The following is a 57,671-nucleotide window of genomic DNA, read 5'->3' as shown; positions in this document are numbered from 1 at the left end:
AGGTAGCGGGCCACCCGGTGCGGCTCGCGCAGCTCGGCGGCGGTGGCCACCACGGCGGGGAACGCGGCGAGCGCCTTGAGCAGCTCGTTCTCCTTCTCGTGGTCGAGCAGCTCGGGGCGGAACGCCTCGGCGTCGCCCCGGGTGAGCCCCACCTCGGCGGCGTTGCGGCCGACGCTTGCCGTCCGGGCGGCGACGTACTGCACGTAGTAGACCGGATTGTCCCGGGTGGCCCGGGTCCACAGCTCCACGTCGATGTCGATCATGGAGTCCGAGGAGTAGCGGGCCAGCGCGTAACGGGAGGCGTCCACGCCGATCGCGTCGACCAGGTCCTCCAGGGTGACCACGGTGCCGGCCCGCTTGCTCATCCGCACCGGCGCGCCGTCGCGAACCAGGTTGACCAGCTGGCCGATGAGGATCTCCAGGTTGCGGGCCGGGTCGTCGCCGAAGCAGGCCGCCATCGCCTTCATCCGGCCGATGTAGCCGTGGTGGTCGGCGCCCAGCATGATCACGACCCGCTCGAAGCCGCGCTCCCGCTTGTCGAGGTAGTACGCGCAGTCGGCGGCGAAGTACGTCCACTCGCCGTTGGACTTGCGCAGCACCCGGTCCTTGTCGTCGCCGAAGTCGGTGGTGCGCAGCCAGACGGCGCCCTCGGTCTCGTAGACGTGACCCTGCTCACGCAGCCGGGTCAGGGCCTGGTCCAGCTCGCCCCGGTCGTGCAGCGACTTCTCGTTGAAGTAGGTGTCGAATTCCACCCCGAAGTCACGCAGCGACGACTTGATCTCGGCGAACATCAGCTCGACGCCCTCGACCCGGAAGACCTCCTGGGCCGCCGCGTCGTCGAGGTCGAGCGTGTCCGGCCGCCGGGTGAGCACCTCGGCGGCGATCTCGGCGATGTACGCCCCGCCGTAGCCGTCCTCCGGGGCCGGCTCGCCCTTGGCCGCGGCGAGCAGCGACCGGGCGAAGCGGTCGATCTGGGAGCCGGCGTCGTTGAAGTAGTACTCGGTGCCGACGTCGGCCCCGGTGGCGCGCAGCAGCCGGGCCAGCGCGTCACCGACCGCCGCCCACCGGACCCCGCCGATGTGCACCGGGCCGGTCGGGTTGGCCGAGACGAACTCCAGGTTGATCCGCTCACCGGCGAGCCGGTCGCTGCGGCCGTACTCCGGACCGGCCTGGACGATCGACCGGGCGAGCACCCCGGCGGCGGCGGCGTCGAGCCGGATGTTCAGGAAGCCCGGGCCGGCGATCTCCACCGACTTGACCCCGGGGGCCCGGCCGAGCTGCTCGGCGAGGGCGGCGGCGAGCTCCCGCGGCGGCTGCCCGACCTTCTTGGCGAGCTGGAGCGCCAGGGTGGAGGCGTAGTCGCCGTGCTCCGGGTTACGGGGTCGTTCCACCGCCGTCCGCTCGGGCAGCGCGGAGCGGTCGAGCCCGCGGTCGGTGAAGACGGCGTGGGCAGCGGATAGGACGACCTCGGCGAGTTCTGCGGGAGTCACCGATCCATGTTATCGGGGGTAGACTCGGTCACTCGTGGGCGACCCTGAACGTCATCGGCCCGCCACTTTCCCCTGACCGACCGACCTGACGAGGCACCATGAGCATCAGCACCCCGGGCGGCGACCAGCGCCGTCCGTCCGTGGTCAGCACCGGCAAGAAGCCGGCCGCCGGCAGGCCCGCGTCCGGCGGGAAGACCGCCACCGGCAAGACGGCCACCGGCAAGCCCGGCGCCACCCGGCCGGGGGGCGGCGGCAAGGGCCCCCGCAAGCCGATCACCCCGGTGAAGGTCAGCCAGGGGCGCTCGTGGGGTCCGATCGCGCTCTTCGTCGCGGTCGGCGTGCTGGCCGCCGCGATCATCGGCTACGGCGGCTGGGCCGCCTTCAACGGCGCCAAGCCGTGGGACGAGCGGGCCGCCGCCATCGAGGGCATCAGCAACTTCCGGGAGAGCGACCCGGACCTGGTCAAGGGCGGCAACCACCAGACCGGTGCCATCCAGTACACGGTCAACCCGCCGGTCGCCGGCCCGCACAACGCCGCCTGGCAGAACTGCCAGGGTGACGTCTACGACGCGCCGATCGCCAGCGAGCACGCGGTGCACAGCCTGGAGCACGGCGCGATCTGGATCACCTACCGCCCCGACCTGCCCGCCGCGCAGGTCGAGAAGCTGGCCGAGCGGGTGCGCGGCCAGGAGAAGACCATGCTCAGCCCGTTCCAGGGGCTGGACAAGCCGATCTCGCTCCAGGCGTGGGGCTACCAGCTCAAGGTCGACAACGCCGACGACAGCCGGATCGACGAGTTCATCAAGACGCTGCGGATCAACGCCTCGGTCGAGGGCCCGAACGCCAACTGCGGTCAGGGCATCACCGCGACCGGCACCGCTCCGCGCGACCTCGGCGACCCGATGACGCAGGGCTGAGCCGATGACCACCGCCACCACGAGGGAGAACACGGCCCCGGCCGCCGGTGACGGCGGACCGGGCGCGGCCCCGGCGCGACGCTGGGGCACCGTCGCACTCGCCGTCGCCGTCGTGCTCGGGCTCCTCCTCGGGTACACCGGCGGCCTGCTCACCCCCCGCATCACCCGCCCCGGCGACACGTCGGCGGAGGCCGGTTTCGCGCGGGACATGACCACCCACCACGCCCAGGCGGTGGAGATGGGTCTGATCGCGTTCGACCAGGGCGCCGACCCCGAGGTACGCCAGATCGGCGGCGACATCGCCACCGGCCAGCAGGGCGAGATCGGCACCATGCAGACCTGGCTGCGGTCCTGGGGTCTCGACCCGACCGGCTCCGAGCCCAAGATGTCCTGGGTCGCGGACGGCTCCGACATGGTGCAGAACGGGTTGATGCCCGGCATGGCCACCCCGGAGGAGATGGCCCGGCTCCGCGCCGCCCAGGGCCGGGAGTTCGACATCCTCTTCCTGGAGCTGATGACGACTCACCACATCGGCGGGGTGCACATGATCGACGCGGTGCTGAAGGTCACCGACGAGCCCGACGTCGTGCGTAGCGCCCGCACCATGAAGAACACCCAGCAGAAGGACCTCACCAACCTGCAGAACGCGCTGACGCGGCTGCGCGGCTGAGCCGCCCCGCACCGACGATCGCCGTCCCGCCGCCTGGCGGGGCGGCGATCGTCGTCTGGGCGGGAACGCCACCCGGGGGGCGGACGTCCGGTCACCGGCCCGCCCGGCGGCACCGCCCGAACTGCGAACCTTTTGTCCGATTCGGTTAGTTCAAGCTTTTTCTACCCACATATCGTGACCAGTTGTGATTCGGGGTCGTTGCGCAGGACGTGGGGGTTGCACTCAGAGACGCACGACGCTCGGTCACCAGTTGGTGCCGACGCCACACCATCGGCGGTGACGGGACGGTGGCAGCCGTCCGTCGCGGACAGCGGGCGGGCGAGCCGGGAACGCTCAGCCGCGAACAGGAACTCGACCTGATCGACGCCCTGCGAGGCGTCCACCCCGACGAGTTCGACCTGGACGAGGAGCTGTGGACACGACAGAGCCTCACCGATCTCATCCGGCGTCGGTACGACCCGACCATGGACACCGGGGCGGTCGGGGCGTACCTGCGGGCGTGGGGGCTGGGCCCCCGGGAACCGAGGGAACGGGCCTGCGGGCTCTGCGTCGGTGCGGTGGAGCACTGGGTCCGCACCGAGTACCCGGCCATCGCCCGGGCCGCCCAGGAACACCTGGCGGAGGTCTACTGGCTCGGCCGGGTCCGCCTGCGCGGCACCATGCCGGCGGCGGACGTGGTCTCCGCGGTCTCCTCCCGGGGGCGGGTCCGCTTCATGATCACCACACCGTCGGTGGACCCGCCGCTCCCCCGGGACTTCGTGCTCCGGCTCAGCGGCACGGAGGAGCGCACCGTCCACGTGATCATGGATGGCTCCTGGCCGAGGAACGAGTGGCCCCGTCGACTGCCCCGCCGGATCGTGCTGCACCCGCTGCCGAGCTGCGGACGCGTCACGGCCACCCGGCCCGGACGTCTCGGCCCGGCGGCCTGACCCACCTCCGCCGGGGGACGCGAGCTTCTGTCGGACCGAAGCACCTGACGCGCCGACGGCGGGCCGGCGCAGGCCGCCAGGACACCGCGTTCCACCAGCTACGACGGCACGACACACCGGCCAGCGGACGGATCGTCCGATACCGATTCGGCGGTTCCGGGAAGCGTTTGCTACTCTTTCCCGGTCGCTGAGCCCCCGTAGCTCAGGGGATAGAGCACCGCCCTCCGGAGGCGGGGGCGCAGGTTCGAATCCTGCCGGGGGCACCTCACACAACTGCGCGATGCCATCGGAGACGCTGGTTGTCGCCAATGGCAACACCGCATAATATGCGACGGCAACGACCACGAACCCAACCGGTCCGTGGTCGTTGCAGTTCGCGGGGCACCAGGATCCGGTGGGCGACGGTGGGCGTCGTCGCCAGCGGCAACGGTTGTCGGGCCGGGCCGACGATCTTGTTATCCCCCAACACAGCGAAGTATCGTGGTGACGCTGTTGCGGCCAACCATGACATTCGCGTGGTAGCGGCCTCGGCGAGGGGGATCCTGAATATGTACAGCGTGGGTATCGACCTGGGTACCAGCTTTACCGCCGCAGCCGCCGCCTCCGCCGGGACCGTGAACATGGTGCCGCTGGCCGGGCAGGCCCTCGTCACCCCGTCGGTCGCCTTCCTCGACGACAAGGGCGCGCTGCTGACCGGTGAGGCGGCCGACCGCCTCGGCCTCCAGGACCCCAGCCGGATGGCGCGGGAGTTCAAGCGCCGCCTCGGTGACCCCACCCCGGTCATCCTGGACGGGACGCCGTACTCCCCCACCGCTCTGATGGCCGGCCTGCTCCGTTCCGTGGTGGACACCGTCAGCCAGGCCCAGGGCGGCCCGCCCGAGCGGATCGTGCTGACCCACCCCGCGGTGTGGGGCCCGTACCGTCGCGAGCAGTTCGCCGCGATCCCGCACCTGGCCGGCCTGTCCCGCCCGGAGGACGAGCCGGGCTCCGCAGCCGGTGCGGACGGCCCGACCGTCGTCACCACCACGGAACCGGTCGCCGCCGCCACGTACTACTGCTCCACCCAGCCACTCCCCCCGGACGGCCTGTTGGCGGTCTACGACCTGGGTGGAGGCACATTCGACAGTGCGGTGGTCCGCAACGGACGGGACGGGCTGGAGATCATCGGCACCCCCGAGGGCATCGAGTGGCTCGGCGGCGCCGACTTCGACCAGGCGCTCGTGGACCATGTCGACCGGCAACTGGACGGAGCGGTCACCGCGCTGGACCCGACCGACCCCGGCACCACGTCCGTCCTGGCCACTCTCCAGCGCAACTGCATGCTCGCCAAGGAGGCACTGTCCACCCACGAGAAGGCCGAGATCCGGGTGCCCCTGCCCGAATCGGTCCGGCACGTGACCGTGACGCGGGAAGCGTTCGAGCAGATGATCACGCCGCCCGTGGAGACCACCATCGAAACGTTCCGGCGGACCCTGACCGCCGCCGGCATCACCCTCCAGGACCTCACCGCCGTGCTTCTGGTCGGCGGGTCGTCCCAGATCCCCCTGGTCAACCGGATGCTGCGGGACACCCTGCGGCGGCCGATCATGATCAATACCCACCCGAAGCACGCGGTCGCGTTGGGCGCCGCGATGCTCAGCGCCGCCCCCCGCCCGGCGGCGCGTGCGATCCCGGCACCCCGGCGGCCCGAGCCCGCCGCGCTGGCCGCCGCGCCGGCCCGGACCGAGACTCCACCCACGACAGCCGAACAGGACAGCGGCGCAGCCGCAGCCACGGCCGTGCTGGCGCCCAGGGCCAGGCGCGGCGCGAAACACCGGGCGCAGCCGTCGGCCAAGCCGGTGAGCCCGGAGAGCCCGGTCAGCGGCCCGCCCGGGCCCAAACCCCCGGCGGCCACGCCGCCCCCACCGTGGCGACGGTGGTCCCGACTCGCGATCACGCGCGTCGTCGTCGCGCTGGTCGCGGTCTTCAGCCTGGTGGGCGCGGCGATCGTGTTCGGGACCGACACCCCGAGCGACCCGCCGAGGTCACCCAGCGCGACGTCCATCGCCACCGCTCCGAGCAGCCCGCCGCCGGCACCGACCCCGAGCCCGAGCCCGATGGCCACCACCGCCCCGAGCAGCACGCCACGGCCGTCCAGCCCGCCCGCCAGGTCCGCCGCCCCGAGCACACGGCCCACCCGGACGGTGCTCGCGCTCACGGACGTCCAGGTGGGCAGACCGTCGAAGCTGTCCACGGTTCGCCCGGCGGTAGTGGGTGCCAAACACTTCGTCGACCGGGGATTCACCATCGCCAGCCTTCCCGACGTGCTCTCCGGTGGCGTGCTGATCCCCGGTGCCAGCAACGACAAGCAGATGACCTCGCCGGCGGACTACCTGATCTTCGATGTCAAGCACAACGCCACCGTGTACGTCGCCATGGACAGTCGTGGCGCCCCGGATGCGGACAACTGGTGGCCGGCGTGGTTGAACCAGCAGGGTTTCGCGCGCACCGGCATGACCATCAAGTCCACCGACAAGGACCAGCCCGGCCTCGTCGTGTTCGCCAAGCAGGTGCCGGCGGGGCGCGTCACGCTCGGACCGAACGGATCGACGACCGCGCTCTCGACCAGCTACATCACGGTCATGACTGCTCGTTGACGGTGGATCCGTGAGCTCGACTAACCGGTGGCGGTCATCGGGACCGTCGGCGCCTGCTCGCGCATGACGTAGAGGCCCCTCTCCACGTCGATCAGCAGGGTCCCGTACGGACCGTAGATGACCGCCGTGACGTCGTAGCGGTACTGGTGGAACGTCCGCTTCGCCTCGACGTTGCGCTCGTTGACCTCGCTCATCTCGGCCGCGTGGGCTTCGCCGTCCTCGCGGTCGACGCCGAAGCCGTCGCCGTTCCAGCCGAGCTTCTTGATGCCGCCGGTGGGGTCGCCGGCCTGCGGGCCGAACGAGAACTCCCAGCCCGAGGAGGAGTCACCCTTGTTGATCGGGCCTGCCTCGTTCTGCTGGTATCGCCGCGCCTTCTGCTCGAAGGCCAGCGGCCGGCCGTCCTTGTCGACGTAGAACTCCGCCCGCCGGATGTCCAGCCCGAGGGTGACGCCGGCGCCCGGAACCTGGTAGCGGTGTTCGAGCAGCGGCGTGATACGCGACCGCAGCATCATCTCGGACGCGTGGTGCGCCATCAGGCGGTCGAAGTCGCTGCCACCGGGCACGCCGGGCACCCGCCAGCCGCCGTCGGCGCCCAGGTCCAGGCCCTGCCGCAGCCGGGGCGGTCGGGTGGTCAGCGCCGCCCAGCGTTCGAACTCCCGGGCCACCCGGTTCAGCCGCCACGGATGGAGGTTGCGGTCACCGACCAGTTCGTCGTTCGACCGGGGCCGGGTGGCGCTGGGTTGCGCCCACCGGGGTGTCGGCCCGCCGGTCGGGGCCGGGGCCAGGGCTGGTCCCTGCCAACTCCCCGGCTGTTCGTCCGTCGGCCGGGTCAGGTAGCGCGGCACGATGAGCCGGACGTCCCCGGTGGCCTGGATCTGCTCCTGCCAGCCGATCCCGGGGAGGTTGTCCCAGAGGTCGCGGACCGACCGTTCCAGGTTCGGCTGCCAGAGGCCGGCGAGCCAGGCGCTCCCGAACAGCACGTTACGCACCGAGTCGAGCACGTACGTGACCGCCTGGGGCATCTCCGTGGTCAGCGTCATGTCGATGGTGAAGTCCAACGGGTACTCGACCTCGTGCGACTTCTTGGGTCCGGTCCGGAAGATGTCCTTGGACTCGGACTGCGTGCCGCGTTCACTGGACTCCGCCCACTCCTGCCCGTAGTCACCGAGCCCGCCGAGGACGCTGCCCTCGTCGTTCCACGCGCCCCGGCCGGAGAAGTTGACGAGCCCGCCCCACGACGATCCGTAGCTTTCCGTGTTGGACTGGGCGTCGTGTGTCTCCCCCCGCAGGGTGAGGCTGACCTGCTCCCGAGGGCGGTCGCTCGACTGCGCGGCCGACGGGGTGGCGCTGACCCGCACCCACAGGTACTGCGTGGTGTGGTAGGGCGTGGGCACCGGGAACCAGCCGTACACGCCCTGGCCGGAGAGCGGAAGGTACTGCGGCTCCAGGTTGCGGGAGGAGAACCGCTTCACCAGCGCGCGCCGTAGGTGGTCGGGGATGCTCTCGCCGGAGGCGAACAGGCCACGCTGCCGCAGCCGGCGCAGGATCGTGTCCAGCACCGCGTTGGCCCGTAACCGCTCGGGGTGCCCCACGGCGGGCAACAGCTCAGGATCGATGATCTCGCGCGACGGCGTCGGGTCGGCCGCCTGCGTCCGGGGACGGTACAGCCCCAGGTCCTCGGCCGCGCGGTCGGTCGCCAGGAGATCCACCGCGTCGTCGGCGTCCAGGTGGACGGGAGCGGTGGCCGTGGTCTCGCCGCCCCGGGTACGCAGGGCGGTGACCTCGAAGACCACCCGGCCGTGATAGGCGTGGACGACGTCGTTGTAGGTGGCCCGGGTGATGTCGATGGCGCCGTAGTCCCTGCCGTCCGAGCCGCCGAACGACACCCCACCCTCGACGTACAGGCCGCCGCCGACACGGCCGCGCTCGCGCGCCTTGTCCGCGTCACCGCTGTCCGAATCGCCGCTGTCCGGGCCGATCTTCGTCGCGGTGGTCGCGTGGTTGAGGTACTGGCCCCCGACGCCGGCCTTACCACCGAGGCTGAGTTCGTTGCTCGTTCCGGCGGCATGGCTGATCGCCGACTGCCGGTACTGCTCAAGTTCGACACCCTCCGCGCTGTCGATGCCGTCGCTGCTGTACTGGTACGTCAGGCCCGCCGCGAAGAACCGCTCCCGGATCCGGACGGCCTGCTGGTACCCGTCGTGGGCGGGCAGTTGCAGCTCCCACCCGTGCTCCTCGACCGCGTCCGGGAACCCACCGGCCAGTTCCGAGCCGGCGCCGAGATCGAAGATCTCGTCGGGCCAGTTCATCGGCTCGTCGAACCACTCGTCGGGCAGGCCGTTCACCTGCTGGTACAGCCGCGCCGCGGTGGCGGGTAGCTCGGGCACGTACCGGAAGGCCGCATACAGGCCGGCGCTGCCCTGGACGTCCAACGGCAGGTGCGGCGGTCGGCCGGCCGGTGCCCACGCGAAGTCGGGTCGCGGGCTCGTGCGGGTCACGCCCGCGCCGTCGAGCTGCGCCGTCGTGACGGCCCGCTCCTCGCCGGTACGCGGATCACGCGGCACATGCTCGACCGGCACCGCGATGTGGGTCGTCACCTCGACGCCGTGCCCGGCACCGACCAACCAGGTCTCGCGGGGTCCCCAGCCGCTCTCCGTCCGCTCACGGATGGCGACCTCGAAGGCCGTACGGTAGCGGTGGTCGACGACGTCGCCGACGGTCTCGGTCCGGCGGTACTCCTGCACCACCTGGCTGAGCTCGTGCTCCTTCGACCGGGTGTGCTCCGCCGTCACGCCGAGCCGGGGGAAGAACACCCGCCCCTGGTGTTCCGTCCCGGTCTCCGGGCTCGGCCCGTTCCGGTCGGACTGCTCGATGGTGCCCGCCGGGTTGGACACCCGACCGCCCAACCGGCCGCTGACGCTGCCCTCGGTCGACCGGGAGGCCGACGTGGTGGCTCCGGTCAACGCGCGGGCGTTGACCGTCATCGGGTACTCCGGGCTGTCCAGCAGTTCCCTGCGGTGCTCGGTCACCAGGATCTGGTACCGCTCGCCGCCGACCCGCACGGTGAACTTCCTCCCGGCCAGCGTCCGCGTCGGATCGGCCTCCATCGCGGCCCGGCCCACCGTCGCCAGGACGGTGCGGCGCGCCACGGCGCCGATGTCGGCGTGCCCCGACTTCTGCCGCAGCACCGACTCCACCAGGTCGGCGACCTGTTCCGACCCGGGCATGTTCGCCGCGATCCCCAGCCCCTGGCCGCGCCGCATCGCCAGCGCCAGCGGCTCCCGGGGGGCCGGGCCGGCGGGGGGCACGTAGGGCTGCCGCGCCTGCGGCGCCCGGAGCACCCGGGGCGACAGGCGGACGGCGATCTCGTCCGCCGGTGTCGGAGCCGGTGGAGGGCTCGCGGCAGCCGGCGTGATCAGCGCCCGTGGCCGCCCCGTTCCCGGCCCACCGAACTCCGGGGTGAAGACCGTCCCGAAGACGCTGCGCTCGAACTGCTGGGCCTCGCTCACCGGCACGCCCAGTTCCGCCACCACCCGCCGGGTCACCGGCGCCACCGGAGAATCGCCGTGCGTGGTCACCGTCAGGTCGAACACCACCCGGTAACGCGCCTGGTCCTCCTTGCGGTTCAGCACCGTGTGGTTCAGGGCCTTGCCGCCCACCTCCAGCGCGGACTCGCGTTCGGACCCGCCGCCGAAGCCGAACGAGAAGACACCGGCCGTCCGGTCGGCGGCCTCCTCCCGACCACCCGGGTCGGCCGCCGTGTGGGTCAGTCCGAGGACCACCGCGTCCACGTCGAGGCCGGCGCCGCTGGTGTCCGACACCTCCTCGCCCGAGGTCGCGATCACCCCGAGGTCGTCCCGTACCGTGACGCCCTCGGTGATCCCCACCAGCTGCAACTCCCGCATGACCGCCTTCGTGTCGACGTGGCCGCGGAACCTGCCGACCGTGAGCCGCTCCTCGATCGTGTCCGTCATGTCCCCGTTCGACAGCACCCAGCGGCTACGGTTGCGGGTCGTCCGCTCGTTGAGCAGTTGGCGGGTGACCTTCGCGGCGACGCCCGCTGCGGTGTCGGCCGGCAGGGCGGCCGTCAGCGCCTGGTGCCAGCCGGTCACGAGTGGGGTCAGGTCGATCGCGTTGAGCACGTCCCGGGCCTGCGACGTCGACCGTGCCGGTGGCCCGGGTGGCGACGGCGCGAGCGGGGCTGCCGGGCTCGGCGCGGCGCTGCCGTCGGCGTACAGGGTGGGCAGGGAGATGTCGAGGAGGCCGGTCCCGGCGGGCACCGACGCCCGTCCCCACTCGACGCCGTTCACGAAGACCTGGAAGGACACCCCGCTGGTGAACGACGTCGACTGGGTCACGAACATCTTCCGGCCCCAGATGACCCGGGTCTCCCGGGACATCGCGTGCTCGCGCTCGCTCTTGACCGAGACAGCGGGGAGGTTCGCGATCAACCTGGAGGCGTGCCCGGTCGAGATGTCGAAGGTCTCCTCCAGCCCACCGTCGATCTTCCGCCCGCTGGACACGGAGGTGTCGTTGCCGACCTTGGTCGAGCCGAACGAGACCCCGTACACCCGCGCGCCTCCGGAGCTCCCGGCGGGCACCGGTCGCGGACCGTGCGGCACGGGACGGATCCACACCAGTCGCCCGCCCGCGCTGAGCGTCTCCCCGGAGAACAGCACCTGCTCCCAGCGCTCACGGTGTTCCTCGACGGCACGGGAGTCCGCCGGATCCGGTGCCGTCAGCAGCCTGTGCAGCGCGGCCGACACCCGTGTGCGGATGGCTGCCTCCTGGTTGGCGCTGCCCAGGTCCAACCGGTCGGTCGTGCCCATCTCGATGTCGGCGACGTCCCCGATCGGCCACCCGGACGGCAGGTCGTCCATCAACTGCGCGACGGTCTCCGTCACCTGCTGCGGCGTCAGGTGCCGCACCGCCGAGACGCTCAGCTCACCGAGGGCACCCGCGGCGAAGTACCACGGCGTCGCCGGCTCGACGTCCCTGGCCATCCCCGTTGCCGGGGACCGGGCCGCGTCGGCCCGATCCCGCTCCCCGACCGCACGCTCCCAGGCCGTACGCGCGGCGGACGCCGCATCCCGGGCCCGGTCGAGCTGCTCCTGGTGGTGGGCGACGTGCTGCGCCAACCGGGTCCGTTCCGCCGTACGCGCCGCCGCGTCGACCGCGTCCCTCAGCTCGGCCTGACGCCACGTCTCCGCCTGGCGCTCCGCGTCCTCGGCGTCCTGCCGCTCCGCCTCGACGCGCTCGCGTTCCTCCTCGACCGCACGCAGGTCGGCCCGCTGCCGCTCGTCCTCCTGCCGCCGCGCGTCCTCGTCCGCGCGCACCCGTTCGGCCTCCGCCAGTTCGGCCTGCCGGCGGCCCTCCGCCCACCGCCTCTGCGCCTGTTCGGCCAACTGGTCGTCGGCATGCTGCTGGTCCTGCCGGGTCCTCGCCGCTCCCTCGGCCAGCTCGCGCTCCCGTGCGCGCCACTGCGCTGCCGCAGCGGCGACCTGCCGTTGCTGCGCACGCTCCGCCGCGAGGTGCTGCCGCCCGGGGTCCCGGTCCGCCAGCTGTCGCTGCGCCTCCTCCGTCGTGGCCCGCGCCTCCTGCTCCCGGCGCCGTTGCTCCTGCCGGTCGGCCTCCGCCTGCGCGGCGTCGCGGACCGCCTTCCGGGCCGCCAGCGCCCGCTGTACGCCCTGCCACGTGTCCCACCGCGCCTGCTCGTCCCGCCGGGCCTGTTCGCGTGCCGCCGCCCGCTCGCGTGCCTCCTGACCGACCACCAGACGCCGCGCCGCCCGGGTGGCTGCCTCCTGCCGGGCCACCTTCCGCTCGCCGGCCCGCTGGTCCGCGCGCTGCTCGGCAGCCACCCGGGCCGCGTCCCGCTGCCGGCTCCGTTCCGCCGCCCGGTCCGCCGCCGCTGCCCCGCCGGCCTGCAACGCTTGCAGGCCCTCCGTCCACTGCTGTGCCGCCGCCCGCCAGTCCGCCTCTCGGCTGGCGGCGTCCCGCTCCAGCGCCTGCCGCGTCCGGTCCGCCGCCCGCACGGTCCGCTCCAGCAGCTGTCGCGTCGTCCCGCGCTGCCGTTCCAGCTCGGCGACCCGGTCCTGGGCCATGGTGAGCCGATCCCACGCCGCACGCTCCGCCGCTTGCCCCACATCACCGCTGGCCAGCGGCATCTCATCGGCGTCGGTCGGCGCTGCACCGCTGGTCGGCGTCGCATCGACGCCGGCCGGGGTCTGCGCGGCGCTGGTCGGGGTCTGCGTCACGGGTGCCGGTGGCACGGCCACGCGGGCGTCGACCTGACGTGCCACGGCCTCCCGCGCCGACGACAGCTCGTTCCGCGCTGCGGCGAGGTCACTCTCGACGGCAGCGGTCGTGTCCCGGATGCCGGCCAGTGCCCGGTTCAGCCGCTCGACCTCCGGCGTGTTCCCGGCCGGCGTCGCGTCCACGTCGCCCTCGACGACGCTGGCCGTCACGGGTGACGCGGGGGCGGTTCCTCCGCCGGCACCGGCCAGGTCCCACTCGGCCGGAACCGTCGCGGTCGCGTCGTCTCCCGCCGTCGAGGGCGCACGCGGAACCCCCACCCCGTCCGTCGTCGCCACGAACCGCACCCGGCCGGGTCGGGCGGGCCCCTGGGCCAGCCCACCCCGCTGACCGTCCAGGAACACCACCTTCCCGTCGTCGGTCCGCACCACGTTGACCGCGTGTGAGATCCGGTCGCCCTCACCACTCGTCACCAGCACACCGCGGGCACCCGGAGCCGCGGCGGTCATCACCTCCACCACCGCCGCGTAGTCGGCCGCCTCCACCAACGGCCGACCCGCGTACCGCTCCAGCCATGCCACCGGGCTGGCCTTCTCCGGCGGCACCTGGTGCCCAACCCCATCAGCCAACGACAGGTCGGTGCCGATCGCCGCCAACACGCAGTTCGTCTCGGAGTCCCCACCACGGTGCGGATTCACCCCGCGCAGCCACGGGAACCGACTCGACGCCTCGGCCTGCGACAACCCACCCGGCAGCAACTCGTCTTCCGTCGCCCGACCGGCCAACCCGGCGGACGCCGGACGCGGGGACGGGACCTGGACGACGACGTCGGCCCGGCGGAGGTCGTCGGCCGCCGTGACTCGGTCAACGACGGTGTCACCCAGGTCACGACCTTGAGAGTCCGAGGTGAGCACGATGTCGGCCGCCGTCACGTCCCGCCCGCCATCGAGCAGCGTGGTCAGGTCCTGGGCCAGGTGCCGACTGAGGACGTCGCTGACGCTGTTTGCCCGTTCCCACCCGGTGGCCACCGCGCTCCCGGGCCACAGGCGGGCGCCGTTGCCGTATCCGGTGACGCCGACAGTGGGCATGGGAAGGCCGTTGTCGTGCCGCCATACCGCGACCTTGGTGGTCTGCCGCGAGACCGATCGCAGCTTGTTGAGTTCGACCGGTCCCGGAGTCTTGGACCCTGGATCGAAGCTGATCCGCATCGGCTCGGGAACGGTGGAGCCGCCGACGACGACTGTGGTGAGTGGGTTGGATTCCGTGGCCGGCACGGCGGCGTCGTAGAGCACCGCCCTCTGCTCGTGGAAGGTCTCGCCGGGGCGCTGGCTGAACATCTTGAAATGCCACATGTCGCTCGCCCGCGGCAGATCCATCAACTTCGCCATCGCGGCACGAGCGGACTGCCACGCCACCGCGTCAGACCCGGCCGCCTCGGTTCCCGACTTCTCGACGACGGAGAGTGCCTCCGCCAGGTCCAGTCTGCGTTGCAGCGCGTCGACGGCCTGGGGGTCGCCGCCACCATCCGCCACCGCACGTGCAAGCGTCGCCTTGACGGTGTCGAACCGACCGCGATACGCGGCCAGTGTTCGTTCGATCGCCTCGTCGACGGCACGTCTGCGCCCACCGAGACGGGCGTAGTTCTCCAAGGTGATCTGGGTCTTTCCGTCGGCGCTCTGCGCGACGACCGCAGCGAAGTGGTAGCCGTAGGCGTTGGCGACCGTACCGCCACGGGCGAAGTCCGTCGTCATCGAGGCTTCGCCGTCGGCACCCTGAGACATGATGGTGCTCGTGGCATAGGCCTCGCCGATCCTGGGCCAGGCATGTTCGTTGATGCCGATCCGCCTCGCGACCTGGCTGAGTCTGGCGTGCTCGGCGCGGCTCGCCGGATCGTTCCGGAGCGCGGCACCGTACTCGGCACCGGGGAGTGGAGGTTGTGTGACGCCGCCGGTCAACCGCCGGTCGGCCGCGATCCTGGCCGTCGCCCATCCCGGGTCGACCGCGGCGAGGGGGAGGTCGCCGGCAGCGACGGCAGCCACCCCCTCGGCGAGATGATGCACACCCAGCAACTCGCGCCCGTTGCCGGCGTCGGTCTCCGCCAGGAGGGTCTGGCCCTCGGCTCGGAACACCACCCCGTCGGGTACGCCACCGAGGACGACGCCCGCGAACTCGACGCAGACGTCCGGCGGGGGGTTGTCGAAGTCCGCGCTCACCTTGCGGAGCGTCACCGGTCGGCCACCATGGTCGACAGTGACGGTGACGGCACTGTCCACCGTCAGCCTGACGTTGGCCCCGGCCCTCGCCAGCCCGCGTCGTGCCGCGTCGATGACCTCATCGGTCGCGTAGAACTCCGTCGCCTCGGTCACCGGGCGGGCGCCCCTGACCGAGGCGATGCCGTTGATGGCGAGCGTTCCGTCGTCGGACAGCCGCAGCGGTGGATGTCTGTGGGTGACCACCTGTTGTGCCGGAACGTGCGCGGGAAAGTCCGCCTCGGTGAGCTGGCTGTCCGAGCTCGTGCTGACGACGCTCAGCCGCTGGTACGACCGCGACGGAGCCCTGACCTGACCCACGCTCGGGCCACCGGGGGATGCCTCAAGCTGGTACGCGCTCGTCGTTCTGGGCCTCGGCCGGGGGTGCGGCAAGGGTGTTCTCGTCAGCCGTGGCCGTTCGACCTTCGGCGTGCTCCCGGGCGGCGTCGCGTCCGCCGTCGCGGAGGGCGTGGTGCCGCCGCCTCCGATCGTGGCAGCCCGACCCTCGGCGTCGACCGGACTGCCCGGGTCGGCCGGCGGGGGCCATTCCTCCGGTACGGCATCCAGCCTGGGCGAGTAGTCGGATCCGAGCGGGCTCGGATCCGGGTCCTCCGGGAACGGGCCGGGCTCGGCGTCGGTCGGGTCCAGCGCGGTGTTGCGCCGGGTCGGGGGCACGAGAATGCTGGCGATCGAGCCGGACAGGCTGCCAGCCGCCGTGCCGGTGTCCGCCCGCGAGAGGCCGGTGGTGAGATCGACGAACGAGGATCCACTGTCCGAGGTCTCCTGGTTGTTCTGCGCGTACTCGAGTACGGCCAACATCTGGTCCAGTCGGGCCAACGGGTTGTCGGCGGTCTGGCTCTCCAGCGCCATCGACAATTTCCTGGTGAGGCTCTCCGGGCTCTCGTCGACATCGGGTTGGTTCGCGTCCGACACCACGAAGATGTACTTGCTGTCCTTCCGTTCGATCGGCGGGAGCTCGGGAAGCGAGTCCTGCAGTCCGATCCGGTTGTACTCCTCCCGGCGGTAGGTGAGCTGTTCGTAGAGCTGTTGCTGGCGCTTGTCGAACGTCTTCGAGGTCTTGCCCTTTTCGAGCTTCGGAACCCGCTCGTTGTAGGACCCCTGGGAACGGACGACGTACTCACCCGCCTTCTCGATCTTGTTGTCGGCGACGAACTCCCAGGCGACGACCCGAAGGCCCTCGATCTCGCGTCGGTCGACCTTCTCGAAGAGGATCTTCGCCTCGGTGTTGTGCAGGACGCTCGGTACCATCACCCCCCGGTACACGTGGGCGTCGATCATCCCGTCGGTGACTGCCACGAGCTGGTGGGAGAACTGTTCCCACATCCGGTTGAAGCCGGGCGGGTAGTTGAAGAAGCTGCCGGTGCCGAGCATGATGTTGTCGAAGATCTGCCCACCGGGCGTCGCCTCGAGCATCCGGTTGCCGCTCTGCTCGGTGATCCGTTCGGCTACGGCGGGGCCGATCTTGCCCCAGAGGGCGAGCTTCGACCGGAACTGCTGGACGGCTTCCCGGAACTGGTCGTCGAAGCCGCTGTCGTGCTGGTGGTCGAACCACCACTTGGCCGGGGCCGAGAAGGCGTAATTGTCCGCCATCAACTGCGCGAACGGGGCGACCCGGTCAGAGCCGAACTGCTTGTCGACCTCGGCGTTGATCTGGTCGTTGGTCCGGCCCTCAGCCTTCAGCCGGAGCTCGAGCTTCATCTGCTTCTTGAAGTCCTCGTAGGCGGCTCTCAGTTCGGGGTTGTTCCACAGCTTGTCGTAGCGGGACATGCGGAACTCGATCTTGTGCCAGTCTTCCTTGGCCTTCCGGAAGTCGATCGTCGAGCCCTGCGCGGGGAGTTCCTCGGACGAGGAACTCTCCGACGGGGGCCGGGCGGCCCCGTCCGTCCCGGCCAGGTCCGTATGCTCCGGGACGGTCACGGTCGCGGCGTCTCCCACCCCCGTCGACGGGCGCGGGACGCCCACACCATCGGTGGTCGCCACGAACCGCAACCGGCCAGGCTCCACCGGCCCCCGAGCCAGACCACCCCGCTGACCGTCGAGGAACACCACCTTCCCGTCATAGGTACGCACCACGTTCACCGCATGCGAAACCTCGTCGCCCTCGCCAGCCGTCACCAGCACACCCCGCGCACCCGGCTCCGCCCCGGCCATCACCTCCACCACCGCGTCGTAATCGGCCACCTCCACCAACGGCCGACCCGCATACTGCTGCAACCACACCACCGGCAACGGCACCTCGGGCGGCACCTGCCAACCCACCCCATCCGCCAACGACATGTCCGTACCGACCGCCGCCAACACACAGTTCGTCGCGAACTGCTCCCCCCGACCCCGGTACGGGTTCACCCCACCCAGCCACGGAAACCAGACCGACACCTCAGCCGGCGACAACTGACTCGGAAGCAACGCATCCCCGCGCTCCGACCCACCAGCCACATCCGCCGAGGAGTCCGACCTGTCCGCGTCGGAGTCGTTCCCCGCATCAACCGGCCCACCCGGCACGCCGGGCAGTCCCGCCGGCCCGCCAGCATCATCGGGCAGGGACCACAACCGCACCGTGTGGTCGTCACCGGCGGAGACCACCACCTGTCGGCCCGACTCGCCCTGCAACGACGTCACCGTCCGCACCCTGCCGGTGTGGCCCTCCAACGTCCGGAGCAGCGCACCGCTGACCGCGTTCCAGACCCGCACCGTCCCGTGCGCATCGGCGGTGGTCAACCGCCGCTCCGACCCCGCCTGCCACGACGTCACCGTCACCGCCCCGCCGCTGTGGCCCTCCAACGTCAGCAGGGGCGCACCGGTGACCGCGTCCCAGACCCGCACCGTCCCGTCCTCGCTGGTGGAGGCCAACCGCCGGTCCGACCCCGCCTGCCACGACGTCACCGCCCACACCACGCCGGTGTGGTCCGGCAACACCAGGAGCGGCGCACCGGTGACCGCGTCCCAGACCCGCACCGTCCCGTCCCAACTGGCGGAGGCCAACCGCCAGTCCGACCCCGCCTGCCACGACGCCATCGCCACCACACCGCCGGTGTGGCCCCGCAACGTCAGGAGCCGCGCACCGCTGGCCACGTCCCAGAGCCGCACCGTCCCGTCCGCCCAGTCGGCGGAGGCCAACCGCCGCTCCGACCCCGCCTGCCACGACGCCACCGCCCCGACACCGCCGGTGTGACCCCCCAACGTCAGGAGCCGCGCACCGGTGACCGCGTCCCAGACCTGCACCGTCCCGTCGTCGCTGGCGGAGGCCACCCGTGGGCCCGACTCCCCCTGCCACGACGTCACCGCCCACACCGGGCCGGCGTGGCCCCGCAACGTCCGGAGCCGCGCACCGCTGACCGCGTCCCAGATGAACACCGTCCCCTGCATGTCGGCGGTGGCCACCCGCCGGTCCGGCCCCGCCTGCCACGACGCCACCGTCACCACCCCGTCGGTGTGGCCCCGCAACGTGCGGAGCGGCGCACCGGTGACCGCATCCCAGATCCGCACCGTTCCGTCGTCGCTGGCGGAGGCCACCTGCGGGCCCGACTCCCCCTGCCACGACGTCACCGCCCACACCGGGCCGGTGTGGCCCTCCGACGTCCGGAGCTCCACACCGTCGACCACGTCCACCGAAGACGTGTCAGGCGCCTGTCCGAGGTGCTGGTCCAGCTCTGCGGCCGCTGCCTCGACCTGACCGAGCCGGTCCCCCAGCCCCCCGAGGCCGCCCGCGGGCAACGACTCGACGTAGGCGTCCACGGTGCGCGGCATCCGCGCACGGCTGAGACCCTGCATCTCCTGGAGGTACCGGTCGGACACCCTCGCCAGGGTGGACCGCGCCGGGCTGTCGTCCTGACCGGGGACGGTCATCCGCCGCAACTCCCGGTCGGCGGCGTCCATACGCCTCGCGTGGCCGCCGGCAAGAGCCCCCCACCGCCGGATCAGATCCGCACGTACAGCAGCAACCCCGACGTCGGAAACGGACACCGCCTGCTCACCCGACCCGGCCGCACCGTTCCCGGCCCATCCCGGCACCGCCGTCCCCACCGGCAACGACGAGACCTGCTCCTCCAACCACTGCCGCGCCAGGCCGAACGCACTGACCGCGGAGAACAACTCCGTCCGCCACTGCTCGGACACCTCCGGCACCCGCCCCACCACACGCAGGTGGGGCACCGGCGGCGACACCCCCAGGGCCGCCCGCAGCTCGGAAACCTGCGCTACCGCACCGTCCGCCGACCACAACGACGCCACGTCCTGGCCATGCTCCGTCAGGAACCGGTCGAAGTCCGCCACCCCCAGATCCCACACGGCGGACAGATCGACGATCCGCCGACCGTTTTCGCTCTGGACCCCCTCCGGCAGGTGCTCGTCCGGGTCTTCAGGTCCTTCGGTCACCACCGGCCCGCCCGGTGCCGTGTAGAAGACCCAGGCCCCCAGATACACCGCCCGCAACACGGCCAAGGCGGCCTCCGGTACCCTCCCGTCCTCCCGGGCCGTCGACACCGGTGCCACCACCGCGTCCCACACCCGGTCGATCTCCTCCTCGACCCGTTCCATCACCTCCTCGGCCACCACGTCGTCCGTCGCCACCAACGCCGCCGCCAGCCGCCGGTTGCGCTCGTCGCCGGCCCACCTCTCCAGCCGCAGATCAGGCCGATCCGTCCCGACCGGGAAAGCACCCTCACCCGTCCACCCCCGCGTGAGCCCGACCAGCCGCTCACCCAACGCCACCACATGGTCCAACCGCTCACCCATCCGGCGCTGCCCGTCCACAGCCGCCGGACCACCCACCGCATCGGGAAGCGCCGCCCTCAGCTCACCGGCCCAACCGACCCGACTCAGAGCCGGCGCTCCCACCGCCTCCGCGGCCCCCTCCACCTCGGCCAACACGCGGGTCCACCCCTCCGCCTCGACCAGATCGCGCGCCTCCCGAAGGCCCCCGCCCGCCGGCTCGCCGGTGGCCAACTCCTCCATCCGCACCGGCCACAGGTCGTCCTCGGCCGTATGCGTCAACACCACCGTCGACGTCCACCCACCGAACCCGTGCACCACCACGTACACCGGCTCCCGCAACCCCGACGCCGCCGGCGGCAACGCGCCGTTCAGGATGTCGAAAATCGACGACATGACCGCTCTGGGATCGCCCGGATACGGCCCCGGCACACCCACCACCAACGCCCGCGCGCCATCCGGCACCCACCCCGCCGGCCCCACATCCGGCACCCCCGCCAGACTCTCCCCCACACCCGCCGCCGCGATCTCCCCCGCGAGCAACTCCGCCTGCCGCAGCTGCGTCACCCGCAAACCACGCTCCGACGGCACATCCGGGAGGAACACCCAGTCCCGGAAATGCGAGAACGCCCGCTGCCTCAACCGCGCCCAATCCAGATCAAAAGGCAGGAGGTACGGCCCATGGTGAACGGGCAATCCAGCCAGCCTCCGCCGGCCCCGATAGTCAAGATCAGCGTCCTCGTTGATCGGACGCGCCTGGACCTCCCACAACAACGCCGGGAACGTCTCCCGGCCCGAGAAATCGACAGCGACCAGACCGGGCGGGACCACCCCCACGCCCGCGTCCGCGTCCGCCACATGCCGCCCGAGGATCGCCACCGCCCCCGACTCGTCACGCGCTGCCCGCAACGCCGCGACCTCGACCAACGTCCGTGGCTGCACCCCAGGAACACCGGACGGGTCAGCACCGTACGGCGACAGCTCGATCACCGCCGCCTCCGGCACCTCCACGCCCAACCCACCGTCAATCAACCGCTCCGCCAGAGCCAGCACGTCCTCATGCCCACGGTCCTCGAACGCCAACACCACCCGCCAGACCGCATCACCCGCGGGCCGATCCTGCCCCGTCCTCGCCGCCCACGCCTCGGCATCCGTCACCGCCTGCTCCCGCGCCGTTGCAGCGAGACGCGCCAGATCAACCCCGGCGCCCACACCCTCCGGATCCACCACCACCCACCCACGACCCGACAGGTGGGCGGCGGGGAGGTCCAGTGCGACGGTCCGGTCGTGCCAGGGTGCGACACCCTCGTTCTCGTGAGGTCCGGACCCGGCCGGAGCCACGGTGACGTTGACGGAGAACGCCTCGGACAGCAGGTGCGGTAGCGCCCCCGTGAGGCGGGGAACCGACGTCCCCCGCGCATCCAGGGCCCGCTGCAACAACGCCCTGTCGTCCGGGGACAGACCGGCCCTGCCCTCGTCGAGAACGCTGGTTCTGTCGACGAAGTAGTCGAACGAGTCGCGCAGGTGGTCGCGGACGGCGTCGGGTGTCCGCTCACTCAGCGACGCCGCGACCCCATCCCCCGTCGTGTCGAGGAACTGTGTGAACAACCGATCCCACGCGTCCGACCGCAGCAGCCCGGCCGGCAGGGACGGCAACGGCACAGGAGCCGAATCGGCGTTGTCGAGGTTGCGGGTAGCGTCCACCCCGGCCATATCTGCTTCCTCCGGGACGGTCACGGTCGTGGCGTCTGCCGCCCGCGACGGCGGTCGTGGGACGCCCACGCCGTCCGTGGTCGCCACGAACCGCAACCGGCCAGGCTCGGCAGGCCCCCGGGCCAGCCCACCCCGCTGACCGTCCAGGAACACCACCCTCCCGTCATCGGTCCGCACCACGTTCACGGCATGGGAAACCTCGTCGCCCCCACCCGTCGTCACCAGCACACCCCGGGCACCGGGCTCCGCCCCGGCCATCACCTCCACCACCGCGTCGTAGTCGGCCACCTCCACCAACGGCCGACCCGCGTACCGCCGCAACCACACCACCGGCGACGGCACCTCGGGCGGCACCTGCCACCCCACCCCATCCGCCAACGACATGTCCGTACCGATCGCCGCCAACACACAGTTCGTGTCGAAACCCTCACCACGACCCGGGTTCACGCTGCCCAGCCAGTCGAACCACAACGACACCTCATCCGGCGACAGCTGACTCGGGAGCAGCACATCCCCGCCCTCCGACACACCAGCCACATCCGGTGGGGGTGGCGGCTGGTGTGGCGGGGTCGCCTGGCCGGGCAACGCCGATCCGTCCTGGATGCGCGGACGCTTCGAGGCCCGCCGAGCTCCCGACTCAGCTCGCTCTTCGCGCCGGTCGGGCAACGTCTGCCGGTCTTCGCGCTGCTTCCCGAGAGCGTCGTGGTTCGCCCCATCCCTGGCGAAGAGCCGGAAGGCGTATTCGGGTTCGGACGGCGGCGCGTTCGGTTCAGGGACCAACGGCGCGGCCGCCGGTGTCGTCAGGTCGAGTCCGGCCAGCGGGTCGTCCCACAACGAAAAACCCTCCGGGTCAAGACCGGAGGGGTCACCTTCCGCTGGGCCGGACGGCTGTCCGTCCGCCTCGGAGTCGGCCGGGGGGCGCCATTCCATCGCCGCCGCACCCCCCGGCAGCGACACGTCACCGCGTACCGCACCGGCCCGGTCCGCCGGAGGGGCCGGCTCGACCAGCGGGGTCGACGTCGACGTGGTCCGCGCTGCCACGTCCACGTGATGTGCGAGGGCCGACGGGTCACGGGGGCGGTCGGTCCCGTTCGGTGTCAGGACGATGTACCAGATGTCGTCCGGTCCGGGGTCCTGGCCGGCCCGGTCGTTGGCCCAGGTGCCGAGCATCCGCATGCTGCCGGTGTGGATCTGGTCGCGGGCGGGTTCGTACCAGTGCAGTTGCGTGGTGGGCAGGACCACCCCGGCGGCGGCCGTGGACCCGGCCACGGCCAACACCCGGGCACCGGGGCGCTGGTCGGCCGGCAGTTCACGGGTCGGCCGGCTCACGGTGAACCCGAACCCGGGGACGGCGTCCAGCATGTCAACGAGCATGTCGGCGCGGTGCTGCGGGATGTACGCCAGCCAGGCGGCGGCCACGGCGTCGGGGCGGCCGGTCTCCACCGGTCCGACCGGCGGCGTGCTGGTGGGCTCCGGCCAGGCAGTGGTGTCCAGGCCGTCGGCCAAGGCTCGTAGGCCGGCGGCGTCGACCGGCGGGACGGCCTGGGTGACCCACCGGTGGGCCAGGTATCCCTGGTGTCGGTTCAGGTTCTTCACCAGGCTGGTCACCGCCGTGGCGAAGTCCTGCCGCGACTCGATCTCCGCCTCGTGCAGGATCTCCAGCCGGGAGTTCACGTCGGGCCGGTCCCGGTGGGCGGCCAGGTCGTCCTGGACGCGCTGCGGCAGCCGCCGCACGGCGTCGCCGAGGGTCTCCGGGCGGCCGGTGACGTCCAGCCGCACCACCTCTCCACCCGGGTAGGCGAGGTACGGCGGCTCGGCGCGGGTGCCGCCGATGACCCGCAGTTCGACCGGGACCGCCAGGCTCACAGCGAGGTCCCGGGCCAGTTGCACCCGGTCCAGTTCGTGCACGGCGGTCTCGTCCGCCGGGGCGGTCGCGGCGTCGTCGGCCTGCCGGGTCGGGTCGGTGTTCAGCACCACGCGCGCCGGGACCGTGCCGCCGTGCTCGGCGCGCACCGCGCGCTCCAGTTCCGGGACGACGGACCGGCCGTGGCCGGAACGGGCGATCTCGGCCAGCGCCGTGTCCACGTCCACGACCGGGGTGCCGCGCGGGACCGGCGGGACCGGCAACGCCATCGCGTCCATCTGCTGTTGCGCCGCGTCCCGGGCGTCCTCTCGGACCGTCCTGGCCTCGTCGAGCATCCGTACCGTGTTGGTGTGCGCCTGCGCCGAGACGTCGCGGGCCCGGAACTCCTCGCTCGCGGTCTCGACCTGCCGGCGCAGGTCCGGCAGCTCCGCGCGGACCCGGTCGAGACCCTGTCCGGCGTCCCGGAGGTCGCTGGTGGCCTTCTCCAGCGCCGTCCGGGCCGCGTCCAGTTCCCGCCGCGCCTGGTCGAGCTCTGCCTGGGCGGCGGCCAGCCGTGACTCGTCCTGGCTGGTGGCGGGGTCGTCGACGGTCTGCCGGGCCGCTGACTCCAGCCTCTCCCGTCGCGTCACCTCCGCTTCGAGTGCCGGCATCGCCCGGTCGAGGTGGTCGATGTTCTCCTCGATCCGGGCCCGTTCGCCTTCGGCCCGGGTGACGGCGGTCCTGGCGGCGTCGAGCGACGTCGCTGCGGCGTCCCGGGCACCCTGGGCGTCACGTTCGTCCCGGCGGGCCCGGTCGAGGTCGTCGACGGTGCGCTGGAGTTCCTGGGTGGCCTGCTGGAGGCGTTCCCGCGTCACCTGCCGTACCCGGGCCACCTCGGCATCCGGAGCGTCCGAAGCATCCGAAGCGTCCGGGGCCGGATCGGGATCCGGGGCCGTGGTGAACAGCCGGTCGGCGAGGTGACGCAGGGCCGGCCCACGGGTGCCGGTGGCGTCGTCAGCGAGGTGGCGGATCGTCGCGGCCCACTGTTGCCGCTGCGACGCGGAGAGGGTCTGACGCGCGTCCTGCACCACCGTGGTGACGGCGGCGTCGGGGACGTTCAGGCCGGCGAGCGCGTCGGCGGTCAGGTGCAGGATCGCCGCGTCCACGGCGTCGACCGGACCGTCGAGGGTGGCGGCCAGGTAGCCGAGGGCCGACACGGCGGCCGGGTCGGCCACGTCCGGCCGGGCCAGCAGCTTGGTCAGCAACTCCTGCCGCCCGGTGGGCGCTCCCGGCAGCGGGTTCGGGGTCCCGGCCGCTGCCGGTGGGGTGGGGCCGAGCAGGTACCGGTATCCGTCGTCGAGGTGACCGTAGCGGGCCAGGGTGAGCAGCGCGTCCCGGGCGGCGAGGTCGACGTCGTGGGGCAGTCCCGCGCGGCGGATCTGCAGCGCGCTGTGCGCCCGGTCGGAGAGCAGGTCCGCCCGGTGGCGGTCGAGGAAGGCGCGGGAGTCGTCCCAGGTGCCGACGGCGAGCCACTGGTCGAGTGCGTCGGTGACCGGGGGCATCGGATGCTGCACGACGTGGGCCGGCGGCAGTGGGGTGTCCGCCGTCCCGGCCCAGGTGTCAGCTGGTGGGGGCAGCGCCGGGATCAGGTCGGCGGGGGTGGAGACGTCCCGCCACGCGTGGGCCAGGTCGGTCGCGGTCGTCCCGGACGCGGTCACCGCGGCGGCGACCGCACCGGCGTCGTCCGGGGTCAGGCCGTCGAGCAGGTCGGCGACGCCGTGGTACCGCATCCGCTCGACGACGTCGAGCGCGTCGCGCAGCGTCGCCACGTCGCGGCCGGCTGCCGTGGGCAGCTCGGTCAGGGCGTGCAGGGTGTCCGGCCAGTTCTGCGGGGGGTTGATGGTCCACGCGGCGGAGGCGATGGCCCGGAAGGTGTCCAGTGCGCCGACGGCCGGGTCGAGGATGTCGGCCACGGCCCGCAGGATGCCGGCGTCGGAGACGGCCTCCGGCCCCGGCCGGGGCCGGGTCACCCGGGGGTCGGCGTCGACGAGGTCCGCCAGCGCCCGCAGCCCGGCCGGGGCGGCCGGGTCGGGCGGAGCCGTCGGGTCGGTCGGTACCACCGCAGCCACCGCGCCCGCGAGCACGCGGTGCCGGGCCGCCGCGTCGGCGGCGTCGAGGTAGTCGTACGCGGCGGTCAGTTGTCCGGCCCGGATGGCGTCGAGCAGGGCACGGTGCCGGTCGAGGACCGGATCGCCGGCGGGTGCCGGGGTCGTCCCGGGCCGGGTCGCGTCGGGCTGGACCGTGTCGGGCTGGGCCGGCGGGGCCGGGAGCGACGCCTGCTGGTCCTGCGTCAGCCGCGTCGCGGTCGGGTCGGCGCGCAGCACCCCGAGGTTGTCCTCCGCGAACTGCCGGGAGGCCGCCCAGTTGCCGTCCTGGAGCAGCCAGCTCGTCAGCACGTCGGGCTCGACCAGGGTGACGGCCGACGCCCCGGCGAGTACGTCCTGGAACTGCTCGGCGTCGAGGGTCCGCTCGGCCGTCCCGAGGGCGAACGGGTCGTAGAGCCGGTGGGTGCCGTCGGCGTCGACACGTGCCGCGGCGGCACCCTGGGGGCGGGTGATCCACAGTCGGGTGCCGGGTCGCAGCGTGTCCGGCGCCTGGGGCAGCGGCCCGGTGGTGGTCCATCCCAGGGGCAGGACGGGGGCCAGCAGCCGTCGCGCCTGACCGGCCCGGGTCTGGGCGGTGTCGGTGTCGTGCCGGGCGGTGTGGACGGCACGGGGGTTCGCGGGTTTGGCGGGCAGGCCCTCGGTGATCCACTCACGGGCCCGGTCGTCGGCGTCGGCGCGGGCCTCCCGGATGTACGTCTCCAGCTCCGGACCCAGCTCCGCAGCGGCGTCCATCTGCACCGGGGTACGGCCCAGCAGCTCGTGGTAGAGGGCCATCTGCCGTCGCAGGCGGATTCCGGCCGCGTCGGCCCGCAGCTTCAGGTCACGGTCCAGGTCGAAGATCACCTCGGGGGCCGTGACCGGGGCGAACGTGCCGTCCGGGGCCTCCCGCAGTTCGACGATCCAGCCCTGCGGGTCGATCCGGTACCGGCTGGCCGTGCCCTGGTCGTCGGTGACGGTCAGGTCGAGGTGGGTCTTCAGCTCGAACGCCACCACCCGGGCCACGGTGCGCGGGTCCTGGGCGAGCAGCTCCACCTCCTCCGGTGGGGTGATCGGCGCGGTGCCGGGCGGCTGCACCGCCTGTACCCGCTCGACGATCCGGGGGATCCGCTCGGCGAACTGCCGCACGTCGGTGGCGGGCAGCACGGCACCGACCGCGAGCTTGCCGACCCGGTTCTTCCAGGCGGTCAGCTCGGCTAGGTCGGCGGCGGCCTGCTGCGTGGCGTTGAGCCGCTGGAGGTGGCCCACCGCCCAGTCCAGTACCGCCTCGTACCGGCGGCGGGTCTGCTCGGCGGCACTGGCGGTGAGCCGGAGCGGGCTGACCGGGTCGTAGTGGTTGCCGAGCTGGTCACGGATCAGCAGGGCCACATGCTGGGGCGCCTGGTCGGGATCGAAGTCGCCGGCCTGGATGACCCGGTCGGCCACCGGGGCGACGGCCATGCCCGCCGGGGTGGCGCGTTGCAGCAGGCCCTCCAGACCGATCGTGGGGGCGTCGGTCGCCGGTGCGGGCCAGTCGGCCGGGTTGTTCGCCTTCCAGTCGTACCGTTCGGAGAGCGCGCGCTGGAGCTCGTGTACCTCGTCGGCGAACATCTCGTAGAACCCGTCGCCGCTCATCCAACCGGTGCCGGGGGCGTCGTCGGCCTCGAACCGCGCCGGCTCGATCGGCGCAAGGCCGGCGTCGCGGTGGAACGCGCTGTGTTGGTGCGGGACCGCGACGAAACGCGCCTGGGTGCGGATCCGGACCAGGTACGTCAACCCCTGCATCTTGAGGTGGTTCTCGAGTCGCTTGGTGTCGTCGAAGGTGGCGCTGTGGCTGGCCGGCGCGGTCCGGTTCGCGCCGGTGGAGATCCGGCCGCCGGCCGTCGTGTCCTCCTGCGGGCCGATGTTCGTCTTCCCGATCGGCGAGCCGTAGGCCGCCTCCGCGTCGAAGTTGGGCCGCCACCGGTTGCGCGACTGGGTGGCCGAGGTGGTGAACGCGAACTTGGCGTACCGGCCGGTGCCGGTGGTGGCGAGCTCGCTGATGATCTCCAGCGAGTGCAGCTTGACGTACATCCGCATGGCGACCCGGTTGTTGGACGAGCCGGCGACGAAGAGGTGCGAGCCGAGCAGGTACCCGCCGTCGCCCAGCCCTTCGGAGAGGTGGTTGTCGACGTTGAGCCGGGACAGCAGGCCGTCGAGCGCCACGCTGCCCCGGTACAGCGGGGCGTTGGCCTGCGGACCGAGCACGTTGCCCATGAGGTGCCGGGCGGCCGGGTAGAGGTCGTCGACCAGGGCGGCGCTGACGTAGGCGTCGCCGGGCAGCGACGGCAGCGCGCGCAGGTCCAGCTGCGGCGACCGGGGGACGGGGGTGGCCTCGGCCAGACCCCGGGGCACCTTGAAGTCGATCCGCCCCTCGTAGTGCCGGGTCAGCACCGGCTCCACCGGCGCGAGGGAGATCCAGTCGGCGAAACCGGCGGGCGCGCGGTGCAACGCCCAGTCCGCCGCGTTGTTCAGACCCGTCAGCACGTGGTTCACCAGGTAGCTCGGCTGCCAGCCGTGCATCTGCACCCGGGTGAGCTCCATGGTCAGGCCGATGTCGTCTTCGGCTTCGTAGTTCCCCGTCCAGTCGTAGACGGTGCGTTCCCGGACGACCTGCGCGGCACCCTTGACGCCGCGCCCTCCGCCCGGCGCGAACGACAGCGACCCGGCGGTGGACACCGGGACGCCGTCGACCGAGAAGCCGAACCGGGCCGGCGTCAGGTTCCAGCCCAGCGCCTGTCCGATGATGCGAGCGGTCGCGCCGTAGGCGTGCTCGTAGTTCTCGATGCCGTAGTCGGCCCTCCAGCCGGTGTACCGCGGTCGGCCGCCCAGGGTGCCCGAGACCTTCAGCTTGAACATCTGGGCCGCCACCGGGTTGCGCTGGTCGACCAGGTAGAACGTCACGCCGTTGTAGCGGTGCAGCATGTCGGCGAACACGATGTTCGCGCGCTGGCCGGCGAGCGTGGACTGGAGCGTTTCGAGGCCGCCGGGCAGCGCGCCGACCACCGACTCGTCGGGCGAGACCATCAGCACGCCCCAGCTGGTCCCCGCCCCCGGCCAGTTGTCGTGGCTGGCTCCGAGCAGCCCGGGCCGGCCGGCGTCCACCAGTTCCCGAGCGGCGTCCAGCACGGTCGTGGTGGGGCGCGGCCCGCCGTCGGCCGGCGCCGGCCCGGTGTACAGCACCAGCTCGTCGACGCCCGCGTGGCCCAGCGTCCGGTCACCGGTCCGGGTCAGGTAGGGCGGCATGGTCAACGCGCTGAACGGGTTGGCGTTCGGGTCCAGGGTGATCCCGAATTCGGTGGCGAACTGCTCACGGCGGCGCGGGTCGAGCACCGCGCCGCGCTGGGGCAGGTCCACGTGCCGGTCGGCGAGCGTCAGCGCCCACGTCTGGACCCGGTGCTGGATCAGGTACGCGCCGAGGTCGGGCAGACCGCCGGCCACGCGGTCGGCCAGCTCGCCACGCCACCGGTTGAGCAACCCCGCCACGGTGTTGCCGCTGAGCACCAGCTCACCGCGGGACCACCGGCCCATCGCGTCGACCAGCTGCGAATCGCTGACCGGCAGCTTCCCGGCCGCGTACTGCGCCAGGGCCTCCGCCTCCGGCAGGATGAACAGCATCGTGCGGCCCCGCAGGTCGGCGCCGGGTGGCACGCTGACCCGGCTGGCGGCGAACCCGACCTGCGTACGGACGCCGGCGCGGACGTTGGCGTCGAATTCCGCCACATAGGCGTACCCCCGGCCGAAGGCCAGTTTGAGCATTTCCAGGCCGCCGACGCGCTTGGTCTCCGCCGACTCGCTCTTGCTGACCCGCACGCCCGCCGACTCGCCGAAGCCGACGTTGACCGGGCCGAACTTGCGGCTGAGGCCGATGTTGGGCAGGTTGAACGCCTTCGTGAACGACTGGTTGGCGACGTTGACGGTCTCGGCCAGGTACAGCTCGATCAGACCGGTGACGTACTGGTCCGGGGTGGCGCCGACGAACTGCGCCCTCCGGATCCGGGGCACCTTGACCGAGAGCGCGGCGTTGGTGTTCGCCCAGAAGCCGGGCTCGACCAGGGTGGTCGCGCCGTACTGGCCGAGCATGGCCTCCTTGAACCGCGCCTGGAAGGTGACGTGGTTGGTCAGGCTGGCCACCGGCCCGGTCATCGGCCGGCCGGCCAGGGTCAGGTCCCGCGGCAACTGGTTCTGCGCCGCGGCGCGCAGGCCGTGCGCGTCGACGAAGTACACGATGCCCTGGTGGAGCGCCGACGGTGCGACGTCGCCGGGGGTCACCTCGCTGAAGGTGGCCGGGTCGGAGTTGAACTTCAGCAGCGCGGCGTGCACGTTGGCGGGGATCAGCTCCGGCGAGACGATCGGGGCGTCCCGGTCGCTGATCCGGACCACGTAGCCCAGGTCGTACGGCGCGTTGACGAACATCACCCGGCCGCCGTACTCCTTCAGCTCCGGCCGGTTGACCACCCGGGTCACCCGCTCGGCGGCGCCGACGTTGCGGCTCACCGACCCGCCGAGGAGTCCGACGGACCGGAGCTCCTTGACGCTCGGCGGCAGCGCGGTGTTCACCCCGCCCTCCACCGACCAGCCCTGGTTGCCGCTCGCGCCCTGGCCGGCGATGCCGAGCGACATCCCGAGGGTGACCGTGCTCACCTCGTCGCTGAGCCGTTCGAAGTGCACCGAGTTGCCGTCCGCGTCCACGTCCGCGGTGATCCGGGGGATCGCGAAGACGGTCACCTCGGCGGTACGCATCACCGCGTTGCGCCAACTGTGCAGGGTGAAGGACATGCCCGCCTCCGGGGCGGGCGCGTCCGGGTCGTCGACGAGCGCGGCGCCGTCCTGGACGAGCGAGTCGAAGTGCGACTCCAGGCCGTCGCCGCTCACCATCTTGTGGAACAGGTCCAGATTGTCGATCGTGGCGTCGGTGTCGCGGTGGACGACCTCGTCGTAGGCGTCCCGCGCCCCGTCGACCATCCGACCCAGCAGCGGCCGTTCCTCCAGGGGCGTACCGGGATCCGGGGTCGCCGGCCGGTTCTGCTCCCCGTGTGCCCACGGCCGGTCCCCGTCCGCCGGAAGGAACCCCTCACCGGCCAGCACCTCCATGAGACCGGCCCGGAGCCGCCGCACCGCCGGCTTGTCGATCCTCGGCAGGGCCTGACCCAGCAGACCCCGCCCCTGGATGACGTGCCGGGGCAGCAGGTTGCCGCCGGTGTCCTCCGGGTGCACGCCGGTGTTGCGCAACCTCGGCCGCCACTGGTCGTGCGGCACCGACCGCGGTCGTCCGCCTGCGGGCACCACCGCCAGGTCACCGTCCGCCAGACCGGGGACGGGATCGGGGGCGAAGGCGTCGGCGTCGACGCTGAACCCGTAGTCGAAGGAGTCCGGCTCGGACATCCGGAGCACCGCCGACCCGTTCACCACCGGCGTCGGATGCGGCCACTCGCGCGGGCGGCGGGAGGTGGACACCTCGGCGTGCCACTCGAAGGGCACCTCGTGGCCGACGGTCTGACCGGTGTACCGGCCGACCACGACGTTCAGCGACGCCACCGTGACGCCACCACCGTCGTTGCTGGTCCAGCTCATCCCCGCACGGGCGGAGAGACCGAGCTTGGTGTTCTCCTTGTACGCCTGTGGATTGTCGAGACGCCGGGCCAAGGGCAGGTCCACCGCGCCACCGAAGGACACCCCGGCGGACTGCCCGAGGGTGAACTCGCCGCCCTGCCCCACGATGCCGGTACGCACCTGCTCGATGTGGGCCTTGTCGCTGCTGGCGCCCACCCGCGTGGAGCCGCCGCCGAGGCCCAGCCGGGTGGAGCCGCCGCCGAGGCCCACCTGCACGGAGCCGCCGAGACGACGGCCGTACACCCGGATGCTGGCCGCCGCGTACCCGTCGTCGTGCAACGTGAACGCGAAGCCCCGGGTCATCGCGCCGGCGTCGCCGTCCGTCTCCGGCGTACGCCGGTTGTTCACCGCCTCGTCGAAGTGCGTCTCCAGGTTCCACAGCTTGCGTTGCAACTCGTTGCGCATCGGGCTCTCGATGGACATGTCGAAGCCGTCGGCGCGCAGCCGGTCGATGACGAGGTCGTACAGCTCGTTGAGACCGGTGATGTTGCTGGCGGAGAAGAGCTCCGGCACCCGAGTCAGGTTGTCCCGCAGGTGCTCGGGCAGGTCGGCGACCACCTGCTCGCCGGCGCTCTCCAGCAGGTGGTCGGGGATCGCCACCACCAGCCGGGCAGCCTCCTGCCCGTCCGGCGGCTCCGGCACCTCCACCGTCTGCCACGGCTGCGCGTCGCCGCGTGCCTCGATCAACCATCCCGGCTCGTACGAGTAGAACGTCGAGTCCGCGCGGGTGTCGAACACCCGGCCCTTCTCCGCGTCGATCAGGTAGGCGGACTTCTGGTCGACCTTGTTCAGGGTGGCGTTGAAGCGGGGCCCCCAGTGGGTCATCGGGCCGAGGGGCACGTCGACGTTGAAGTCACCCCGCAACCGCATCGCCCGCGTGGTGGTGCCGTCGGACTGGCTGTGCGCACCGGTCTGGAAGACACCCTGGGTGAACTGGTTGGCGTGGAAACGGCCGTCCTCGCTCGTCCGGCCCTCGGTGTCGTCCAGCGACGGACCGGACGTCTCCGTGTCGAACGAGCCGGCCGGGTTCGACACCAGCTGCGGGTCGTCCGGCCGCAGGCGGGCCCGCACCTCGATGCCACCCAGCGTGAACAGGTGCCCGTCCGCGGAGACCAGTTGCGGGTAGTTGTTGAGCAGCCGCTCACGCAACTGTTCCCACTCGTTGTCCCGCACGGTGACGCCCCGACGGGCCACCTCGGCGCGCAGTCCCTGCTCGATACGGTCAATGTCCGGCAGGTTGGCCTTGGGATCGCCGAGCGCCAGCGCCCGCCGGTCCGGGGTGGCCGGCCGCGCCGGAGCCGACGCGGACGACCCGTCGGGATCGGGTACGGCCGGTCCGGCGCTGGCCGCGTTACCGAAGACCCGTACGTCCCGGTCGGCCTCCGGAACGCCGGAGAGCAACCGGGCGACCGTGTCGGCCACCTCGCGCGGGATGGGACCACCCCGGGACTGGACCACCACGGCCACCCCGCTCGCGGGGGCCGCCAGGGCGTCGGGGGAGAGCGTGTTCGGGCTGGTGCCGTTCTGCGCGAACAGGACGACCCCGGTCTGTTCCCGGACCGTCCAACCCCGGTACACCTCGTATCCGTCGGTGGCAGCCGGTCGCAGGCCCAGCGGCCCCGGCTGCCGAGGCGGTGCGGGACGCAGCGGCACCCGCCAGGCGTGCGCGGCGGCCGGAAAGGTCTCCTGCCCCCGGGCGTCGACCGGGACCAGCTCGTCGACACCGGCCGGTTGCCGGCCCACCACGGAGACCGGCAGCACCAGCTCCAGCCGCCCGCCGAACCGCTCCCGCAACAGCTCCGCCACCCGGGCAGCGGCCACCGCACCGGACGGCGTGTCGGGGAGGCCGGCGGGTGACGTGGCCGAGGCACCGGCGGACGGTGGCGCGACGAACACCTGGAGCGGGCCGGCACCCGAGGGAAGCCCCCGATGGACGGCCTCCACGACGGCGACCGGGTCGCCGACCGACTCGTCCACCACCAGCCGGGGCCGGTCCGGGCCGGTCAGGTCGGACCAGTGCAGGGTCGTGGCGCCGGCCGGCGGCCGTGGACCGGCGTGGGCGAGCACCCCACCCGGAACGTGGCTCAACTGGACGTCGGCCGGCAGGCCGGACACCTCCGACGGGACGAGAGTGCGCCGGTCCAGCCCCATCCCGGAGGTGATCAGGTTCGTCGGCGCCGCAGCGGGCATGCCCCCGAAGATCCGGCCGACCCGGTGACCCACCTCGACCGGCAGCGCAGTCGCTTTCCAGCCCAGGAAGACCACCGGCTCGGCCAGCCAGCCACCGGTGTCCGGCAGCAACCGCCGCGCCCCGTCCAACTCGGTCGCCGGCCCGATCCACAGGTGGCTACCACCGTCCCAGACCACCCAGCCGTCGCCGAGCCCGTACAGGCCGGGCGACTGCTCGGGGAGGCCGTACGGGGCGGGCCGGCGCGGTGCGCCGGTGACCTCGGGCAGGAAGAGGTACCGCTCGGGCCGCCCGCTGAAGAAGGTCACCTCGCCGTTGGCGTCCAGCGGCACGATCTGCGGGCTGGGCGTCGGCCGGTCCCGCAGCGCCGACCGGGGCACCGACAGCATGGCCAGGGACTGCGGCCCCAGTGCCTGTGCGGTGACCTCCAGCGCCCGGGCCACGGTGACCGGCTGGTCCTGCGGCCAGTGCAGGACGGCCATGGTGGCGTCCTGCGCCCGCAACCCGGCCAGCGCCGCGCCGAGACGGTCCGGGTCGAGCACCGAGGAGTGCAGCAGGATGGCCGGGCCGGGGCCGGTCGGGGGCAACACCCGTGAGCTGATCGGGCCGGGTGCGGCGTCCCCGTCGTGCAACAGGACACCGCCCACCGCGCGCTGGAGCCGCAGGTTGTCCGGCAGTCCCTCGGCCATCACGACCAGCGGCGCGTCCGGGGACGCGGCCGGCGGGACGACCTGCTGTTGACTGTCCTCGGCGGCCGGGGCCGGCGGTTGCGGGGTCGGCGCGAGCTGCTGCGGGGGTACGGCCGGCGGCTCGACCGCCGCAGGGGTTTCCGGCACGAGCGCGTCGAAGTGGACGCCCGGTCGCTCCGGGTCGGCGGCCGATCGGGCCAGGTTGACCGGGGCGCCCCCGGCCGGGCCGTACCCGCCCACCGGCCGCACCTCGCCCGTGGCGACCCGGGAGACCTGCATCCGGGCATCGGTCGCGTGCGCCAGCAACGGTGCCAGGAACCGGCCGGCGGGGCTGCCCGACAGGTTCGCCCAGTCGTGCACGGCAGCCTTCACCGCGGCCAGTTCCCCGGGGTCGAGCTGGCGATCGGGGTCGGTCAACACCTCGAACAGGTGACGGCCGGCGTCCGCCGGATTGGCCCGCATCTCGTCGAGACGTGCCCACGCGGTGTCCGGGTCCAGGAGACCGGCGTCCACGAGTTCACCGACGCGCCGCAGCGCCTGGTCGGGGCTCAGCGCCGCCACGTCCCGCTCGTGTCGCGACTGGAAAGCGAACCGCTGCGCGGTCACGTCCGCCGGCAACCGCCCCGCGTTCTCCGCCAGATAGTCCGACACGTGGTCCTGCAACAGCTCGGTGACCCGACCGAGCTCGGACCCCTGCGGCACTCCGGTACGAACCGATTCGGCAACAGCAGTCCGCACCCCGGCCGGATCGGAGAGGAACTCCCGCAGGTCCGCCGGCAGCCGCCCGTCCAGCGCGGTGCGGACCAGGGCCGGTTCGGAGGCGATGAACGCGGACAGCAGGTCGCGACCGTCGCGGGGCACGCCGAGCGGGACCAGAGCCGGCCGGGGCTCGACCGGGGGAGCGACGTACGAGGCGGCCGTCGCGCGGATCTGGTCGAGTTCCCAGGCGGTGAACCCCGGCTCGTGCAGATGGTCGTCACCGACGGTCCTGGACGTCCTGAGCAGATCACCCGGCGAACCATCGTGCGGCACCCCGGCGAAGTGCTTCAGTTCGTGCCCGTAGGCGCGGGACGGAAGATCCGCAAGCCAGTGCAACTGGGTGATCCGACCCGCCGAGCCGTCCTCGCTGACCCAGACACGATCACTGTCCCGCAGGTCACTGCCGTACCGGCTGAGCCGAACCCCCGTTCCCGCAGCCGGATCGAACACCACCGCCACCGCCTGCGGCCCACCCTCCGGCCGCAACCGCCCGTTGGTCTGCGCCACCCACTGCTCGACCGCACCCAGCGTGCGCAGGATGGAGTCCCGATCCACGTTCGCGTCAGGATCCAACCGGAGACGGAACACCACCGTCCCCGACTCACGGTGCACCCAGTGGTCGACGTGGACCCGTACCCCCGCGTCCTGCCCCGCCGTCTCCACCTGGAACGGGCGCTCCGCCCCCGGCGTCGGCACGAACCGCAGCGGCTCCGGACCCTGCCACGTGAACCGATCGGAATGCACCCGCGTCATCTCGCCCCACGAAGGCAAACCCTCCACACTGCGATACGACACACGCCAACCACCGTCCACCTGCTCCACCGACGGCTCCACCCCAGCCGCCCACCCCGACGGCAGGGCCCCGGCATCAACCGAAGACGCACCAGTCCACTCGTACGCCGCCGGTCCCCCGGGTAACCCGCCCCCGGTACGCGGACGCTTCTCGAGTGGCCCCGCAGGCCATGCCGGCGCGGCCGGACGTTTGCCGCTGCCGGTCGTCTCCCACTGCGTCTTGAACTCGTCGAACCACTCGTTCGGCAGGTTCGTGTCGATGAGCCGGTAGGCGTATCCGGACTGGTCGGCCAACGGCGCCTTGACGGCGGCGAAGATGCTCGTGACGACGTTCGACTCCTCCAGTCGGAAAAATCGGCCGACCCGCAGGGCGACTTCCGTTCCAGGAGAGAGATCCACCTCCTGCCCGTCCAGCGTCCTGCCCGAACTGTCATCGCCGAGCGTGAGCGGCAGCGGGTGGGGCGTGCGCCTGTCCTCCTGCATGACGAGATCGATGGATACTTCGTCGAGAAGCGCCCCTGGCTCGACTGGTTCCCACAGCGCCATCGAGCGCAGCCGCTCGATGTCGTGGGCGGTGGGGGCCGGCGAGGACAGCTCCAGGTACAGGGGCGCTCCGGTGCTGTTCCTTCCGGCCGGTGCTTCCAGGACCGCCAGGGGTTGACCCTCCATGCCGTACCCGAGCCGGAAACGCCCCTCCCTCAGTTCGGCGGCGATGACCGGCGGAAGTCCGTCGGCCACCTCGACCGGTGGGAGCGTGACTCTCTGGCCGCCGAAGGTGATGTCAAATATTCCGCTCTCGCTCACCGGCGCCGTGGTGTGGTAGAGATTGCCGAACGTCCACCGGTCGACGGTCTCCCACACCGGGCCGGTTGTCACGCTCCACAGTTCGGCCAGCTCGCTGGCGGTGAACCTGCGGTCGATCTCCTGGTAGACGAACCTCTCGGTGCCGTCGGGCGCGGTGTACGGAATTCTGGCGATACCGACACCTTCGCCATCAACCTCTCCGAATTCGACAGCGACCCTGTCGCCCAGGACGGCGACTCGATCGACATATCCGAGTGAAACGTCGTTGCCGTCAAGCCGGAGCCGAAGAGATGGACGGCCCGCGGTGTGCTCGACGAGGATGGGAAGGGTGAACGGGGCTTGCAGGTTCCAACGGTTCCCGTCTTCCCAATTGCTCCTCTCGCGGAGGGCGTCGGCGTATCGGCGGTGTTCCTCGAGTACGTCGATGTGCCTGCGGGGGGAGATGGGGCGTTGACGGATGGCCGCAAGGTTCCGGTGGAATGTGTCCTGCAGGAGCGGCCAGTGGCGTTTCACCGTGTTCTGTTCCGCCGTGTCGACTTCAGCTTTCAGCACCTCGAGCGCCTCGTCGAACACGACATCCAGTCGGCGCAGTTCGGTGAGGGCTGCCGGTGACGGGAAACCCTCGGCGATGCGGGCATCGTGTGGGTCACGAGGCTGGCCGAGGTGGTAGGCGCCGTTCAGCCAGACGACTGGTTGCGGGACCTCACCGTCTTCGGTTGGCGGACCGATGACGTACGGGGCACCGAACGGGTGGTGGATCGCCATCGGCAGACCCAACCCCCAGGCCACGATGTGGGGAACCACGTGCACGACGTCGGGATAGCCGGGCTGGCGGTGTACGAGTTTGTTGAGCAGGTGCTGGTGCAGGGTCTCCCGTCGCTGCTCGGACATGTTCTCCGGATAGGGGAGAAGTGTGCTGAACATCGACTGCTCACCCCGGCGGAGGTCGCCGTCCAGTTGGCGGGCCACCAGCACGCCCAGTTCAGCCACGGTGGTGACGCCCGACTGCGCCAACAGATCCCCAGAGGCCTTCAACACCGTCCCGTAGAAGACGTCGAGCGGCCCCGCGTCGCCCTCCGGACGATCGAGGTGGAAAACCGCGTGCGCCCACTGCTCGAATGCCGCCAACTCGCTGCCGGTTTCCCTGGCCGACAGCTGCGCGATCGTCGATCGCACCTTCCGCCATCGGGCCTCCGCCGCCCTACCCCTCACAACTTCCAGATCCGCCGCGGTGGGTTTGGTAGAGAACTCGCGGTAGATGAATCTCTCGGTACCGTCGGTCGCGATGTACGGGACTCTGGCAACAGCGAAGCCCTCTTCGCCGTCCATCCCGAAATCGACAGCGATCCGGTCGCCCAGGACGGAGACGGTGATGAGGTTGCGGAGACGCAGGCGCCGGTTGTTGCCCACTCTGGCCGTAAGCGTTGTTTGCGTGCCTTCGGAGATGACGTTGAGGTACTGGGTGAACTGACCTCCCTGGGGCCTTGGATCCTCGTCCTTCCAGGTGCTGGGCCGGAGGATGTTGTAGAGGTACCGGCGGCTCTCCGTCAGGATGTCGGCCTGCTGTTGGGGCGATTCGGGGCGTCGACGGATGGCCGCGAGCGTACGCTGGAATGCTTCCCGCAGGGCGGGCCAGTGCCTGGTAGCCGGATGAGGGTTACGTTCCGCCTCGCTGATCCGCTCCAGCAGCAGACCGTGTGCCCGGTCGAACAGTCGATCCAGTCGCTGCTTCTCGTTGTCCGATACTGACGTCCGCTCGGGCCCTCTGGCGATGCCGGCGGCAAGGTCCGCATCGTTTGGGTCGAGAGGTCGGCCGAGGTAGTAGGCGCCCTTGTAGGAGATGACTGGCAACGGGGTGACATCAGACCTCGGGGCGATGTCTTCCGGGGCGCCGAACGGTCGGTAGATGCGCATCGGCCGGGACATCGTCCGGGCCAGGATATGGAATTCCACATGCGCGACTTCGTGATCGCTGCTGCGACTGTTCGCGATCTTGTCGATCCAGTTCTGGTGCAGTTCCTCTCGTCGCCGCTCGGACATGACCTCCGGATACGGAAGCAACTTCCTGAACTCCGAGGCGTCACCCAGCCGGAGGTCGGCGGCCAGGCTGCTGGCCATCCATTCGTGCAGTTCGGTGCGGCCGACTTTCAAATCCGCGAACCGCTTCTCGAAGATGTGGAACATCGAGTCGTAGAAGTTGTCCGGCTTCGCTTCGCCCGGCGTGAGATCGATTCCGAACACCTCGCGCGCCCATCGCACGAAATTCTGCTCGTCGAGGTTACCCACGGCCGACAACTGTTCGATCGCCCAGGCCGCTGCGTCCGGCCAGTTCGACGCTGCATCGTCGGACCTCCCGGCCAGCGTCGCCGCAAGCGACCCTGGGTTCGTCAGCACCTCGGTGATATCGCGTTTCAGGTCGTCGAAGTGCCCGTTGTCCACACCCGTGTCAAAGAGCCGGTAGACGTGTCCGGCCCCGTCGACCAACGGCGCACGGACCACGACCGGAACGGTGCTGGCGACATCCGTCCCGACCTGCCCCTGCTCCGGCCACTTCCCTACGGACAGGGTGACCGACGTCGCCGGGGAGAGATCCACCTCCGCCCCGGCCAACGTCCTGGCCGGACCACGACCGCCGACCTCGATGGACAGCCGACCGGCGGCAGCGCGAGTCGGCAATGACCCACGGCCGCGCCGCGCCCCCGGCTGCAACACGACGTCGAAAGACACTTGCTCGGAAAGAGCCCACCGATTCTCCGGTTCCCACAGCGCTTCCTTGCGCAGCCGTTTGATGTCGTCCACGACGAGGGCGGGCTTGCCCGTCTCCAGGTAGAGGGGCAGTCCTGTGACGTTCTTCTCGGCCGGCGCTACCACGACCGCAGTGGGTCGACCGTCCTCGGCATACCCGAGCAGGAGACGACCGTTCAGCTCGGTGGGAAGGACAGACGGAAGTCCGCCGACCACCGGGACCTGCGGGACCATGAACATTCTGTCGTAGTTACTGGCGCTGCGGTCACCGAAGGAACCGCCCAACCTTCCGCCCGGACGTACAGGCAACGTGGCCTGGTAGTAGTCGCTCGACAGCGGTCGATGGTGAAGGTTCCACACGCGGCCGGCTGCCCTCCTCCTCAACTCGAGCAGGTCACTGTCACCGAGCTTGTGTTCGAATCGGCGGTAGAGGATCCTGTCGGTGCCGTCGGTCGCGTCGGTGTACCGGAATTCCGCAAAACCGATGCCTTCTTTGCGGGTCACCCCGAGATGAACAGGAACCTGATCGCCTCTCAGGGCCAGCCGGTAGACACTGAGGAGAGATGTCTCGGCGCCGCCCACCGACACGCGCAACTGCGAGCCCCGAGCTCTTCCTGTTCGTACGACGCTGAGATCGAGCGTGAAGTGGTCACGGAGATCCGTCGGTTTTTCCTCCCACAGGTATTCCGCATCGAGGCCGCGGTAGTATTTGAGGTGTTCAGTGAGTTCCTCGGCCTTTTTGTGGTAGGGAGAGTCGGGGCGCTCCCGGATGACCGCGAGTTGGCGGTGGAAGGCCTCCCGCAGGATGGGCCAGTGCCTGGAATTGGTCGGATGGGGATTGTTCTCCGCCCCCGCGATTCTCTCCCGCAGCAGATGGCGTGCGTCGTCGAACAGTCGATCGAGTCGCTGCTGCTCGGCTTCGGACAACTCTGTCCGAGGGAAGCCCTCAACGATACGGCCAGCGCGTGCGGCATCGTCCGGGTCAGGTAGCTGGCCCAGGCGGTAAGCGCCCTTGTAGAAGGCGACCGGATACGGGATGACACCACGACCGGGCTTCGGACCGATGTCGTACGGAGCACCGAACGGGTGGTGGATCCGCATCGACCGGGACAACCTCGAAGCGATGACGCGAGGAACCACATGCGCAACGTCGTAATCACCGGTCTGGTGGTTCGCGATCTTGGTAAACCACTGCCGGTGCAGGTCCTCCCGTCGCTGCTCGGACATGACCTCCGGATACGGAAGGAACTCCCTGAACTCCGACTCGCCACCCCGACGAAGGTCAGCGGCCAACTGCCGGGTCACCCACGCACGAAGTCCAGCGCTGCTGAGCTCGACCCCCGCGTCCGTCAACTGCTCCTCGAAGCGATGCAACACCGCGTCGTAGAAGTCGTTCGGCTTCGGAGAGTGATTCGCGAGATCGACCCCGAGCACATCGCGCGTCCACTCCACGAACTCCGCCGCGACATCGCGGACTCCACCCGCCCCATCACGGGTCCCCACGGCCGACAACTGCGCGATCGCCGAAGCCACCGTCTGCTGCCAGCCCCGCGGAAGACCGCCTAACCTACCGACCGCCGGGACCCCACCCGACCCCGGGACTGCCGGCACTTCCGCCAGGGACCCGGTGATCTCGCGTTTCAAGTCGTCGAAGTGCCGGTTGTCCACACCCGTGTCGAAGAGCCGGTAGACGTGTCCCGCCCCGTCGACCGACGGCGCACGGACCACGACCGGAACGGTACCGGCGACATCCGCCCCGTTCGCCCCCTGCCACTTCCCTACCGACAGGGTGACCGACGTCCCCGGGGAGAGCTCCACCTCTGCCCCATCCAACGTCCTGGACCGACCGACCTTGATGGACAGCGGACCGGCCGCAGCGCGAGTCGACGATCGCCCGTTGCTGGCGCCCTCCCCCCGCTGCAACACGACATCGAAAGACATCTGCTCGGAAAGAGCCCACCGATTCTCCGGTTCCCACAACGCTCTCTTGCGCAGCCGCTCGATGTCGTACCGGGTGACGGTGGGTTTGGACAATTCCAGGTACAGGGGCAGCCCTTTGACGTTCTTCGCGGCCGGCGCTTCCACGACCGCAGTCGGTCGGCCGCCGTCGCGGGCATAGCCGAGTAGAAGCCGGACCTCCTTCAACTCCCTGGTCAGAACGGGCGGAAGTCCGCCGACCACCGGGACCAGCGGGAGCCTCGACGCCGGGACCTGCTGGCCGGGTTCGGCTTTACCGAGTGCGAGGCCCAGTTCCCCCTTTGAATACAAGACCGTCGTCATGTAGAAGTCGCGCAACAGCGCCGGGCGGTCAACGGCCCACACCCTGCCGGCCGCCCTTTTCCTCAGCTCGACCAGCTCCAGGTCATCGAACCTGTGGTTGAATTCTCGGCGAGCATAGATTTCGGTGCCGTCGACCGCGGTGTACGGGATTTCAGCAATACCGACGCCCGCTCCGTCGACCTTCCCGAAATGAACGGCGATCATATCGCCCGGGACAGCCATCCGACCGATACCAACGTCGGCCGACTTCTTTCGGCCCCCTACGCGCACGTGCCATTCGCCCCCGTACTCCCTGCCCGCCGCGAAGACGGAGACCGGCACGTGGAGGGTGAACTGGTTTTCCAGGTTGCGCGGGTTCCCGGACTCCCATTTGCCCGGCCGGACGAGCCTGCGAAGGTAACGGAGGTGTTCAGCGAGTTCCTCGGCCTTGTTGTGGTAGGGAGAGTCGGGGCGCTCCCGGATGACCGCGAGTTGGCGGTGGAAGGCCTCCCGCAGGATGGGCCAGTGCGTGGAGTTGGTCGGATGGGGATTGTTCTCCGCCCCCGCGATCGCCTCCCGCAGCAGATGGAGTGCGTCGTCGAACAGTCGATCGAGTCGCTGCTGCTCGGCTTCGGACAACTCTGTCCGAGGGAAGCCCTCAGCGATACGGCCAGCGCGTCCGACATCCGCCGGGTCAGGTAGCTGGCCCAGGCGGTAAGCGCCCTTGTAGAAGACGACCGGATACGGGATGACACCATCACCGGGCTCCGGGCCGATGTCGTAGGGAGCACCGAACGGGTGGTGGATCCGCATCGACCGGGACAACCTCGAAGCGATGACGCGAGGAACCACATGCGCAACGTCGTAATCGCCGTTCTGGTGGTTCGAAATCTTATTGAGCCACTGCCGGTGCAGGTTCTCCCGTCGCTGCTCGGACATGACCTCCGGATACGGAAGGAACTCCCTGAACTCCGACTCCCCACCCCGACGAAGGTCAGCGGCCAACTGCCGAGCCACCCACGCACGAAGTCCAGCAACGCTGCGCTCGACCCCCGCGTCCGTCAACTGCTCCCCGAAGTAACGCAACACCGCGATGTAGAAGTCGTTCGGCTTCGGAGAGTGATTCGCGAGATCGACCCCGAGCACATCGCGCGTCCACTCCACGAACTCCGCCGCGACATCGCGGACTCCATCCGCCCCATCACGGGTCCCCACGGCCGACAGCTGCGTGATCGCCGAAGCCACCGTCTGCTGCCAGCCCCGCGGAAGACCGCCGGATCCACCGACCGCCGGCATCCCACTCGACCCCGGGTCCAGCCCGATTGGTCCGGGGTTCTCCGGCAGAGCCCCGAGACTGATCGCCGAATCCAGCTCTGCCAGCAACCGCAAGCTCTCGTCAAGGTCAACATCCGTCAGCCAGCCGGTCGCAAGCTCCGATGCCGCCGAATCCACCCCCGCCAGCGGATCCGAGGGGTCCACCGGGTCGGCACCCCCCGGCGTCCCCCCGTCCTCGGACGTCGGTGAATCGACCCTTGCCAGCAGGTCCGACTCGACCGGTTCGGCATCCGCCCGCCGATCGACGTCAGACTCCGATGCCAGCGAATCCACCTCCGCCAGCGCATCCCAAAGGTCGACCGGGCCGGATTCCGTCCGCCAATCGACGCCGGACACCCCCGCCAGTGGACTCCAGGGGTTATTCAGGTCGGCATCCGCCAGCCAACCGACGCCTGACTCCGATACCGGCGAATCAACCCCCGCCAGCGGATCCGAGGGGTCGACCGGGTCGGCACCCCCTGGCGTCCCCTCGTCCATCTCGGACGTGGGTGATTCCCCTCCTGCCAGCAGGTCCGACTCGACCGGTTCGACAGCCCCCGGCGGCTTCCAGTCCATGGGGAGCTCTGCCGGCGGTGTGTTCAGATTCAGCCCGCTCAGATCCGGGTCCGGGTTATGGAATACCTGATCGACGAACGCCGGGCCGGTGCCAGGCGCATCGTCGGTCTCGGCCGGGTCAAACGGCTGCCCGTGGGGGCCGGACGGTTCGGGGGAGGTGGTGTCCGCCTGCATCGCCTGGGACGGGCCGCGTGGCGTGGTGGTGGAGGCGAGCAGGATGGCGCTGGGGTCGATGGTGGTCGTGGTGCTCGACTGCGGGGGTGCGGTGGCGCGGTCGGGAAGGAGGTCGGTGATCGTGGTGGGTCGCCCGGTGCTGTCGAACGCGGCGAGTCGGGTGCTCGAGGCGAACAGGTGCCGGAGCCAGGGATCGCGTAGCGGATCGGTCGGTTCGGGTCGGTTCTCGGCGCCGGGCACCAGGCCGTCGCGCACCTTGATGGTCGGCGGGCCGGATGGTTGTGGCTGGCTGTGCAGGGCGAACACGTGTTGTGGTTCGTTGGGTGGTGCGACCCTGACCACGACCATCGATCCCGGTGCCGCCCGCAGCGCGGCGAGTACGTCCTCCGGGGTGACTCCGTCGGGGTGGGCGACGCGCTCGGGTGTCGCGTCGAGGATGTCCAGGAGTTGCGGCCAGCCCGTGGTGGGTGCGAGTCGGCCGTCGGGCCCGATGATCCGGTCGTCGAGGACCGCCCGGTTGCCGGGCCGTCCGTAAGCGGTGGTGAAGGTGTCGAGGGTGGCCTGTACGCACCACCACCATGGGTCGCGGCTGTTGTCGGTGCCCACCGGGGTCTGCTCGACCCAGTCGGCGACCCGCCGCGCGGATTCGGCCGCCTCGACGGGCTGCCCCATTGCCGCGACGGGCTGCCCGGTTGCCGCGACCGCCGGCTCCGGTGCCGTGCTGGCCGGCTCGCGGCGTCCGCCCGGGTCACCACCGACCGGCTCGTCCAGCGAGGACACGTTACTGAACGAATCCCTGCCGCCGACATCGCGCCCGACCGGGTCGCCGCTGGTCAACCCGTCCCGCGAGGAGGCATCCCTGAACGGGTCCGTGTCCCCGAGTTCGCGCCTGGCCGCCTCACCGTGGTCCGACTCGTCGAGCGACGAGACGCCGCTGACCGAATCCCCGTCGACGAGGTCACGTTTGACCGGGTCGCGGCTGATCGGCTCGTCCAGCGAGGAGAGGTCGCTGACCGTCATGGCGTCGTCGCGGCTGGCCAGGTCGTCCGACGAGGAGAGGTCACTGACCGTCATGGCGTCGTTGAAGCTGCTGTCGCGGCTGAAGATGTCGTCGCTGGAGACGGAGAGTTCAGTGACGGATATCCGGTCGCTGGCGCCGTGGTGGTTCGGCGTGCCGTCGGTGCGAGGGGCCGCGCCGGCCGGCACCGTACCGCGGACGCCGGCCGCATCCGGCGTGCCCGGAGTGCCCGGCACACCCGGCGCGCTGGGGGTGGCCGGCACCCCGGACGTGCCTGCCGCGCCGGGCATACCCGACGTGCCGGGGGTGGCGGTGGCCTGGGCGAGTACCTGGTGGTATCCGTCGACCCAGTCCTGCCGGAAGGATCCGGCGAGGGTGTCCTGGTTGGCCGGCTCGACGCCGTACTGGTTGGCCAGGGCGGTGAACTGGGATTCTGCCAGTTTGGCCGCTGCTGCGGTGTGCTGCTCCGGGGTCACCGGCACCGTCGGCGCGTCGGGGCGCCGGTTCGCCGGGGTGTCCGTGCTGGCTGGGGTGGTGTCCGGCCCGGTGGTGTCCGGTCCGGTGGTGTCGGGGATGACCGCGGCCGTGAAGCGGGCGGGTAGGTCGGTGACCACCTGCCGGACCACGTCCGCCACGGCGTTGACCTGCGCGACGCCCGGACCGGCCACCGCAGCCGACGGCACGGCGGGCGGCACGGTGAGTGGTGCGGTGGGTAGTGGAGTGGTGCCGAGGATCGCGTCGAGGCTCCGGTCCACGTGGGCCCGGACGTCACGCGCGACCGCGGCGCGCACGGCGTCCGACGGCACCGCCGCCGCCCCGGCGGCCCCCGACACGCCCGCGCCGCCCGGAACTCCAGCGCCGCCCGGCAGGCCCGGGGCCCCCGGCGTACCGACGGCCGTCGGCAGGGCAGCGCCACCCGGCACGCCAGGCGATCCCGGCACGCCAGCGTCCCCCGGCACCTGAACTGCCCCTGGCAGGACCACTGCGCCTGGCAGGGTGGCGGGCGTCGGTGTGTCGGTGGTGAGGTACTGGTCGACGTGGTGCTGGGCGGCCAGGTGCACGGCCGAGCGCAACGCCTGCCGGTCGAACTCCGCCGGCAGCGCGGCGACGACCTGCTCCGGGCGTACCGCCGCCGGGATCTGCCCGCCCGCCGGGATCTGCCCCGCGAGGGCTTCGGTGACACGGGCGACGGCCTGGTCCCGGACACCGAACAGGTACCGCTCGGTGAGGGCGGTGGCGGGCAGGCCGATCTGGGACAGGAAGGCGGGGACGGTCGGGTCGTTCTGCCGCGCGTCGGCCCACTCGGTGAAGACCTGCTCGACCGGCACGGGAAGCGCCGCCAGGAACTGCCGCGCCTGCGCCGTCCCGGCGAGCAGCCCACCGTAGTGGTCCACCAGTTCCTGCTGGAACCGTCGCCACTGCTCCACCACCGGCGCGCCGGCGACCGCGACCCACTCCGGCACCGGCACCACCGGCACCGAGAAGTTCGGCACGGACCACGACGGAACCGGCAGGTCCGGCGTCGACCACGACGGCGCGGACAGGGTCGGCGCCGACCACACCGGTACGGGCGGCACCGGTTCAGGTGCCACTGGCGCCGGTGCCGACAGCGACGGTGCCGGCACCGGCGGGACGGGCACCGGGGCCTGCCCGCCGGAGCCCGCACCCGCCGGACCGCCGATCTCCGGCTGGTACAGGGACGGGTCCGGGGTCACCGGGATGGGCGGCGGCACCGGCGCGACCGGCCTACCGTCTGCAGTGAAGCCGATACCAGCCGGCATCCGCCACCGGGGCCGGGTCGGATTGAACCCCAGGCCCACCGCGCCACGACGCGCACCCATCCCGGCCCCGGTCGCGGCCAGCTCACCCGACCCCGACAACGCCCCGGACAGCGCGTCCGGCCCGAGACTGCCCGTGTCGTAGTGCCCGTCGACGATGTAGCTGGCACCGATACCGCCGACCACCTCCATGCCGACTTCCGACACCGGCACCATCATCAGACTGGTCAACAGGTCACGCGTGGAACCCGACACCCCGAGGTGCGCCAGACCACCACCCACGGCACCGGCGAACCGGGCCAACGCCGGCGAGGCCGCCGTGGTGACACCCGCCACCGCCAACCCGTACAACGCCTGCTTACCGACCTGCGCCCAGTCGATCCCCGGCATCAGACCATCAGCCAGCATGCTGATCTGCGCCAACAACGACGACCCCGGCATGAACAACATCTGGATCGCCGTGCTGCTCGCCGCCGCCCGCACCATCGACGACCTCAGGATCGTCTGGATGATCGTCCGAACCTTCACGATGTGCGCCGCCGCCTCCACCGGCAGGAAGAACGCCATCGCGAACGCGACCGCCAACTCGGTCATCATGAAGATGAACATGACCAGCGCTTGGCGATCCGTGAGCTCCATCTGGTTGAGGAAGCCCCGCATCGCCTGGGCCAGGTTGACCTTCAGATCGGCGACCCGGTCCAGCATTTCCACGAACGGAGCGGTCTGCGCCACGAACCGGTCGTAGACCTCACCCTCCCCCGCCGCCCGAACCGCCTTGATCGCCTGGATCAGCTCCGGAACCAACAGGGTCCGCGCCCGATCCGCCAGCACCTCCAACCAGTTCAGGTCGTACGCCAACATTGGCAACTTCGACCGGTGCAACCGCATCCCGGTGAAATTTTCCAGGGCCTGCTTCGCCGACTCATTGAGCCCCACGGAAGGAACGGCGACCTCACCCATCGCGCAACGCCTCCGTTCCCTGCCCCTGGTCGCTCAGTGCGAATCACTCAGCGGCGCAGACCACCGCCCCGGCCCTCGGCCATCTCGTCTCCGCGGATCAACCCCGCGCGCCACCGCTCATGTCCGGGACCATTTCGTTGATGGTGGCCTCGGTGTTCTCCCCGACACGGAAAACGTTGTGCAGCTTCTCGCCCTGGAATCCGGCCCCCTGAGCCAGCTTGGCGTACGCCATGAGCACGATGCCCGCGAGCACTTGCTGCACGGCCGCGACGGCCTGCAGGCTCAGTTCGTCGTCCGCGGGGACGCCGGCCGCCCACCGGCACTCGGCGATCTGGCGCACCGGGTCCACCGTGCTGATCAGGTGGTCCTTGAACTGGAGCACCGCCGGCACATTCTGGAGCAGAATATCCCCGTGGTGCTCGATCCGTTGCCCGCTCATGACGCCGCCGGCCCGGTCCGCCGGTCGGCACCGCCGGAAACCATGCTGGCGATGCCCTCGACAAGTTCCTCGATGCTCCCGGCCGACTGCGCGGCGTCGTCGAGGCCGGTGAGGTGACGCGTCAGCTCGGCGGTGCCAGCCATCGTCTTGCGCTGGGCCTTCTCGCGGGCGGTACGGGCCGTCGTCACGATCAGGTCGGCCAGCTCGGCTGGCGCGAGTCGCCGGTAGGCGTCCCCGTTGAAAGTGATCCGGGTCAGCTCGCCGTGGCCACCCACGGTCACCGACAGCAGCTTCTTCTTGTCCTCCACGGTGGTCTGCGCCCGGGCCACGCGCCGGCGTACCCGGTCGGCCGCCTCGTCGACGTCCTTCAGGGCCGCACGCATCTCGGCCAACAGTTCCTCGTCGCCCAACATGCTCATCCCGACTACCTCCTCTTCTATCCCACGGCTGATCTGCGGCACCGGGTTCACGTCGGTGCAACCGTGTTCAACGGCCCCGGTACCGGCGACGTTCGTCCTGGCTGCCAGGGCGCTCGTCGACCGGCATGCCGAACTCGTCCTCCTCGACCCGGGCGTCACGACCGCGCCGGCCGATGACCGCAGGCGCACAGTCGGGGTCGGTACCCCAGACCTTCTCGTCCTCCTTCAGCCAGGTGCTGCGCTGGCGATCACGGTCCTGCCCTTGGTGGGGCGCGCCACCCATGCCCGGCATCATCGGGGGCATGAACGGCATCCCACCGCCCGGCATACCGCCCGCGCCGGGTTGCGGGAGACCAGGGCCGGCACCCGGACCTGGGGTCAGGTTGGCCCCGACCGGACCTCCGACAGGCACCCCCAGCTTGTCCGGGGTCAGCGCTCCGGGCGAGCCGGATACACCCGGCACCGCCGACAGGCCCCCGGTGCCGACCTGCACCCCGGGAACCTGCGGGATGCTGGCCGAACCGGGTCTCGTGACGTCGCCGAGTGCCGGAGGAGCGGTGATATTCCCGGTCATACCCGGCTTCGGCGACACGTCCTTGCCGTCGACCGTGGTCGGGAACGGATTCCGGTCCACCGGCGCCGTCGGCCCGGTGTCGGGCCACGGCAACCTGCCCGTGTTCACGCCCGGCACGGATCCACCCCCGCCGGTGTCGGGCCACGGCAACCTCCCCGTGTTCACGCCCGGCACGGATCCACCCCCGCCGGAACTCCCCGACGGGTCGGGCGGCAGCCCGAGTTTCGCCCGCTCGGCGGGCGACAGTGGAATCTCGTCCAGCAGTCCACCGCGTTGCAGCGCGTCAAGCTGATCCGGACTGAGCTGCCCAAGGTTCGTCGCACCCCCCGGCGACAGACCGTTCTTCCGCAGGTAGTCAGCCTGCTCAGCGGTCAGCGGCACATCGTCCAGCAGCCCGGCCCCGTCCAGTTGCCGCAACTGGGACGGCGTCAGGTCACCCAACGACTGCGGCCCGTTCAGGCCGAGCTTCGCCCGCTGGTCGCTGGTGAGGGGGGTCTCGTCCAGCAGTCCACCGCGTTGCAGCGCGTCAAGCTGATCCGGACTGAGCTGACCGAGCTTCGTCGCACCCCCCGGCGACAGACCGTTCTTCCGCAGGTAGTCAGCCTGCTCAGCGGTCAGCGGCACATCGTCCAGCAGCCCGGCCCCGTCCAGTTGCCGCAACTGGGACGGCGTCAGGTCACCCAACGACTGCGGCCCCGACGGCTTGCGGGAGATCCCGAAGTTGTTGGTCGGCAGGGAACTGCCCCCGCCACCGCCGGTGAACGGATTCTCCAGGCCACCGCCGGCAGACGGTACGACCGGTTCGGGGGTCGGAACGGGGGGAAGACCGTTCGCGCCACCGCCGCCAGACGGATCGCCCGCGCCACCGCCGCCAACCACAGCATCCAAGCTGCCGTTGGCGAACGGATTGCCCGCGCCACCACCCTCGGACGGCATGCCCGACCTGACCTTCAGGTCGGCGGGTAGGTCGCCGCCGGCGCCACCACCGAACGGATTCTCCAGGCCACCGCCAGCAAAGGAGCCACCCAAGCCGTTGGCGAACGGATTACCCGCACCACCACCGGCACCCGCATTGGGTATCAGGCTGGTGGGAAGGCCGCCGCCGGCACCACCACCGAACGGATCCCCCACGCCACCGGCAGCAAAGGAACCACCCAAGCCATTGGCGAACGGATTACCCGCACCACCACCGGCACCCGCATTGGGCACCAGGCTGGTGGGGAAGAAAGCACCGCCACCGGTGCCGTTGGCGAACGGATTACCCAGCCCGCCGCCGTTGGGGAACGGGTTGCCGAAGTTCGCTCCCACGTTCGCGAACGGGTTACCCACGTTGGCGAAGGGATTGCCCACGTTGGCGAAGGGATTGCCCATGTTCGCGAAGGGGTTACCCACATTGGCAAAGGGGTTGCCCATGTTCGCGAACGGGTCGCCCCAGTTGGCGAAGGGGTTCCCCATGTTCCCGAACGGGTTGTTGGGGAACCCGCCGTTGGGCATCCCCACGTCGTTGGGCATCGGGTTCGGTGGCACCGGCTTCGGGTCGGTGATGCTCATCGGGTTGCGCGCCTCGGCGAACACCGACACCAGGTTCTTCGCCGCGAGCACCGCCGGCTCGAAGGTCTTGAGGGCGTTGTCGGCCCACATCTGGCGCAGATGCTGGTCCAACTTGTTCCACTCGGGGATGCTGAAGGCGTCGAACGAGTGGTACTTCACCCACGCGGGCGGCGTCCACATGACGGTACCCGCGTCCGACCCACCGAACTTCGTGCCACGGTATTCCGTACCCTCCTGGTCCCCGGTGTCGGCGTACTGCTGACCCAGGTCCCAGGCGTTCGACTGGCCGTCGTGCAGGTCGCCGTACTGGAGGGTGCTCTCGTTGAACATGGTGGCGATGACCCGGTACGGGTGCTGCCAGGTGCCGGCCGGGTGGATCGAGGACCACTTCTCGAAGGTGTCGGCCACCGCCGTGATGAAGTCCCTCATGGCCTGCTCGACCTGGGCCAGCGAGGTGTCCCACTGCTTGAACTGGGGCAGGACGTCGGCGAGGTACTTGTTCGCCTCCTGCACCCGGTGCCGCCAGGCCGATTCGGCGGAGCCCTTGAAGTCCGGGCTCTTGACGTTCACCGACTTGACCTGGTCGGTCAGCTCGCTCGAGATCCCCAGCGCGTGGGTGGTCAGGTTGCCCAGGATCTCGCGGACCGACCCGATCGAGTCCGGGTCGAACGCCTTGTTCGGCCCGGCCACCTTGGGCAGGTCGCTGATCATCCGTTCCCACGCGTTGCCGAGCGAGACGACCGGGTTGCCGTCGGCGTTGGTCGAGTTCCCCGGGTCGGTGGAGTTGCCCTTCTGCCCCTGGGTGTCGTCCCGGCTGGTCACGCCCACCCACACCGTCACCCGGGTGATGTGCTTGGTCGCCCCGCTCTGCTTCCACCGGTAGAAGGTGACCGCGTCCTTGTTGTACTCCGGCATCCAACCGCCGGTGTGCTTGAGCGTGCTCGTCTGGGTGATCAGCCAGTAACCGGGCCCCTTGATGGTCCGCGGTCGGAAGCTGTCGTTGATGGAAGCCTTCTCCCCGCCCTCTCCACCGCCCAGCACCAGCCCCAGAATGCTCGCCAGGGCATCCTCGAACGTCGCGGTGTTCGCCATGACTAACCCCCGGTTTTGGGCATGAAGTACTCGAACTGCTCGGCGCTGAGCGTGCTCACCTGCTCGGTGGCGTCGGAGTCGGCCAGCAGGAACTTGATGCCGTGCTCCAGGTTGTTGAGCTCGCCCCGCGCGCCCTTGAACCGGTTGGCCATGCCGGCCCGGACGACGTCGATCGCCCCGGTCAGGTCCTCCGCCTCGGTGAAGCCCTTCCCGCCGAGGCGCAGCTTGAACTGCTTGGTGATGTCGACCGTGGAATCCGGCAGGGAGCCGTACGGGTAGACCTTGCCGTACATCAGATCGATCTCGTCGACCTGCTTGGTGTAGGTGCCGTGCAGCTTCCGCAGGTAGCTCTCGTTGATGACGATGTTCTTCATCGTGCGTTCCTCTCGGTATGGGGACGGGCCAGCGGGACTCGGCTGTCCGCACCCGGCCGGGGCCGAGGTCCGGGCGAGTCCGTGGACAGCGGTGGGTCAGACGCACCGGTCCACCCGGTGGTGCGGTGGACCAGTGCGTCTGACCCGGAAGCGGCTCGGCGGAACTGCCGTCCCGACCTCGTGCGAGATCAGGTTCGGCGGGGTGCTAACTGAAGATGGCCGCGCCCCGGTTGTCGCCGTGCTGGTAGTTCACGTTGATCTCCTGAAGGCGCTGCTGCCCCAGGGCCAGGGCCGCCCTCATCTCCTGCTGACCCTGGTTCCACAGCGCCTGGGCGGCCTTGTAGGCCTCCGGCGCCTGACCGTTGTTGGCCGCGGTGAACCGCGCCACCGAGGTCTGGAGGTTCGCCAGCGACTGGTCGAGTTCGCGGGTCTCCCTGGCCATCTCGTCGGCGACCGCCTGAACCGCAGCGGGGTTGATGCTGTAGTTGGCCATTCCCGGCCTCCTTGTCGTTCGTCGGTCCGGGCTCGTCGGCCCGGCTTTCACAGGTGAGGGCTCGCCGGTCAGCCGGCGGCCCAGCCGCCGGCCCGCATGGCGCTGTCGTCTTCGGTCGTGGTGGTCAGTTGCGCGTACTGCTGCATGTTCTGGTTGAGCATGTCCAGGCCCGCCTGGACCTTCTGGAAGCCGTTCAGCCACTGCTGGACGGCCTGGAGGAACCGCGGCGCAGCCGAGTCGCTCTGCCACTGGGCGGACAGGTTGCTGCTGGCGGCCGTGACGTTGGCCTGGCTGTTCTTGGCCTCGGCCTGCGCCTGGCCGAACGCCATGACCATGCCCTTGATGGTCGCCTCATCAGCGACGATCCCCTGCTGGTTGACTGGCATGACTCTCCTTGTCCTCTATCGGTCGTGTTGTTGCGATAGGTGGGAAATGTGCTCGCGCCTGCCGCAGGTCCGTCCGGAGGGGCGGGCCACGGCGGCGGGACGTTCGGGTGCCCCGCGGCCTCACCTCCCTTCCGGCCGGACCAGTGCCGGCCCGGCGGGCACCATCGCGACCAGCGCGGTGGGCATGACCATCGCCTGGTTGAGGGAGTAGCCCAGGGTGGTGACGTCGCCGCCCAGGATCGGGTAGGCGATCCCCCGCTCGTTGACCAGCAGCCCCTGCTGCCGCCACCGGTCGGTCCCCGCGGCCGCCGGGGGCATCAGCAGCGCTCCCCCGCCCGACGGCACCCGCACCGTCACGGTGGTCTTCCCGCCGCTGCCGCCGGCCGGCATGCCGGTCCCGCTGGCCAGGACGACGGTGGGCTTCTCGTCGGCCTGCCCCGCGTACTCCACGCAGACCACGGCGTCCTCGGGCATGGACGGTGGGGCCGGTGGAGTTGCCGGCAGCGTGGTCAGCGGGCGTACCGGGCTGCGTTGGCCGGCGGCGACCAGATCGGCCGCGCTGATGGTGGTCTCCCGGGCCGTGCCCGGCGTGGCCCGTTGCAGCCGGTACTCGGTCTCGGTGAGCGGGGCCAGCCCGTCGGCGGTCATCAGGTAGTGGCCGACCGTGCCGTTGCCCAGGTCGACGGCGAACATCTGGCCGATCGACGTCGGCCGACCGGCCACCCTCGGCCCGGCGCCGCCGGCCCGAGCCACCTTCGGCGGGCCGACCGTGCCGTGCAGCGGGATCGACTCCAGCCACGCGGTCGCCACCGGCACCGGAGCGAGCAGCCCCAGCCCCAGTACGTCGGCCATCCACGGCTGGGGCAGGAGCAGCCGCCGCCCGCCCCACAGCAGGTAGGTCTTACCGCCCGCGGTGACCGGCAGCGCCTGCCCGTCACCGAGCGGATCGGGGGCCGCCGGCACGTCGACGTCGAGCACCACCCGGCCGGTGTCCCGGCTACAGGCCCGCCACACACCCTGGTTGACCCGGTTGGCCGCCGGCAGCACCTGCGGCCCGGCCGGGACACCCACCGCCGGGCCCTGCGGCACCTTGGCGAGTTTGGCCGAGGACACGGTGACCGGGGTGAGTCGACCGCCGGCCAGCAGGGTGGCCGTCGCCACGTCGTTGACCAGGCGCAGCTGGCCGTCGACCAGCACGTACCGCGCGCCGGTCGCGGAGTCCACCACCAGCATCCGTGGCTGCTGCCAACTGGTCGAGCCCGATCCCGGCATCAGTGCCCAGATCGCGACCACGCCCAGCACCAGGATCCCGAGCACGAGACCGACGATCGTGCCGGTGCGGTCCCGGCGGGTCGGTGACTCGGCGGTCTCCGGCTCGGCCCGCACCAGCGCACCGGTCACCCGGGTCATCATGTACCGCTGGGCGTCCACCTGGTCACGACGCGACGACATGTCAACCCACCCGCGCCCGGACCACGTCGATCAGACCGGTGATGACCACGACGGTCGGCCCCAGGGCGGCCACCATCGCGGTGTGCGCCAGGTCGCCCATCCGGCCCCAGATCGGGTTGAACCGCCGGCCGACCGGTATCCGCGCGGCCACCCCGCACGCCACCGCCAGGAGTAGGCAGCAGCCGATGGCCAGTTGGGCGGCGAGCGGACCACGGTCCGTGGGCGCGGTCAGGCACCAGGTCGCCAGGGCGACCAACGCCGGACCGGCCAGCGCCACCCGGTGCCAGATGCTCGTCATCGGGCGGGTGACCAGGATCTGGGCGACGGCGGCCAGCCAGGCGGCCAGCGGAGCGGCCCAGCCGGGCGCCGTCGCCAGCCACACCATCGCGGCCCCGGAGACCAGTCCGAGCGCCGCGTACAGGGCGGTCATGAACTGGTCGGCGGTGGCGGCCCGAGTGAGCACCCCGGCGGCCGGTTCCGGGTCGATGTCCTTCTGGAGGTCCGCCGGCTCGACGGGCATCTCCGGCAGGGCGAACCCGGCGAGCTTGAAGGCGGCCGACGGTACCGCCGGGCGCAGCGCCGTGGTGACGACGACCGTGATCGCGGCGATCGTGGTCCAGTCCAGCGTCGCCCTGGTGTGCAGTGCGAGCGCGGCGACGACCAGCAGCCAGGCCGCCAGCAGGCCGACGGTGACCTGTCGCCAGCCGGTGCGGGGGAAGACGAACGCGGCCACCAGCAACGCGGCGACCGTGCCGGCGGTGGCACCCACGAGGATCAGCCGGGGTACGGCGACACCGGCGACCGCGTCCAGCGCGGCGACCACCGTACCGACCACACAGGCGGCCCCCAGGATGCCGGCCGTGGCCCGGTCGGCCAGCTTGCGTACCACCGCGAAGCCCGCGACGAAGCACAGCACCGCCATCGCCGCGAGCAGCACCGGGTTCCGGGACGCGGCCGGCCAGATCCGCGCGGTGGCCAGCCAGGCGGTCAGCCAGGCGGCCAACAGCAGCAGGGCGGTGACCCGCGTGGTCTGCGGACGCCACAGCCCGGACCGCTTCCGGATGCCGGCCGAGACGCCGTCGACGAGGTCGTCGTAGGCCAGCGGCGGGATCTGGTCGGTACGCGGCCGTACGTGCACGACCTCGCCGTCGAGCAGGTCGAGATCGCCGACGGTGCGCGACTCGTCGAAGGCCGGTCCGCCCAGCCGCTGCACGATCCAGCCGCTGTGCTCCAGTCCACGGTCGGCGAGGTCCGGTCCCAGCGCGCTCAGCAGAGCCGGCATCATGTCGGCCAACGGGATGTGGGTGGGCAGACTCACGTCGACCTGGCTGGTCGGTCCGACGACCAGCAGTCGACAGAGTTCCCCGCGCTCGGCGCTCATATCCCGAACACGCCTGCGCGGTCACCGGAGTTCACGGATTTCTTCGGCCCGCCCGCGCCCGGCCGGGCGGCGGGCAGCAGCCGGGCCGGGGCCGTGCGCTCGCCGAGGAACCAGCACTCCCGGCCGACGGTGGCCTCCGGTCCGGATCCGGGCACGTCGCCGGAGCGGGCGGAACCGAACCAGGTCGCCGGTGTCGCGGTGCGGTCCAGCAGCGCCTCCGCCTCCGGCGGCAGTATCACGACGTCGAGGGTCTGGTCCTGGTTGCGTCGCCGGTCGGTGACCGACGTGACCGGGCCGAGGTCGGTGGAGAGGTGCCCGAACGCGAGCAGCAGCGCGGTCCACGCGGTGTCCGGCTCGGGCAGTCCGCGTACCAGCGGAGCGACCGCGGTGAGGCACAGGTCCCCGGAGCGCGACAGGTGCTGCCAGCGCAGCAGGTCCACGCAGGCGACCAGGGTCGCCAGCGGGTCCGGGTCGGGGCAGACGACCGGCGGTTGGCCGTCGACCGGCGGCAGCCAGCTCAGCTCGCTGTGCCCGCGTACCGCCGGCGCCGGCTTGACCAGGTCGGCCGCGCCGATGCCCAGCCGGGCCAGCAGCCAGTGGTGCACCCGCCCGGTACGCATGGCGGTGACCGCCCAGGTCCAGGAGGCCGGCTCCCCGCGCCACCCCGACGCTCCGGCGACCGGCGGGTCGGACCCGGCCCTCGGGTCCGACGGGGGCGGGTCCGATCCGGTCGGCGCGTCCGACCCGGCCGGCTGGGGAGTGTCGGCGGCGTACAGGTCGCGCGGGTCGCGCAGGTAGTTGTACCGCGCGCCCTCCAGCCACAACGCCAGCGCGGGATGCCCGGCCGGGGCCAGGACGACGTCGTTGAGGACGATCTCGTCGGTGAGCGCGTGCAGCGTGAACCCGTGCGTCGACGCGGCGACCCGGTCGAACAGCTCCGGCAACCGGGCCGGCCCGTCGGCCTCCGGCGGCCCGTGCCACCGGCCCCGGAACAGCCGGTACCCGCCGCCCGGCGGGTCCTCGGCGCCCCGGCCCGACGGACTGCCGGCCCGCTCGTCCGGCCCGAGCGCGGCGTCGGGAAGGAAGTGCAGGTCACCGTCGGCGTACAGGCCGCCGAACCGGTGCACCACCTCGACCCGCAGGTGGTCGCTGGCCGCCGCGAAGCCCTGCGGCAGCCCCCGGCCCAGCTCCAGGGCGTACGGGCTGTGCAGGGTCATCGGCGCGTTCGCGGGGAACAGCTCGGCCACGTTCACCAGGTGGATGCCGTGGGTGACCGCCCAGGTCAGCAGCGCGCGTACCGGGGCCAGTGGATCGGGTCGGCCGGCCGGGGCGGGCGGGGTGGCGCGGGCCGCGTCGAAGCGGGCCCGTGGGATGTCCGTCCAGAGCACGAAGTCGACCTGGCCGGCGTAGCTGTCGGCCGCCGCGCCGTAGTTGGCCCAGAAGCCGTTCGACTCGGGCAGCGGCCGACCGAGCCAGATGCCGTGCACGACGTGCGGGATGGCGGTGGTGTCGGAAAGCGGCGGCGTGTGCTCCGGTTGGCCCCAGAGTCGGGCGGCCCCGTCCCGCCGGAACGTGCTGACCCGGCCGGCCTCGGCGGCCAGGGCCGCCGGCTCCAGGTCGGCGGCGCTCGGGGCCGGACGCGTCATGCTCACCCGCCGCAACAGCGGCGCTACCAGGTGCGGGGCGAGCCGGCGTAGGTCGGTGCCGGCGAGGAAATCCGGGACCGGTGACAGCCGGCGGGAGCCGAAGACGTCGCCGCCGATCCAGCGGCGCGCCAGGTTCTCCTCGGCCGCCCAGGTGTACAGGGCGGGGTAGGTCATCCGGCGCAGCCAGTCCAGCAGCCCCGTGTCGCAGGGCCAGGCGGTCGGCGCGGCGGACGGTCCGGGCAGGCAGGCCAGGGCTCCCAGCCGCCGCGCCAGTTCCTCGGCCGCCGCGTACCTCGCAGCGGGCTCGCCCGGCCCGGCCGCCGCGCACGCCGCAGCGGGTCCGGCGGGCCCGACCGGCCCGGCCGCCGCGACCGGCTCGGCGGGCTGGGCCGGTGGGGTGGGGGTACGGCGCGGGCGGGTGGCGGTGCGGGTCATCGGTCGGCCCCGGTGGGCACCACGGACGCGGGTACCAGTGCCGTCTGGATCAGCCGGCCGCCGCGCCGGGTGCACAGCAGCGCCCGACCCGGGGGCAGCGGACGCGGCTTGATGTTGCCCAGCAACGGACCCTCCGTCGGCGGGCAGGAC

The 57,671-nt window shown here is 71.4% G+C and carries 16 protein-coding genes and 1 tRNA gene (2 of these 17 only partly in view); 5 read left to right on the top strand and 12 right to left on the bottom strand.

Features of this window, described 5'->3' with window-relative positions:
* Positions 1 to 1,490, bottom strand: partial view of an arginine--tRNA ligase gene (gene argS / locus QSK20_RS14085; RefSeq protein WP_285789058.1) — the 5' portion only. 175 nt of this gene lie to the left of the window's left edge; 1,490 of the gene's 1,665 nt are visible here — the first part of the coding sequence; the start codon lies at positions 1,488 to 1,490; its stop codon lies off the left edge, out of view.
* Between the two features lie 98 nt (positions 1,491 to 1,588).
* Here argS and QSK20_RS14080 point away from each other — a divergent pair, with 98 nt between their 5' ends.
* The 5 genes from QSK20_RS14080 to QSK20_RS14060 all read left to right on the top strand — a co-directional run bounded on the left by QSK20_RS14080 (position 1,589) and on the right by QSK20_RS14060 (position 6,642).
* Positions 1,589 to 2,407, top strand: a complete 819-nt coding sequence (locus tag QSK20_RS14080) for a thioredoxin-like domain-containing protein (protein ID WP_285789057.1) — start codon at positions 1,589 to 1,591, stop codon at positions 2,405 to 2,407.
* Positions 2,408 to 2,411: 4 nt separating this feature from the next.
* Entirely contained in the window at positions 2,412 to 3,077 is a 666-nt protein-coding gene (locus QSK20_RS14075) for a DUF305 domain-containing protein (RefSeq protein WP_285789056.1), read from the top strand.
* A gap of 209 nt (positions 3,078 to 3,286) precedes the next feature.
* Entirely contained in the window at positions 3,287 to 4,006 is a 720-nt protein-coding gene (locus QSK20_RS14070) for a winged helix-turn-helix domain-containing protein (RefSeq protein ID WP_285789055.1), read from the top strand.
* Positions 4,007 to 4,197: 191 nt separating this feature from the next.
* Positions 4,198 to 4,269: transfer RNA gene (locus QSK20_RS14065), tRNA-Arg, on the top strand.
* A 294-nt stretch (positions 4,270 to 4,563) separates the two neighbouring features.
* Positions 4,564 to 6,642, top strand: a complete 2,079-nt coding sequence (locus QSK20_RS14060; protein WP_285789054.1) for an Hsp70 family protein — start codon at positions 4,564 to 4,566, stop codon at positions 6,640 to 6,642.
* 20 nt (positions 6,643 to 6,662) lie between these two features.
* On the opposite strand, the gene QSK20_RS14055 is transcribed toward QSK20_RS14060, so the two are convergent.
* The 11 genes from QSK20_RS14055 to eccCa all read right to left on the bottom strand — a co-directional run.
* Positions 6,663 to 47,255 carry a toxin glutamine deamidase domain-containing protein gene (locus tag QSK20_RS14055; protein ID WP_285789053.1) on the bottom strand — a complete coding sequence of 13,531 codons (40,593 nt, stop codon included), beginning with the start codon at positions 47,253 to 47,255 and terminating at the stop codon, positions 6,663 to 6,665.
* 121 nt (positions 47,256 to 47,376) lie between these two features.
* Complete coding sequence (locus QSK20_RS14050; protein WP_285789052.1) at positions 47,377 to 47,718, bottom strand: hypothetical protein; 342 nt, start codon at positions 47,716 to 47,718, stop codon at positions 47,377 to 47,379.
* Positions 47,715 to 48,137 (bottom strand): YbaB/EbfC family nucleoid-associated protein, encoded by a 423-nt coding sequence (locus QSK20_RS14045; RefSeq protein ID WP_285789051.1) that lies wholly within the window; start codon positions 48,135 to 48,137, stop codon positions 47,715 to 47,717. The genes QSK20_RS14050 and QSK20_RS14045 overlap by 4 nt, the downstream gene beginning before the upstream one ends.
* Before the next feature lie 67 nt (positions 48,138 to 48,204).
* Positions 48,205 to 51,354, bottom strand: coding sequence for a hypothetical protein (locus tag QSK20_RS14040; protein ID WP_285789050.1), 3,150 nt, complete (start codon positions 51,352 to 51,354; stop codon positions 48,205 to 48,207).
* A 2-nt stretch (positions 51,355 to 51,356) separates the two neighbouring features.
* The gene (locus QSK20_RS14035) at positions 51,357 to 51,728 is read right to left on the bottom strand and encodes a hypothetical protein (RefSeq protein WP_285789049.1); all 372 of its coding nucleotides are present in this window, start codon (positions 51,726 to 51,728) and stop codon (positions 51,357 to 51,359) included.
* 205 nt (positions 51,729 to 51,933) lie between these two features.
* Positions 51,934 to 52,221: a WXG100 family type VII secretion target gene (locus QSK20_RS14030; protein ID WP_091644242.1), complete on the bottom strand. Its 288-nt coding sequence runs from the start codon at positions 52,219 to 52,221 to the stop codon at positions 51,934 to 51,936.
* Between the two features lie 68 nt (positions 52,222 to 52,289).
* On the bottom strand, positions 52,290 to 52,607 hold the full coding sequence (locus QSK20_RS14025; protein WP_094977945.1) for a hypothetical protein: 318 nt from the start codon (positions 52,605 to 52,607) through the stop codon (positions 52,290 to 52,292).
* A 120-nt stretch (positions 52,608 to 52,727) separates the two neighbouring features.
* Positions 52,728 to 54,059 (bottom strand): type VII secretion protein EccB, encoded by a 1,332-nt coding sequence (gene eccB, locus QSK20_RS14020; RefSeq protein WP_285789048.1) that lies wholly within the window; start codon positions 54,057 to 54,059, stop codon positions 52,728 to 52,730.
* Position 54,060: 1 nt separating this feature from the next.
* Positions 54,061 to 55,440 (bottom strand): type VII secretion integral membrane protein EccD, encoded by a 1,380-nt coding sequence (gene eccD, locus QSK20_RS14015; protein ID WP_285789047.1) that lies wholly within the window; start codon positions 55,438 to 55,440, stop codon positions 54,061 to 54,063.
* Positions 55,437 to 57,521: a hypothetical protein gene (locus QSK20_RS14010; protein ID WP_285789046.1), complete on the bottom strand. Its 2,085-nt coding sequence runs from the start codon at positions 57,519 to 57,521 to the stop codon at positions 55,437 to 55,439. The genes eccD and QSK20_RS14010 overlap by 4 nt, the downstream gene beginning before the upstream one ends.
* Positions 57,518 to 57,671, bottom strand: partial view of a type VII secretion protein EccCa gene (gene eccCa, locus QSK20_RS14005; protein WP_285789045.1) — the 3' portion only. 3,821 nt of this gene lie beyond the right edge of the window; the window shows 154 of its 3,975 coding nt (coding positions 3,822-3,975); its start codon lies beyond the right edge, outside the window; its stop codon occupies positions 57,518 to 57,520. Before eccCa ends, QSK20_RS14010 begins: the two co-directional genes overlap by 4 nt.

Source organism: Micromonospora sp. NBRC 101691 (genome assembly GCF_030269285.1).
In the GTDB taxonomy this organism is placed as follows: Bacteria; Actinomycetota; Actinomycetes; order Mycobacteriales; family Micromonosporaceae; genus Micromonospora; species Micromonospora echinospora.
The sequence above is the reverse complement of the archived record's forward strand: the minus strand, read 5'-3'. Positions and strand labels throughout refer to the sequence as shown.

Bases quoted from the DNA above. Each gene is read 5' to 3' on its own strand.
- QSK20_RS14080 (WP_285789057.1), top strand. From the start codon at position 1,589: ATGAGCATCAGCACCCCGGGCGGCGACCAGCGCCGTCCGTCCGTGGTC.
- QSK20_RS14075 (WP_285789056.1), top strand. From the start codon at position 2,412: ATGACCACCGCCACCACGAGGGAGAACACGGCCCCGGCCGCCGGTGAC.
- QSK20_RS14050 (WP_285789052.1), bottom strand. From the start codon at position 47,718: ATGAGCGGGCAACGGATCGAGCACCACGGGGATATTCTGCTCCAGAAT.
- QSK20_RS14045 (WP_285789051.1), bottom strand. From the start codon at position 48,137: ATGAGCATGTTGGGCGACGAGGAACTGTTGGCCGAGATGCGTGCGGCC.
- QSK20_RS14040 (WP_285789050.1), bottom strand. From the start codon at position 51,354: ATGGCGAACACCGCGACGTTCGAGGATGCCCTGGCGAGCATTCTGGGG.
- QSK20_RS14035 (WP_285789049.1), bottom strand. From the start codon at position 51,728: ATGAAGAACATCGTCATCAACGAGAGCTACCTGCGGAAGCTGCACGGC.
- QSK20_RS14030 (WP_091644242.1), bottom strand. From the start codon at position 52,221: ATGGCCAACTACAGCATCAACCCCGCTGCGGTTCAGGCGGTCGCCGAC.
- QSK20_RS14025 (WP_094977945.1), bottom strand. From the start codon at position 52,607: ATGCCAGTCAACCAGCAGGGGATCGTCGCTGATGAGGCGACCATCAAG.
- eccB (WP_285789048.1), bottom strand. From the start codon at position 54,059: ATGTCGTCGCGTCGTGACCAGGTGGACGCCCAGCGGTACATGATGACC.
- eccD (WP_285789047.1), bottom strand. From the start codon at position 55,440: ATGAGCGCCGAGCGCGGGGAACTCTGTCGACTGCTGGTCGTCGGACCG.
- QSK20_RS14010 (WP_285789046.1), bottom strand. From the start codon at position 57,521: ATGACCCGCACCGCCACCCGCCCGCGCCGTACCCCCACCCCACCGGCC.